The organism is Nocardiopsis sp. NPDC101807 (assembly GCF_044766605.1).
Lineage (GTDB): Bacteria > Actinomycetota > Actinomycetes > Streptosporangiales > Streptosporangiaceae > Nocardiopsis > Nocardiopsis tropica.
Genome location: NZ_JBIWMK010000003.1, coordinates 91,136 through 148,806, shown reverse-complemented (window position 1 = coordinate 148,806; position 57,671 = coordinate 91,136). Strand labels below are relative to the sequence as shown.

Below are 57,671 nucleotides of genomic sequence, written 5' to 3'. Positions count from 1 at the left end.
GGCGCCGTCCTGCAGGACGTCCGCGTCCGGGTCGAACGCCGGGCCGGCACCACCCGCGCCACCGTCACCGGGACCGCGGTCAGCCTCGTCCCCGGCTGGCGCCCGCCCGTGGAGACCGTCCTGAGCGGCCCCACCGAACACGTCCCCGGGGCCCGGCCATGACCGGCGCGGGCAGCCGGGACCGGGGGAGCGCGGCGGTCGAACTGGCCCTGCTCGTCCCCGTCCTGCTCGCGTTCCTGGCCCTGATCGCCCTCACCGGCCGCGACTACACCGCAGCCCTGGCCGCGGACGCCCTCGCCCACTCCGCCGCCCGCGCCGGGTCCCTGCACACCGACCCCGCCACCGCACAGCGGGCCGCGGCCCGGGACGTCGCCGCGAGCGTGGGCGCCTGGGGCCGCGCCTGCCGGGACCCCGCCGTCCGCCTGCACCCCGCCACCGTCGCGGGAGCGCCGGCTGTGCGCGCAGAGGTCACCTGCACCGTCCACCGCGACGACCTCCCCGACCTCGGCGCCGGCGACACCCGCACCGTCACCGCCCGCGCCGTGTCCGTCACCGACCTGCACCGCGAACAGGCACCCTGATGTTCGGCAGCAGCCCCAGCGCCTTCGTCGTCGCCATCGCCGCGACCCTCATCGCCTGCCTCGGGCTCGTCCACGACGGCGCCCAGATGCTCCGCACCAAGACCCGCACCACCGTCCTGGCCCACGAGTCCGCCCGGGCCGGCGCCCAGCACCTGGACCCCCGCCTGCTCCGCACCGGCGCCCGCGCCCTCGACCCGGCCGCCGCCCGCACCGCCGCCACGGCGCATGCCCGGGCGGGCGGAGGCGACGCCGAGGTGTCCGTGGGCGCCGACGCCGTCACGGTCACCGTCACGAGCACCCACCACCCCGCGCTCCTCACACTGCTCGGCGACGTCCACATCTCCTCCCGCGCCACAGCCACCGCCCACACACCGTGAGACGAGGGGGACCCGTGCACACGACGACCCGGACGGCCCTGGCCGCCGCCACCACACTCGCACTGCTCATCGCACCGCCCGCCCTGCTGAGCCGACAGCCCTGGCCCGGCACCGGGGGCGTGAGCGCGGAGCACCTGCGCCTGTCCCTGCTCAGCGGCACACTTCCCCCGCCCCTCGGACACACCCTGGCGCTCGCCCTGCTGTGGGCGCTGTGGGCCGCCTTCGCCCTGCTGGTGGCAGCCGACACGGTCGCCCTGCTGCGGGGACAGGTCCCCCGCATCGGACTGCTGCGCCTGGCCGCGACCGGCATCGCCGGAAGCTCGGTGGCCGTGTCAGCCCCCGCGGTCGCCGCCGTGGCCCCCGCCGACACCGCGCCCACCGACGGCGCACACGACGCCCACGGCGCGCCCACCGGCGAACCCGCACACGTCCTGGAGCGCACCCGCACGCTCACCGGGTTCGGACTCGACTCCGCCGACCTCACCCCCGCCATGGCGGACGAACTGGCGCCCACCGTCGAACTCCTCCAGCTCTTCGGCGACCCCGGCACCGCGATCACCGTCACCGGCCACACCGACACGACCGGCCCCGACGAGCACAACCGTGCCCTGTCCCTGCGGCGGGCCGAGGCCGTCGCCGCCGTCCTCACCGACCGGCTCGGCGACGGATGGACCGTCACCGCCGAAGGCGTCGGCTCCGACCGTCCGCGCGAGCACCCCGAACTGGGCCCCTCCGCCGACCGGCGCGCCGAGATCGCCTACACCCTCACCACCCGGCCCCACACCACCGCCGACAGCGCGGCCGAACAGCAGGGGGTGGCCGTCGGCGCCGCACAGGTCGCGCCCGCCGCCGAGACGCAGGACGCCGCCTTCCCCGTCGGGGCGGTGCTCGCCGGAGCCCTCGCCGGGGGCGGTGTCGGGGGCGCCCTCGGCGCGCTCGCCGGACGGCTGACGGCACCGGGACACCGCGGCGAGCACCAGGCCGGAGGGGACGGGCACGCCACCGAACCCCGAGACGAACCCGAACACGACACCGACGACCACGAACAGCCCCTCGGCCCGCCCGTCCCCGTCACCAGGGACACCGGTACAGCGGTGATCGGCCCGCACGGCCACGTCCGCGTCGCCGACGACCTCAGCGTCGGCGCACACGACGGACTCGCCGTGACCGGGACCCACGCGGTCGGCGTGTGCGCCTCCCTCATCGGCCGCGCCCTGGCCGACCCGGGCCTCCGCGTCATCACCACCCGCGAACTCGTGGCCCGGGCCGGGGCCTCGCCCCGGGTGCGGGCCCCGGGCATGACCGTCAGCGCGGATACCGCCTCGGCCGTCACCGAGGCCGAACTCGCCTACATCACCGCGGCCCGCGACGCAGGGGGCCCCTCACGCACCCTGCTCGTGGTCAAGGCCTCCGAGCACACCCTCGCCCAGGACCGGCTGCAGGCCCTCCGCGACGGGGAGGAGGAAGGGGAGGTCACGGTCGTGATCCTCGGCGAGGAATGGGGCGTGCCCGTCCTGCGCTGCGACTCCTTCGACACGGTCGACGTCACCGCCCCCGACGGGAGCACCGACACCTACGACGGGCTCCGGCTCCTCCACATCGACCGGGCCACCTTCGCCGCCTGCTTCACCACCGCCGCCGGGGCGCCTGACCATGGCGGGGAGACGGTGCCGGAACCCCCCGGAGAGGAGAAGGAAGAGACCGCCCCGGAACCGGCGGCCGAGTCCGTCGGGGCCGCCCCGGAACCGGACGCCGAAGGCCCCCCGAAGGTCGACATCCGGCTGTTCGCACCCCAGCCGGGCATCAGCGTCGACGGCGTCGACATCGGCGTGAAGATGCGCGGCTCCTCCCGCGCCATGCTCGCCTACCTCGCGCTCCACCCCCACGGGGTGGGCACCGACGCCCTGACCGAGGCCCTCTTCTCGGCGGAGCCCGGCAAGAAGACCCGCTCCCTGCGCAGCACCGCCTGCACCAGCGCGCGCGGAGCCGTCCGCGAGGCGCTGGAGGACCCGGACGCGGAGATCATCGACGTCGTCCCGGGCCGCTACCGGATCCACCACGAGACCGTCGACGTGGACGTGTGGCGCTTCGACCGGGCCCTGCGGGACGCCAGGAAGGCCGAGGACGACAGGACCGCCCACACCTTCCTGCGCGCCGCCGCGGCCGAGTACGACCACATGCTCCTGACCGAGAGCGACCTTCCCTGGATCGAGGAGAAGCGCCAGGCCTACCGCAGGGCCGCCGCCGACTGCTTCGTCGGCCTCGCCAAGGCGGCCGACGACCCCAGGCAGGCGCTGGCCTGGCTGGAACGGGCCCGGGAGGCCGACGACCTCAACGAGAGCATCTACCAGGAACTCATGCGGACCCAGGCCGCCCTGGGCCGGCCCGACGCCGCCGAGCGCGCCTACCAGGACCTCGCGGGAAAGCTCAAGTCCATGCGGGCGCGCCCAAGCGCCGCCACGAGGAACCTCCTGGAGGACCTCACGAGGGGTCGGCGGTGAGGGGCGGGCCTGCCGCTGAGGAGTGTCGGTGCCGGACGCCTGGCCGTACCGGAGAGCTTGGCTGGGGAACCCTACGGCAGCCGATGGCTACGGGGGCCTGGTTCAGTGTTGTGCACCGGATCTGATGGAGACTGTGGCGTGTGTCGAGATCGCCTCCTGACACTCCGGTGAACCAGGCAGCCGTCGAAGATGATTTTGGACGCTTGCGGAATGTACCTGGTTCGTAGGGGGCGTGGACCTCATTCTTCACCGGAGTGCGGAAGTGGTGCGCTCAGAGGCTGAGAGGCTGACTTGTGACCAAGCCGCGCCCTGAGTGGACTGCCGACTAACGTGGCCGTATGAGCGATGGAATCCGATGGATCGGCGAACACGGGGGCCAGAGCCCGGACACTCGCATCCCGGGGATGCTCGGCGGTATATCTCTCACCGCGGCCCGTGACATCGACGCGGAGGACTTCCTCGCCTTGCTCGGTGCGGAGCCACTACAGCTCGATGAAGGCCATCTGTTCAAGGACCGCAGATCAGTGACCCTTCCTGACGAGGTGGACCCCAGGGGCGTCGAATACGCCATGTACGGCACGTGCGGGGACTGGGTGTACGTGCTGGAGGACTGGGGATCGGCGACCTGGCACCTGCACCGTTACGGCGGCCCGCTGACGCCCGTACTGGCCGGAGTGGAGACCGTCTGCCTGAGCAGCAACAGGTACGACCCGCCCCCGCGCATTGCTCTCACCACTTCGGAGGGTCGCATCGTCGGCGCGGAGTTCGGGGAGGACACTGGCTGCGGATCGGCGCTGGATGAGGCACTGCACGCGGCCGGGGCGGTTTTCCCGTCCGTGCGGGACCTGCCGCAGGATGAGGTGGAACTGTACTGGGAGTGGCATATCGAAGAGCTCCCGGCGGCGGTGTTCTCTGCGGTGGAGGCCTACTGCGGGCTGTCCGTCGACCGGGCCGCGGTCGAAGCCGGCGACCTCCCCGTGGCTGTTCTCTTCCCCCTGTCCTGACCCTGGCGAGCCAGGAGAGGCCACGCACCGGCTTCTTCTGGGCCGCAGACGCTGAGGTCAAGGAGGCCGGCACCCGCATCATCAAGGTTGGGGGCTCCGAAGCCCCCAGATGTGGGCGTCGCCGCAACCAGCGGATCATCGGTCTGTCGACCAAGCACTGTGTCCGCGCCACCTTGCGCAGTGCCCTGTCGGACGCGGGGTGTGCCACCCCGAGGCACCGTGGGGGTGAACATCGCCTCTCACGTGCGGTTGCCGCCCTGCCCCAGGAAGCGTCCCCTGGCCCGGACAGCGGACCGGGACCGCCACCGGGAGGAGGGGAGCGTGCAGGGGGAGGAGATGGTGTGGACCCCGGAACAGATCCGCACCTTCCTCGAACACACCAAGCAATACGTGTGGCTGCACCCGCTGCTCCACCTCATTGTCACCAAAGGACTCCGATACGGTGCAGGTGCTGCGGCCGCCCTGGAGGCAGTTCCAGAACCAGGCCCGCCTTCACAAGGGGTAGGAGTGGGCGGACTCGGGGTTGATGTTCACCTGGCAGGACAGGTGGGTGAGAGTGCTGCCGAATAAGGCTTGAGTTGAAGCTCAAGGAGCCACGTCAGGTCTCCTCGCGCCCCTGAAGCGCGCTGCTTGGGTTGTTCATTTTTGCTCATACTGTCGCACGGGGTCCCATTATGGCAAGGCTCGCCGTGGAGATTGGCGGGTATGCGGATCCTGAAAAGCTTCTGATGTCCTTTTTCATGTTCGAGTTCGGATGCAACCGACTTCAGGCCACCTGAATCATCCCTTTATGCTGGGCTAAGAGAACTCAAGCGTTTCCGTTTTCAGTGGTCACGGCCTCTCGGTGCTCTGGCCGCAGGAGCGATTTCCTTTTTCAGCGGTTTCGTCGGACCAGACGAACATGTCACTGAGGACGCCCACCGATGACTGGTCCTGCGTGTGAACACCTGTGTGGGCTGAGGTCCGACGCCTCATCAGAGGTCTGGCATCCACCCCGCGGACCAGTGGAGGGCGTTCTCCGCGCCAACCACACGGGGCGGTGCGCCGCTTTGGTAGATCGCGGCACTCGCCGCCCATGCTTCTGCGGCAATCTCGATCGGTGACGGCCTCAGGTCGCCTCGGTGAACGGTCCCTGTAGGCGAGTCCGGCTGTTGGCCCAGTACCCACTGAAGAGCATCGATTTCACCGGCCTTGGTCTCGTCGCCACCGAAGCGCAACAGCAGTCGGTCAAGTTCGGTTTCCACATCCGCCAGGGCTACACCTGGGGCCAGAGGGTCGGTTGGCAAGCGGTAGACGTCGGGCACTCCATCTGGGAGGTCGGTCAGCATTGCCTCATACACCGTGGTCGCGGACTCGCCGGTTGCCTGAACGATCCGGGCGAACAGCAAGGGGGCGAGGTGATAGCGCTCCATGACACCCGACAACCAGACCGTGGGTTGTTCGTTGGGGTCATCGGTGTTGCGGTACAGCACAGCGAAGTACGAAGCCACTCGTGTGTCGAAGCCCCAAGTGCTGTACTTTTCCCAGCCATCCAGCCATAGGGGGAAAATGGCGTCCTTATGGCGTTGCACGTTCGGCTGTGGTATCGGAAACACGGCGTTGTGCTGGTTTTCAGTCATGTGCTCGACCTTATCCTGACTTCGATTCGATGGACCAAGGGGAGTCCTGCCAGGAAATCGGATTTCCCAGCATGACATGCGCCGTCAGTCCCTGACCTCGTTGAATGTCGATGGTGAGGGCACGCCCGGGGTGAGCAAGCGCGTGAGAGTATCACCGGTTTCAGGGGTCAACGAAGGGGGAGGGTCCAAGCCGAGGTGCTCCGCCAGGTTCCTGGAGTGAATCCGGGTGGTGGCCTCCAACAGAGTCGCGTAGACATTCACTGAGGCGCGGATACGCCACCAACCGGTCATCACAATTCCGGTCGCAATGAGTGCCGCAGGCCACCACCAGATGGTGAGCGCACCATAGAGGATCGCCCATGCTGTCAAGGTGGTGGCTCGGGTGAGGGCCTGGCGGGCCGCGGTGATCTCGGCACGAACCTCCTCCGGCAGCACCAACCACAGATGGGGCATGACGACCGCCAGATCCACATGATGATCGCGATCCATGCGAACGGCCACTGCGTGCACGCGATCCCCGCACCAAGTGGGCCGATCCGGGTACTCGGCCGCGATCCGCAGCATGGCAGCCTTAGCCGCCCGTCTCTCCGTGGGGTCTAGTCGCTGTCCCATGGTGAGGGAACGGGCGGCTTTTTCGCGGTGTCGATGCCAAGCTGCCGCGGCCGTGCGCCAGCGGCGTTGTCGGTATGCAGTCAATCTGTGCGCTGTGGCGCGCAGTGGTGCGGGCCAGGTCCACCAGTCGGCCGCTAAGGACGATTTCTCGATCATCGAGCCGAGTATTTGGGCGGTCAGACCCACTGACGCCGACCCTGCTAGAACCGCCGCCAACAGGATGACCTGTCCGCTGATCGTGCTCACGGACGCTGACCCCGCCCAATCGGTGATCTGGTCTGTGAGCCGGCCGAGGGAGAGCGCATGGGCATGGCCGACAGACCTGCCCGCCACCGCCACAGCAAGGTAAAGGGCACCGGGCAGAACCAACAGCGACATCCACTGATCAACGAGCTTCTTGCCCAACTCTGTCAGAAGGCTGTTCATGTGCTAGAGCCGTTCGCGGCGCAGCGAGGTGCCGTTGATGGCGCAGCGTGGCACTGGTTCCGCGCCTTGCGGCCACCAGTATCGCGTGCATCGGTCTGCAGGACAGACGTAAGTGATCTCATGACCTTGTCCGGCGCTCGCGAGGTCACCGTTGATCCCGATCGGCTGAGGCCCGCGGTTGCCCGATCCTCCTTCCGAGTATCCGCGGAGCCCGAGGGCGTCCCCGCCAGCCTGCAGTGCCGTATGCAGCTCCTTCAACGAGGCGGCGATGTCTCGGCCGTTTCGGGTCGCCGCCAGGACTGCTTCGAGCGGGCCATCATCCCCGTCGCGAATCTCACGCAGATCCTCTTGGATGTCGTCGATGTGGGCGCACACGATGGCTACCTGCTCGGCCCTACGTCGTGCCTCGTCACTTGTCATCCACTGCCCGCTTCCCGGATAGCCGTTGATTCCGCTGGATGCTTATCACATATGCCATTGTCCTGGATGGGTAAGATCATTATTGACCGGTTGTGGTCATCGGGTTCGAGATGGCCGGTGGGCAGTCCCTGCCAGTGGCGTGTGGCCGTGGGGTCGGTCCACCTGCATCGCCCCTCGAGGAGCGGTCCCGTAACATCTTTCCTGTGTCCGATGGCGAGGTGTGGGGAATGCGGGAAGAGTTGCTGGCGGCCGTACGCATGCGGGTGGGAAAGATTGAGGCGAGTGGAGATTTGTCGATCGCCTTGGAACCCGAATCCTCTCAGGAGATCAAGAGGCTGGCGTTGCTGCTCCACGTCGACATAAACAATCTGGATATCCGCATGGAGTTGGGAAGGATTCGATGGTATAGGGCACAAGCTCTACCGGAGGACCAAAGGTTCGCGGAGGAGTCCGCCGCCATCGAGGCCTTCACGCGTTGCCTGCGCTTTGGTCGTGTCGCCGGTGTGCCCTCGAAGCTCTTGCCCCGGATCGCCCAGCAAGTCTCCTGGGAAGCGGAGCAGGTTCTTCAGGGCGCCATGAACTCGTCCAACTCGGCTGAGGCAAGCGATGCCGTCGCCTTGTGGCAGCGCATCACGCGCGCAACTCCTGCGGACTCCCCTGATCGTCCATTGCTCCTTTCTAATCTCGTGGTCGCGTTGCACACCCGATATGATCGAGATGGGAAAATAGAAGATTTGCATGCCGCGCTCGAACTTTTCCCAGAGATTATGGAATCGACATCTCCTGTTGATTACTATTTTCCCGCTCGTGTTTCCAAATTCGGTATCTGCCTGATGAGCCGGTGGGAGCGGACCGGGAACCTCGCCGATTTGGACGCCGCTGTCGAACAGTTGCGGAGAGCCGTGGCGGTCACGCCGGAGAACGACCCCAGGCGCGTCGGTCCTCTGGTCAACCTGGGGAACGCCTTGCGTCGGCGGTCCGGTTTGCTGGGCACATCAGTGGACCTGGACGCTGCCATCGCATATCTGGGGGAGGCGGCCCGTCTTATCCCGCCGGGATCCTCGAAACGGGCGGCCGTGCTCTCCGCGCTGGGAATCGCGCTGAGTACCCGGTACGACCGATGGGGCGCGGTCGGCGATTCGGGTCGCGCCTTGGATGCACTGAGGGAGACGGTGAAGGTCACGCCGACCGACGCTCCTGACCGGGCGGGGCACCTGTCCAACCTCGGGGCGGCATTGCTGGGGCGGTTCTCTCAAAGTGGAGAGCACACTGACCTGGATGAAGCCCTCGACTTGTGCCGGGAGGCCGTGCGCCTCTCCCCGCCTGGAAACCTCGATCGTGCACGGCACCTCTCCGTGCTCGCGGGTGCCCTGCGAACCCGAGCCGCGCATACCGTCGCCCCGGAAGATCTGGACTCCGCGATCCCTTTGCTGAGACAGGCATTACAGGAGACCTCTGTCGATCATCCCGACCGGGCCTGGTACCTCACCGATCTGGGCGCAGCCCTGCACGAGAGATTTTTTACCATTCTCCGCGATCGGCGCGACAATCTCCGGGGTGCCAGCACAGCAGACCTTCACGCCGCAGTCCAAGCCTGGACCCAAGCTTTGGAAGTGGACACTGCACCGACACATCAACGCATTCTAGCGGCATGGAGCGCTTCCCGGGAGTTGGCGCGAACCAATTCCGACGCCGCTGCCGACATAGCGGAAGCGGCTGTGCAATTGCTGCCTCGACTTGCTCCGCGTCGACTTGATCGAGGTGACCAGCAGCACGGGCTCGGAGCATTCCCCGGACTGGCAGCCGAGGCAGCCTCACTGGCCTTGGCCACATCGCACGGAAACGCTGAGGGACGGGCGGCACGGGCACTTCGACTCTTGGAAGCGGGCAGGGCCGTGCTGCTTGGACAAGCTCTTGACGTCCGCAGCGACCTGACCGATTTACGGCGGCAGCACCCTGTGATCGCCGCGCGCTTCACCGAATTGCGAGACAGGCTCGACCGACCCTTGGAGCCCGTGGACACCGGCCCTCTGGAAACCTGGGACGGTAAGGCGCTGTTCGGCTCCGAACGGGCAGTGGCCGAACGGCAGAGGCTGGCGACCGAGTTCGGCGTTCTCCTGGAGGAAATCCGGGGACTGCCGGGCCTCTCCTTCTTTGGGCTCCCACCTGCTCTCGACCACCTGCTGTCCGAGACTTGGGCAGGACCGATAGCGGTGGTCAATATCAGCCGCTATCGGAGCGACGCCATACTGCTCACCGGCTCGGGCGTCCAAGCGCTGAGACTTCCAGAACTCACCGCCAAGGACGTGCTCCACCGCAGTCAAGCTTTCCGAGAGGCACTGCTCCAGGCAAACGCTCCCGGTGGCGTCGCCCGCCGGCGTCGCGCCCAAGCCGTGTTGACGGGCACTCTGGAGTGGCTGTGGGACGTGGTCGCCGGGCCTGTGCTGGAGGCCCTGGGGTACCGGGAACAGCATGTTGGGGGCTCGGAGTGGCCTCGGGTGTGGTGGGTACCGGGAGGACCACTGGCTCAACTCCCGCTGCATGCTGCCGGCTACCATGCCGATGCGCGGGAGATGCCGCTGAGGCGCACCGTCATGGACCGGGTGGTCTCGTCCTATACGCCGACTGTACGGGCGCTGCGCCACGCTCGGGAGCAGAAGGCCCGACGCAGGGAGGAAACGGAGCACGGGACGCGCAAACCGGTCCGGCCCCTGATCGTCGCCATGCCGACCACGCCAGACTATGCCGACCTCGAACATGTCCTTGACGAGGTCTCTGTTGTGCAGGCCCATCTGCCTGACGCTGCGCTGTTGGCCGGGCCAGACCGTACTGGGGATTCGTCTGTGCCGCTTTCCGCCGCTCCGACTCGCCAGCGAGTGCTGGAACGGCTGGCCAACTGCACCGTTGCCCATTTCGCCTGCCATGGTGACAGTGACCGGGAGGACCCCTCGCGCAGCAGACTGCTGTTGTGCGACCACCAGGAGGCCCCCTTGACTGTGGCCGAACTGGGAGCGGTCCACTTGGATCGGGCGGAACTGGCCTACCTTTCGGCCTGCCGGACCACGGTGGTGGAGATCGGCTCCCTGGCTGATGAACCGATCCATCTGACCGCTGCCCTTCAGATCGCAGGCTTTCCCCATGTCATCGGTACGCTTTGGGAGATTGATGACGAGACTGCGGTCACGGTCGCGGATGCCTTTTACGCCGAATTGCGGGCGGGTACCCACGGTATCGAGCCCGAGCGCTCCGCTTGCGCACTTCACATCGCGATGCGGGCGTTGCGGGATCGTCTGCCACGGGTGCCGTCCTTGTGGGCCGGCTACCTTCATGCCGGGGCGTGATCATGCCGACACCCGGCACGAGACAGTTCGGTGCAGGGAGTCGAGTCCGTACCCCGGCCCGGCGCCACCGGCGCCCACCTCGAGCAGGAAGCCGCGGTAGTCTGCCGGCAGCGAGACACCCCACAGGGTTTCCGCGGAGGCGACCTCCCGCTCCGTCAGCGGGGCGGCGAGCCGGAAACGGTGTCCTGTCACGCCGTGCTCGTCCCGGGCGCCGAAGACGTCGCTCGCCCGGTCCTGTCGGGCCAGGGCTTCGACCCGTTCACGGACACCGTTCCAGATGGTTGCTCGCACGGGCCGAAGCGTAGCCCAGGGGAGGCACAGGCGGTACGGGAAGGCCGGTGCGTCGAGGCGAGCGGCACCGTGTGCTGCACGCCGGGCCGGGCGCCGGGATCGCCCCCGCCGGACCCGGGAGACCGAACCCGCTTGCCGGTTCTCCGCCCACGGGGCAGCATCTTGCGCGCGACCCGCCGAACCCGCGTGCCCTGGAGCCCTTCAGGCGTCGTCACCGCCGTCGGCCCGGGGATCAGGACTCCGTGTCCGCGCCCCCTGGAAGGTGCGGCGGTAGGCGCTGGGGGACACCCCGAGCCCCGCGTGCATGTGCTGGCGCAGCGACGCCGAGGTGCCGAAACCGGCTGCGTGCGCGACCCGGTCCACCGACAGGTCCGACTCCTCCAGGAGCTGTCTGGCCCGGTCGAGCCGCTGCTGGGCGAGCCCCTGGCCCGGTGATCGGCCCACCTCGTCACGGAAGCGGCGCGTGAACGTGCGCACGCTCATCGCCTCCCGGTCGGCCATGTCGCCCAGACTCGGCTGGAGGTGGAGGTGGTCCAGGGCCCAGGCCCGCGCGCGGGAGGTCGAGGACCGCTCGGGATCGGGCACGGGGTGGCGGATGTACTGGGCCTGCCCACCGTCGCGGTGCGGCGGCACCACCGTGTGCCGGGCTACCTCGTTGGCGACGGAGGAGCCGTGGTCGGCGCGGATCATGTGCAGGCTGAGATCGATTCCGGAGGCGACCCCGGCGGCGGTCAGCACGCGGCCGTTGTCGGTGTACAGCACGTCGGGGTCCAGGTCGATGTGCGGGTACATCGCGCGGAAGTACCCGGCGGACTGCCAGTGCGTGGTGACCCGGCAGCCCTCCAGGAAACCGAGGGCGGCTAGCACGAACGCGCCCGTGCAGATGGAGGCTATCCGTGCGTGCTCGGGGACGCGGTCGAAGACCGCTGCCAGGGCCGGGGAGATCGGGTCGTGCGGGCGCTCCACGTAGTCCTCCTGCGCCGCGGGCAGGATCACCGTGTCCGCCTCGTCGACGGCCTCGGGTCCGTGGCGGACGTTCAGGGTGAAGTCGGTGTCCGTGGTGATCACACCCGGTTCCACGGCACAGGTCACGACCTCGTAGAGGGGGCGGCCGTCGGTTCCGACGGCCCGTCCGAAGAGCCGGTGGACGATCCCCGTCTCGATGGGCAGCAGGCCGTGCCGGGCGAGCACGGCCACGCGGTGGCGGTCCGGCTGGACGAAAGCGGTCATGGCCGGATTCTTTCCTATGTTGGCTTTCGGGCCACTGTCGGCGTGGGGTCCTCCACAGGAGTCTGGACGCATGACTTCGACGAGCCCCTCCAGGAGCACCGGGAAGACCGCCTCCAACGCCGTACGGGCACCCGCACGGGTCCACCGGGCCTGGCTGATCGCCCTCGTGGCGGGCGCGACCATCCTCGCCGCGGCGGCCTTCGCCGCGGTGCCCGGCCTCCTCGTGGACCCCCTGCACACCGAGTACGAGTGGTCGCGCGGGTCGATCGGTGCCGCCGCTTCGGTCAACATGGTCGTGTACGGCCTCATCGCCCCTTTCTCGGCGGCGCTGATGGACCGGTTCGGCATCCGCCGCATCGCCCTGGCCGCCCTGGCGACCGTCATCGCCGGGGCCGGACTGACCACGGTGATGACCGCTCCCTGGCAGCTGACCCTCTACTGGGGCCTCCTCGTCGGCGCGGGCACGGGATCACTGGCGATGACCTTCGCCGCCACCGTCGCCGACAACTGGTTCGTCGAGCGCCGGGGACTGGTCATCGGCGCGCTGACCGGAGCTAGCGCGTTCGGCCAGCTGGTCTTCTTGCCCGCGCTCGCGTGGATCGTCGACCACCAGGGGTGGCGTCCGGCCGTCGTGACGTTGGCCCTGACCGCGTCCGTGATGGTGCTCCTCGTCGCCCTGGTCCTGCGCGACCACCCCGCCGACGTGGGACAGCGCCCCTACGGAGCCGCGTCCTTCGTCGCCAGGCCGAGGGCGGAGCGGGGCGCGGCCCGCCGAACCGTCCGGGTCCTGCGCGACGCCGCGCTCAGCCGGCAGTTCTGGATCCTCGCCGGGACGTGCGCGGCGTGCGGCGCCACCACCAACGGGATCATGTGGACCCACTTCGTGCCCGCAGCCCAGGACCACGGGATGGCCGTGACCGTCGCGGCGGCGCTGGTCTCGACCATCGGCGTGTTCTCCCTGGTCGGCACCGTCGCGTCCGGCTGGCTCACCGACCGCTTCGATCCGCGCGGACTGTTGGTCGCCTACTACCTCGGCCGGGCCGTGCTCCTGGCCGCGCTCCCCGCTCTGTTCGGACCCGACGCCGGCGCCGCTCTCATCGCCTTCGTCGTGGTCTTCGGTCTGCTGGACGTGGCGACCGTGCCCCCGACCATCCTGCTCTGCCGCCGGGTGTTCGGCGCGGACGGCGCGATCGTCTTCGGGGGAGTCAACGCCGTCCACCAGGCCGGCGCCGGCGCCATGGCGGTCTTCGGCGGCTTCACCCGTGACGTGACCGGGGGCTACGGACCGGTGTGGTGCATGGCGGCCGTACTGTGCGCCGTCGCGGCGGTCCTCGCCCTCCGGATCGCCCGCGGCGGTGGGAACGATCCAGCTCCCGGCGGGGCGCGGACCGTGGACCCGTGCAACGACCACGAACAGGCCGGGACGTGAGCACCGTGGACGGGAACGCCGCATCCCCCGGAGAGGCCGGGGCCCGGCGCAGGCCCTCGCCGGCGTTCTCCCTCGTGCTGCTGCTCCTGGTCGCGGGAGTGGCCTACGTGGGCTCCGCCGGGCTCGACCAGAGCCTGAGAGCGGCGCGGGGCGAAGGGACCCCGGGGGTGTTCACCGTGTCCGCTCTCAGCTGCGTCCAACACCCCGGGCACGAGTCGTGCACCTGCCACGGCCGCTACACACCGGACTCCGGCGGAGAGGCGCGCGGCGTCTACCTGCACGCCGCCGGACGCGACACCTGTCGGGAGGGCGAGGAGGTTCCGGCGGTCGACGTGGGGGCCGGGAACCGGGTCTACGGACCGGACGGCTCGCGCGAGTGGATGCTGTCCTCGGTTCTCCTCGCGGGGTCCGCGGCGGCCGTCGGAGGTCTGACGGTGACGTGGGTCCGCCATGTGCGCGTGCTCATGAGGGCGGGGCGGGAGAGCCAGGGGGCATGACCGCGGCCGTCGGATGCGAAGGACGCCCGATAGCGCCTCACGGGGACCTCGGCGGACGCCCGTTCGCGAGGCCGCGCAGAGCACGGTCCCAGTCCAGGTCTCGTTCCCGGGGTCTCTGAGCGCCGGGTCCGGTTCCGGCTGTGCGCTGCGAAGTGCCTCTGCGGTGCCGCACATTCGGTGGACATGGCGACCGATCCCGTGCTCCACTCCGTCCGCGACTACTACTGGGGCTGTATCTACTGCGAAGGCCCCAAGGAGTACGAAGGAGAATACGGGCACCTCACCGATGACGGCCCCTTCTTCGCCGTGGAGGATCAGATCACGATCCAGGTGGTCAACAGCCGCCTTGTGGAACAGGAGGACGCCGACGTCGAGCTGAACGTCTACGTCTGCTGTTCGGGTTCTGAGCGGCGCCCCGGTCCCTCCCCGGCAGGGGAGGGGTTGGACGAACTCAACCAGGTCGTCGGCATCGAGTCCCTGTCTCGTGCCGGGTTTATTGAAGGCTCTGGCATGTATCGGCTTCGGTGGAACCGTGTTTTCGGATTTTCAAGCCACGGTGCCCGGTCGTTTCTTCTCGAACTCTACGGGTGTCAGCCAGCCGATCGCCAAGTGCCGCCGAGCTGGCCGCCGGGCTTTTTCCAGGAGAAACCCGAGGCCTGGAAAAAGGCACGGTGGTCATTGCCGCTCTCTGGTCGGCGGGCGTGGCCGGTCTTCGGGTGTGGCAGTGGAGGTTGGACGATCCCCTGGGGTCCATCAGGGGGCGCATCGCTCACGTTACGTGACCATGTCGGTTCAGGGTCGCCTCGTGGGTCTTTTGAGGCGAACTCTAAACAGGGAAGCCGAGATCCCGATAATCAAGTACTCTCCTGATGCCAATGAATTTACACACCCCAGTTTGCCTGTCGACCTCGATGGGGACGTTGCCGATCAGGCGATCCTCCCACTTTCCCTCTTTGAGGAAGGCGGCGGAGTCCCAGGGGATGATGGCGTAATTTTCGTGGAAGAAAATGTCTCGCTCGGAGATGATCCCTTCCTGGATCGTTGACTTGCTGATGGCATCCGCAAAGAATTCCCTGGCGAGATCTACGGCTTCTTCTCTTGATATTATGGTGTGTGTCCTTGTTGGGCTATGGCGGCGCCGGTTTCCCGACTGGTTCGCTGGTTCGGAATTTTGATGCACACAGGCCGCACGCGCATGGTCATCAATGGACAGAGAATTCTCAGGTGAGACGAAGGCGGAGTGCGGCAGGGGCTGTCATGGTCTCACTGTCTGGTGTGCCCCATCAAGGGCGCCGAAGAGCACGTCTGCCCAGCCGGTGGGGCGGCATCGGATGGTGGTGGAGAGCCGGGCGAACCCGGCGCCGACGTGTGCCGACATTGCCTTCCGTCAACCGTCCTCCTCGGGGAGCGGCTTCGGAGAGGGGCTCGTGTCCGCGATCCGGGGCCGGTTCTCCGCGGCGGCGTGGAACATGGTGGACGCGAGTGCGCCGCCCGTACGATGCGGCCATGGGACTGTTGACCCCGCTCGCCGTGCGGATCGGCGCCATCTCGTGGATGCCGAGGCTGCTGCCCTGGATCACCCGGCTCGACCGGGGCCTCCAGCGGGTCAGCCGCGGGTACATCGGGGTGCTCGACGTCGCCGGCCTGCCGAACATCATGCTCACGGTCAGCGGACGGATCAGCGGTGAGCCGCGCAGGACGCCCCTGCTGTGTGTTCGCGACGGCGCGCATCTGCTCGTCGCCGGTTCGTCCTTCGGCGCGCCCAGGACGCCTCAGTGGGCGCACAACCTCCGGGCGGCCCCCACCGCCCTCGTGGAGAAGTCGGGGCGGAGCGTCGAGGTCGAGGCAGAGGAGCTCATGTCGCACGAGCGTGACCGGGCCTGGGCGCTCATGTGCGTGGTCTGGCCCAACTACGCCCTGTACGCACGGCGCACGGACCGCCTCATCCCCGTGTTCCGGCTGACGCCTGTCTCCGCCTGAGGACTCCTCGGCTCCGGTGCGGACCGCCTCAGCAGGCGGCGCCACGGAGCGCCCGCACTGCCGCGCCCCGGGGGACGCGTGGGACTGGCGCGTGCGGTGGGACTCCGTATGGCCAACGTGCTGTCTTCAGGTGAAATCTGGAGGCGGGCGGCCCTGCCCGGGGACCGTTTCGACGCCGAGGGCCGACTGGCGTGTCCGCTGGTCAGGCCTCCGCGTGGACGGTGCCGGCCGGGGAGATGAACAGGATTCGGGGTCCGTTCACTTCCTACACAGACGATCGGCTTGATGGTAGGAAGTCAACGCACAGGGCTCTCCGCTCTCCCCCGAGCCGCACGGAGGCTTCCCATGATTCGCCGGTGGTCGATCCGCTCACGCACGGGTACCGCGGTGGCCGCGGGTTCCGTCCTAGTGCTCACCCTCTCCCTCGCCCCGGTCGCCCAGGCGAGCACGGCGCGCGAGGACCCGCGCGAGCACACCGGGTTCAGCGAGACCGTCGAGATCCCGCCGGGCGGTTCGGTCGCCACGGTCGAGGATCTTGAGCCGCGGCTGGAGACGTTCGACGCCGAGCGCCCGGTCGCCCCCGGTGTCACGCTGAACTCGTTCGAGGCCTACGGGCCGGACGGCTACACCGGGACGCCCACCTGGTTGCAGGCCGACCTGTTGACCGCCGACCTCACCGGCGGGGTCAGTGTCGACTACCTGTTCCCCGGCCGGGTGACGGAGCGGGAGCCGTTGAGCGTCCAGGCGGACCGGGCCGGGGCGGTTGCCGCGGTCAACGGCGACTTCTTCGACATCAACGCCTCCGGTGCGCCGCAGGGCGTGGCCGTGCAGGGCGGTGAGGTGATCCAGTCCCCGGCCACCGGCGACTACCGCGGGTCGGCGGCGGTCTTCACGCCCGACGGGCTCGGCTCGATCGGCGAGGTGTTCTTCGAGGGGACCGTCGAGCTGCCGAGCGGAGAGGCGCCGTCGCTGGACGCGATCAACAAACCGGCGCTGGAGGCCGGAGGGATCGCCGCGTTCACCCCGCTGTGGGGGACGTACTGCCGGTGCCGGGCGGTCGAGGGGGCGACGGAGACGCTGGAGGTCGTCGTCACCGACGGTGTCGTCGCCGAGATCGTGGAGGAGCCGCGCGAGGGCGGGATCGCCGACGATTCCTTCGTCCTGGTCGGTCGCGAGAGCGGCGCCGAGGCGCTGTCCGGCCTGGCCGTGGGCGATGCGGTCGCCGTCGACTACGAGGCACGGGCGGGCGGGGACCAGGAGATCCGCGCCGCGCTGAACGGCCGTCAGCTGCTCGTCGTCGACGGTGAGGTCCAGCGGGCCAGCCAGGGCAACAACACCCCGGGCGCGCCGCGCACGGCCATCGGGTTCTCCGAGGACGGATCGCGGATGTACCTGCTCAGCGTCGACGGCAGGCAGCCGTCGTTCGCCGAGGGCGTCGGCCTGGACGAGCTGGGCGAGATGATGGTCGAGGCCGGTGCGCACACCGCGCTCAACCTCGACGGCGGCGGCTCGACCACCATGGTGGCGCGGGAGCCCGGCGCGGAGCGGGTGCAGGTGGAGAACCGGCCCTCGGACGGGGAGGAGCGCCTGGTCCCCAACGGGCTCGCCCTGTTCGCCCCCGAGGGCAGCGGCCGGCTCGACGGCTTCTGGGTCCAGACCCTGCTCGAACCCGGACGCGGCGACGGCCCCGCCTATGTCGCACCGACCCGGCCCGACCGGGTTTTCCCCGGCCTGAGGCGGACGCTCACCGCAGCCGGTCACGACGAGACCTACGCACCGGTCCAGGCCGATCCGCACTGGCGGTCCGGTGACAACCGGGTCGGCACGGTGGACCGGGACGGCGTGTTCACCGCGCGTTCGGCGGGCACCGCCACCGTCACGGCCCGCCAGCGGAGTGCCACGGGGGACATCGAGTTGACGGTGCTGGGCGAGCTGGCCCGGCTCGAGACCACGTCCGGGCGTGTGGGGCTCGCCGACGCCGAGGCGTCCGCGGTGATCGGGGTGACCGGTTACGACTCGCGCGGGTTCGCCGCGCCGGTCGAGCCGGCCGACGTCGAGCTGGACATCGACGAGAGCGTCGCGCGGGTCTCGGTGACCGAGGACGGGCGGTTCGAGGTCCGGGCCGCCACCGACAGCGGGGCCACGGTCGCCACCGTCCGGGTCGCCGGCGTGGAGACGAGCTTCGCGGTCACCGTCGGCCTGGAGGAGACCGTCGTCGCCGATTTCGAGGACGCCGCCGACTGGTCCTACTTCGGCGAGCGCGCGGACGGAGGCGTCTCCGTGGCCGAGGGGCGGGACGGCGCAGGGGTGGGGCTGACCTACGACTTCACCGCCTCCACCGGGACCCGTACCGGCGGCGTCCTGCCGCCCGGCAGGGAGCTGGAGATCCCCGGCCAGCCGCAGGAACTGCGTGCCTGGGTGCACGCCGAGGGCAACGGGGAGTGGGCCAGCCTCCAGGTCTGGGACGGCTCGGGCCAGCTGCTGCCCGCACTGCGTGCCGGGTACCTCGACGAACCGGGGTGGCAGCAGCTGGTCTTCGAGGTGCCGCCGGGCACGCAGTACCCGCTGTCGCTGCGCCGCCTCTACTTCGCCGAGACCGACCCGGGCGCCGGCTACCACGGCGAGGTGGTCGTCGACGGGCTGACCGCGATGGTGCCGCCGCCGGTGGACCTGCCGCCCGCCGCACCGGTCGCCGACCCGGTGGTGGCGCCCGGCACGACCGTGGCCGGCCAGGACTGGCGGTTCGCCGTCCTGTCCGACGCCCAGTTCGTCGCCCGCGACCCGGACAGCGGGATCGTCGCCCAGACACGGCGCGCGCTCCGCGAGATCCGGGCCAGTGACGCCGAGTTCCTCGTCGTCAACGGCGACCTGGTCGACGAGGCCGCCCCGGAGGACTTCGCGCTGGCCCGGCGCATCCTCGACGAGGAGCTGGAGGGCGAGCTGCCCTACTACTACGTGCCGGGCAACCACGAGGTGTCCGAGGGCACGCTGGACAACTTCCGGGAGGCGTTCGGGCAGACCCGGCACGTGGTCGACCACCACGGCACCAGGTTCGTCTTCCTGGACACGGCGCGGTTCTCCTACCGGGCCGGCGACTGGTCGCAGCTGCCGCTGCTGCGCGAAGAGCTCGACCGCGCGGCCGACGACCCCGCCGTGTCGTCGGTCGTGGTGGCCCAGCACGTGCCCCTGCGCGATCCGCTGCCGACCCGGGCGAGCGAGCTGTCGGACCGCAAGGAGGCGGCCACCGTCGAGGGCTGGCTGGCCGAGTTCCAGTCCGGGAGCGGCAAGGGCGCGGCGTTCATCGGCGCGCACGTCGGCGTGTTCCACGCGGACCGGGTGGACGGCGTTCCCTACGTCGTCAACGGAAACGTCGGCAAGAACCCCTCGGCCGGTCCCGCGGACGGCGGCTTCACCGGCTGGTCGTTGTGGGGCGTGGACACCGGCGGCGATCCCACGGAGGACTGGGTGGCGGCCGAGCTGCGCCCCCACGTGGACGGGCTGGTACTGGAGGCGCCCGCCTCGGTGGGTGTCGGTGAGCAGGTGCGGGTCACCGCGACGGTGGACAACGACGGCACCGCGGTGCCGGTCCTCTACCCGGTGAGCGCCGACTGGTCCGGTTCCGACGGCGTCCACATCGGTCCGGCCGGGGACGCCGGGGCCGATGACGTCGCCGCGTTCGACCCGGCGACGGGCCGGTTCAGCGCGCTGGGGGAGGGGACGGTCGATCTCGCGGTCACGGTGAACGGCGTCACCGAACAGGTCACCATCGCCCTGAAGCCCTGAAGCCCTGAGGTCCGTCCCCCTGGCCACGTGGGGGCGGGGGAGCCGTAGAGGCGCCCCGCCTCTCGGCCGAGCCCACCGTGCTGCCGGTGCCGGGACGCGGGAATCGGTGGCGCACCGGGGACGTTCTCCACGGACATGACCGAGCCGTGGCTGGACCCGAAGACCATCGACCACCTCCTCGACGACACCCGGACCTGGGCCGTCGTCGGCCTGTCGAACGACCCGGGGCGTACCGCCTACCGGATCGCGGAGCTGTTGCAGGCCAGGGGCAAGCGGATCGTCCCGGTGCACCCCGGGGCCGCCGCCGCGGGTGAGGAGGTCCTCGGGGAGAGGGCCTACGCGACGCTGGCCGACGCGGCCGCCGCCGTCGGACCCATCGACGTCGTCGACGTCTTCCGTCGTTCGGAGGCGGCCGGCGAGTTCGCCGACCAGGCCGTCGCGATCGGCGCCGGCGGTGTGTGGTTCCAGCTCGGGGTCCTCGACGAGGAGGCGTTCCGGCGCACGCGGGAGGCCGGTGTGCCGATGGTGATGGACACCTGCCCCGCCATCGAGTGGGGCAGGCGCGGCGCCTGAGCGGTGGCGCCCGGGCGGGCCGGGTGTCGTCCTCCCACGACTCCCGTCCCGCGCCGGGCGGTGTCTTCCCGTGTGGGGGCTCCTCCCGAGGGCCCTGCGCCTGGCGTGACCACACACTGCGGGTGAGGTGTTGCCCTGCGGGCCCCGGGGGATCGTCCGGCCACCGCGGCCTCCCGCGCCGGAGCCCTTCTCACACCCGGCAGGAAGCGATCCGGCGGGCGCCGTATGCGGCGTCCACCGGTCCGCTGGACGTGACCGCCCCCCATGACCAGTGTGAACACCACCGCTCACCGTAAAGGAAAAGTCCTGGGCGGTATCCGCCCGCCCGCAGCCCTGTCCGTGCCCTACCGCAGACCCGTGCGGTGCCGTCCCCATTGCTCGAAGGGCGTCCGACCGGTACCGTGCCGATCCCGGAGCCGTGACTCTGAGAATTCGATCCCGGTATTCCTCCGTGGCCATGGCGTTCCTCTCGCGGTCGACGCCTCTCGACCGCCCTATGCCGTCCCACGCATTGAGTGAGTGCCCGGGAGGCGGCGGTGCGTCTCAGCGGAAGAAAGACCTGGAAATTTCGGGCGGAACTGCTAGAATTCTCCGCAGGCATTATTTCCGGGAATCCGGTGTCCTGCTTTTTCCAAGGCGGAGCGCCGACGGGTTTCGCCGAAGTCCGAACGCCGGTCCCCGCAGCGCTCGTTGACGAGACACCCGCTCCGACGGAAGAGGGTCCACCATGGTCGCCGACCGCCGCGCCGACATCCCCTTCGAGGCGTGGGGCGGCGCGGATCCGCAGTACGGCGGGCTGACCTGCGGTCAGCGTTTCATCTGGGACATCATCGCCGACCTCGCCCCGAACGACGAGCACCTCAACTCCGAGCTCCTGGTGGACGTTCCCGGTGGCACGGAGCTCGGGGTGGTCCTTCGTGCGGTCCGCGCGCTGGTGGAGCGCCACGCCTCGCTGCGCACCCTGTACACCGTGGACGCGGAGGGGGAGCCCGTCCAACATGCGCACGCGCGGGGGACGATCCCCGTGGCGGTGGTCGAGGCGGAGGGGGACGCCACGCGGGTGGCGGAGGAGACCGCGCGGGTGAGCGCGGGCGAGCGGTTCTCCCTGGACGCCGAGTTGCCGGTCAGGTTCTCGGTGGTCACCCGGGACGGAGCCCCCCGGGTCCTCGTCCTCGTCCTCTCGCACATGGTCGTCGACATCTGGGGCCTTCGCCTCCTCGTCGAGCAGACCGGCAGGCTCCTCGAAGGACAGCACCCCGACGACGTCCTTCCCGCCGACCCGTGGCAGCCGCTGGACCAGCTCGCGTACGAGGAATCACCCGCCGGCCGGCGCAAGCTCGAGCGGGCGCACGGGTTCCTGAGTGAGAGCCTGGCCGACGTCCCCGCGGGCCCCTTCCCCGATTCCGCGCGGGTGCGGCCCCAGCCGAACCGCTACTGGATGGGCGAGCTCCTCTCGCAGGCTCCCGACAAGGCCGCGCGCCTCGTGGCCCGGCACATGGGCGTCAGCGCCTCGTCGGTCCTCATCGCCGTCGCGGCGACCACCCTGCACCGGCTCTGCGGGGTGACGGAGTTCGGTTTCTCGCTGCGGACCCTCAACCGCTACGACGCCAGGACGCAGACCGCCGTGGGGCACTACTCACAGGAGCTCCCTCTCGTGCTGCGCCGTCTGGACCGGGAGCTGTCCGACATAGCGGGCGAGGTGCAGCGCAGTGCGGTCTCGATGCTGCGGTGCCCCTACTACTGGCCTCCGGAGATGCGCCGCATGAGGGAGGAGGCCGTGCCCCCCGTGCGATTGAACGCCACGATCAACTACATCGGCAAACCGGGAGGCGGGCCGGCGGAAGCGGAGGACATCCCCGCCGCGGAGCTTCTCTCCGACGCCGGGAACGCCCGGTTCCGATGGCTTTTCGAGCACGGCGAGGAGAAGATCCAGTTCCTCCTCTCCTCGCACCCGCGCAGCCTCTCACTCCTCGTCGACACGGCCTACCTGCCGCCCGAACTCGCGGAACGGTACCTGCGCACGGTCCAGGGCTCGCTCGTGGACCTGGCCCTCTCGGCGGTCCACGGACGGTAGCGGGGGCGGGATCCGACGGCCGCGGCCCGCGCGGACGGGTGGGGCGGCCGTTCCCGCGGTCCGTCCTGCGCCGTGTCCACGGCCGGGGAGCCGACGCGCCCCCTCGCGGAGAGGGGCACGGGGAACCGGCGACCGTGCCGCCGCCGTCGGCGGCCCCCGCGTGCGCGGGTCCGCGCCGACGGCGCGAGGGCGGCCCGGCACGAAGTCCTTTCGTCACCCCTGTTTCCCCGAGGAAGGGCTGTTGACAGTTCTGCGGGCCGCTCAGTACTGTTCACACGAAATGCCAGGAGCACAGAGGGTTGGGCGGTCGATTCATGGGATCCGATGTTCGTGAAATCACCGACGAAAAAGTTCTGGGCGTGGTCGTTTCCGGCCTCCCCGGTTTCAGGAACACCGAACAGCTGACCCCGCAATCGGACCTCTGGGCCGCCGGGATGGATTCCCTGTCCAATATCTCCGTCATGGTGGCGGTCGAAGGCGAGTTCGGTATCGAATTCCCGGACGAGTTCCTGACGCCCGAGGTTTTCGCCAGCGCCGCGAACATCGCGGCGGCGGTCCGCGCGATCCTCGGCGGCCGGGCCGGCTGACGGCCCGCCCGCGGTGCGGGCGGGCCCGGGCGCTCACACCTGCCGCACCGGTTCCAGGCTCACCTCCCGCAGGGTCCGGGCGGACCCCTCGGCGATGCCGATCAGCCCGGCCTCGATGGCGGCGGCCGTCCTGGCCGGGCCGTCGCCGGGCATGAGGCGCTCGCTGGCCCCCACGCCGATCAGCACCCCCTCGCCCACGGCGATCGCCAGGTGCAGGTTCGCACCGGTGCGCTGGCCCGACCCGCGCCACTGGGCCCCGGTGAGCAGGGGGGAGCCCGGCTCGGGCTCCGCGTCCACCCCGCCCAGGAAGTTGAAGTGCCTGGCGAAGCCGGTCGGCTCGGGGTCGGGCTCCCCCTGGTCGCGCAGCCGCGCCGCGAGCGCGTCGACGTCGTAGGAGCCGTGCATGTAGGCCGACAGGCACTGCACGTAGGCGGCTCTGAGGAAGTCCAGGGGGTGGGAGTCCTCGTCGACGGCCACGGTCACCGGGGCGTACTGGTTGAGCGAGCCGACCACCTTCGCCCAGCGCTCGTCGACCCGGTTGGCGGCCATCAGCGCGAAGGTGAGCCTGTCGCGCGCCTCGAACCGGGAGACCGCCAGGGCGCCGACGCCGAGCAGCACGGACTGGACCGACACCCGCAGGTCCTCCGAGAGCTTCCGGGCGGCGGCCAGGCCCTCCAGGCTGTAGACCGAGGCCCGGCGGCGCCTGCTGGTGTCGGCCGGATCGCGGTCCCCCAGGTCCTTCCAGACCCCCGTCCAGTGGCGCAGGCTCCGTTCGCCGGCCTCCGGGCGCTCCCGCTGCTCCAGGGCCAGGTCCAGGGGCTGGGGCCCGGGCTCGGGGTCCCGCCCCTGGAGGAGGCGGCCGAAATCCTCCTCCAGGACGGCCAGCGCGGCGTTGTCCGCCGCGACGTGGTGGATGGCGGTCACCAGGTAGAGGGGTTCGCCCTCGAAGGTGGCCACGGCCGCGCGCCAGGGCCGGCCCGCGTCGACCGGGATCGGTTCGGCCGCGTACCCGGCGGCCAGTTCCAGCGCGGCGGCCGCGGTGTCCTCGGCCAGTTCGGCCGCCGGGACCTGCGACGGCTCGAAGGGGTGCACGCGCTGGGCGGGGGTCCCCTCGTCCGTGTACGAGCTCCGCAGGCCCTCGTGGGCCTCGACCAGGCGCAGCCAGGCGTCCATGACCTGGGCGGTCCCGACCCCGAACGGCACCTCCCAGGCGCTGGTCAGGTTCGCGACCGCCTGTGCGTCCGGGCCGTGCACGGCGAGGGAGCGCAGGACGGAGAGCTGGCCGTGCGTGAGCGGCCCGGTCCGCGCGCTCATGAGCGGGCCGCCTTCATGGCGTAGCCGCTCAGCAGGGTCTGCTGGATCTGGGAGGTGCCCTCGATGATCTCCAGCACCTTGGCGTCCCGGTAGTGCCTCTGCACGGGCGCCTCGGCGCCGATGCCCTGGGCCCCGTGGATCTGGACCGCGTGGTCGGCCGCCCGCACCGCCACGGTCGAGCTCCGGTACTTGGCCATGAGGGTGTGGTGCACGGCGTCGGGGTCGCCCTGTTCCACGCTGACGCCGGCGTGGTGGCACAGCAGCCGTGCGGCCATGGTGTCCGTGGCCATGTCGGCGAGCATCTGCTGGATCAGCTGGTGGTTGGCGATCTCGGTCCCGTACTGCACGCGCCGGCCCGCGTACCGGGCGGACTCCTCCAGGCAGGCCTGCGCCAGGCCCACCGCGCCCCAGGCGGTGCTGTACCTGCCCAGGTCGAGGGCGTTGGAGGCGACGAAGGCGAGCCCCATCCCGGCCCTGCCGAGCAGGCGGGCGGAGGGGATGCGGCAGTCGTCCAGGGTGATGCGGCCCAGCAGGGATCCGCGCAGGCCCATCAGCCCCCGGACGGGCTCCACGGACAGGCCCGGGGCGTCGCGCTCCACGAGGAAGGCGGTGTGCTGTCCCTCGAGCGAGGCGAACACGAGGAAGAGGTCGGCGGTCTGCGCGAAGCTGATCCACTTCTTCTCGCCCCGCAGGACGACCTCCTCGCCGTCCCGGGTCGCGGTGGTCGCGACCGCTTTGGCGTCGCTGCCCACACCGGGTTCGGTCAGGGCGAACGCGGCCGTGACCCCGCCCGAGACGATGGGCCCCAGCCACCGGTCGCGCTGCTCCGGGGTGCCCCACCTGGCCAGGGACAGCGCGACCATGTCCTGGCACGCCACGAAGTTGCGCACGGTCTGGCAGGCGCGGCCGAGCTGCTCCGAGAGCAGTCCGTACTCGACCATGGGCATGCCCGCGCCGCCGAGCGCCTCGGGGACGGTGGCCCCGAGGTACCCCCGCTCCGCGAGCAGGGCGACCACCTCGGGGGAGAGGGTCTGCCCGGCGTCGAAACCGTCCGCGCGGGGGGCCAGGTGTTCGTCGGCGAAGGCGCGGAACTCGCCGAGGCGGTCGGACTGGTGCTTGGTGAGGTGTGTGAGTGTCAACGGGGTCCTCGGCGTGGTGCGTCTGTGGGTCGGTGGTTCGGGTCCGCCCGCTGCGGTCCGCGGGCGGCGCGCTAGTCGGGTCTGCGGGCGGTGCGGGGGTCGTCTCCGCCGGTCAGGTTGGCCAGGACCACCTGGTCGGGGGTGAGGCGTCCGGCCGCCGCCTCGTTGCGCAGGGCGGCGACGGTGGCGGCGGAGGAGTGGCACACGTCCAGCCCCTCCACCTTGTGGAGCAGTGTGCGCGCCTCGACCAGCTCCTCCTGGCCGACCTCGACGATGCCGCCGCCGGTGCCGGCGGCGATGTCCCTCATGTACGGGTAGGTCGCCCGGGCGTCGCCCAGCAGGATGGCGCGGGCGAGGCCGGCGGGGTCCTTGACCACGTCGTCCTCGGTGAGCTCCTCGCGTCCCTCCCGCCAGGCTTTGGCCATGGGAGCGCAGGTGTCCTGCTGGACCATCAGCATGCGGGGCACCGCGGTGAGCCGCCCGGTCGCCACGTACTCCTCGGCGCCCTTGCGGGCCGCCAGCATCCCCATGCCGCTGCTGACGGCCTGCACGACGACGTCGGGCTGGACGTCCATGGAGTCGAAGGCCTCCAGGTAGGTCAGCTTCAGGCCCTCGCGGCGCGCCCAGTTGAAGAAGCCGCCCTCCCACACGAGCCCGTTGTCCTCGGCGAAGCGCTGCGCGGCGCGGCTGGCCTCCGCGTAGCTGCCGTCCACGACGGTCAGGGGGGTGCGTTCGCCGGGTTCGGCGCGGTGGTCGCCCGCGAACTCGCGGCCGCAGAAGAAGTGCGCGCGCATCGCGCCGTCGCGCTCGACGGCGCGGGCCAGGGACGTGGAGCTGTTGCCGGTGCTGGAGGCCACCCACTCCTCGATGCCGAACTGCCGGAACACGGCCAGGACCACGGAGGCGAGCCGGTCCTTGGTGGTTCCGGTCGGCTGGCGGGACTCGTCCTTGACCCAGAGGTTGGGCAGCCCCAGCAGGGCGCCGAGCTCGGGGGCGGGGCGGCAGGGCGTGCGCACGCTGATCCCCGCCGCGGGGAGGAACCGCGGCTCGACCGGAAGGAAGTCCTGGTAGGCCAGTTCCGGCCGGCCGCTCTCGCGCGGTGCGGCGCCGTCCAGGTCCAGGCGGGGGTCGAGCGCGCCCGTACATCGTTCACAGCGCAGCCTGAACTGCGGTTCGCACTGCCATCCGCACAGGAGGCAGGTCAGGGCGAAGGCGGGGGAGGGGGCGGAGGGGTCGGCGTCCACGGGCATGGAGGTCCTTTGCGCGAGAAGGATCGGGGGTCGGGCGCCGGCTCTTCCGGTGGCGGGCGCGGCCGCCGCCGGACGGTTCTGCCGGGCGCGGGCGGGCGGCGCCGTTGCGGGCGGTCGGCTGGTTCGGTTCGGGGTCAGGCCGGCGGGGGAGGGGTGTCGCGACGGACGCGCACCCCCAGCTTCTCGAGGTTCTCCAGGGCCTGGACGAGGCCGGCGCGGTCGTCGGGGCCCTGGCGCATGGTGGTCAGGACGGTCGCCCGGCCGCCGTGCGCCCGCACGCTCTGTTCCAGGGCGGGGGCCAGGACGGGGTGCGCGCTGATCTCGACCAGGACGTCGTGCTCGGCCAGGAGGAGCTCGGTCGCCTCCGCCAGCAGGACGGTGTGTCGCAGGTTGCGCGCGAAGTAGGCCGCGGTCGCCTCCTGCCACGCCAGTTCGCGTCCGGTGACCGAGGAGATCATGGGGAGCCGTCCCGGCCGGGGGCGGAGTTCGCCCACGGCCCGTTCGAGGTCGTCCATGACCGGGTCGATGGCCGGGCTGTGCGCGGGCAGGTCGACGCGGACCATCGCGCACAGCACGTCGCGGGCCTGGAAGTCGGCGACGACGGCCCGCAGCTCGGCGCCGTCCCCGGCCAGCACGGTGGTCCTGGGGCCGTTGTGGGCGGCGACCTCCACCGTCGATCCGCGGGCGTCCAGGTGGGAGACGAGTTCCGCGGCCGACAGCTCGAAGACCGCCATGCCGTTGCCGCGGCCGGCGACGCGGCGCTGCTGGTCGCTGTAGTGGTGGATCAGCCGCATGGCGTCCGGGACGTCGAGGACGCCGGCGATGACACAGGCGGCGACCTCGCCGAGGCTGTGGCCCGCGACCGCGCCCGGCCGCACGCCCGCGTCCTCGAGCCAGGCGGCGATGCCGATCTGGACGGCGCACAGCAGGGGCTGCATCACCCCCACGTCCCCGGACCGGATGTGCGGTTCGTCGAGGTGGAGCTCCTCCAGCAGGGACCAGCCGGTGTGCCGGGCCAGTTCGGCGTCGCACTCGCGCAGCGCCGAGCGGAAGGCCGGTTCGGTGCGGAGCAGCTCGCGCGCCATGCCCGTCCACTGCTGGCCGTAGGGGGAGCACACGAAGGCCACGTTCGGCTCCTGCGCGGCGGCCGCGGCCGGCCTGCCGGTGTCCGGGGCCTGCCGGGCGCCTTCGCGGCCCAGCTCGCTGATGCGCAGGTCGGGGGTGGAGGCCGCGGCCTCCAGCAGGTCCAGGAAGTCCTGTGTGAGCCGCTCGGCGTCCTGGTGGGTGTACAGGTCGCGGGCGTAGGTGAGGCTGGTGTCCACCCCGTTCGGGGTCCTGTCGTCGGTGAAGTCCTCGATCAGCTCGAAGCGCAGGTCGAAGCGGGTGATCCCCTCCTCCACGGGTTCGCGCTCCACCGTCAGCCCGGGCAGTTCCAGGTCGGCGGCGGTGGTGTTCTGGAAGGCGAGCATGACCTGGATGAGCGGGTGCCAGGCGGGGGAGCGCCGCGGGGCGAGCGCCTGCACCAGGTGGTCGAAGGGCACGTCCTGGTGGGCGAAGGCGGCCAGGCACCTGCCGTGCGTCTGGGAGAGCAGTTCGCGGAAGGTCGGGTCGCCGTCGGTCCGGTTGCGCAGGACGAGCGTGTTGACGAAGAAGCCGACCAGGTCGTCCAGCGCCTCGTCGGTGCGGCCCGCGGTCGGGGTGCCGATGGCGATGTCCGTGCCGGCGCCCCTGCGCGTCAGCAGCGCGGCCAGCGTCGCCTGCACCACCATGAACACGCTGGTACCGGTGGAGCGCGCCAGTTCCTGCAGCGCGCGGTGGGTGCGGGCGGGGACGCGGGCGGGGACCCGCCCGCCCCGGTGGGAGGGCGTCGCCGGACGGGGGCCGGTCGCGTCGATCTCCAGCCGGTCGGACAGCCCCTCCAGCTCCTCGCACCAGAAGCGGGTCTGCCGGTTCAGCGGGCTCCGCGGGTCCTGCGGTGCGCCGAGCAGCTCGCGGTGCCACAGGGTGTAGTCGACGTACTGGACCGCCAGGTCGGCCCAGGGCGGCTCCGCGCCGGACCTGCGGGCGGCGTAGGCGGCGCCGATGTCGCGGACCAGCGGCGCCAGCGACCAGCCGTCGCAGGCGATGTGGTGCACCACCAGCAGCAGCACGTGCTCGTGTTCGCCCAGGCGCAGCAGCCGGGCGCGCAGCGGGGTCTGCGCCGTCAGGTCGAAGAGGTGGCCGGACTCGGCGGTCAGGATCCGGGCGAGGTCCTCCTCGCGGACGCGGTCGACCTCCAGGCCGACCGGGGCCTCCTCGGGGTCGAGCACGACCTGCTGGGGCCGCCCGTCCCAGTCCGGGTAGGCGGTGCGCAGGCTCTCGTGGCGGGCCACCAGGTCCTCCAGCGCCCGGCGCAGCGCCGCGACGTCCAGCTCGCCGCGCAGCCGGTAGGCCATGGGCATGTTGTAGTTGCCCGCGCCGCCGTGCAGGCGGTTGAGGAACCACAGCCGCCGCTGCGTGTACGAGAGCGGGATCTCCTCGGGCCGCTCGGCCGGGGCCAGCGGCGGGCGCGGGTCCTGTCCGGCCTCGCCCAGCCTCTCGGCGAGCTCGGCGACCGTGGGGGCGTCGAAGACCGCGCGCACGGGCAGGTCCACGCCCAGGACGGCCCGGATGCGCGTCGTCAGCCTGGTGGCCAGGAGCGAGTGCCCGCCCAGGTCGAGGAAGGAGTCGTTCACGGAGACCGACTCCACCCCGAGGACCTGGGAGAACAGGGAGCAGAGGAGGCCCTGCACCCGGTCGCGGGGCGGTTGGGCACCGCCGGTGCCGGTGGCGCCCATCTCAGATCCCGCCCGCGGCGCGCACGCCCGTGCGGACCGGGTCCGGCCAGTCCTGCTCGTCGGTCCCGAACTGGCTCAGGAAGGCGAACACGAGCCGTTCCAGGCCGAATCCGACGCACCCGCTGTGGGCGGGTCCCACCCCGCGCGTGATGCCGAACGCGCGCCCGAACAGGTCGTCGTGGAAGTTGAACGAGCCGACCGCGATGCTGCGGTCGGGGCCGACGGGGAGCCGCAGCTCGTACTTGAGCTCCTGCAGGCGCTGCGACCAGATCCGCGCGGAGGCGTCGGAGCCGCTGAAGAAGGGGTCGTTGCCCACCTCGCACCAGCCGCTCAGGCCGAGCTCCTCGAGGAAGGCGAAGACCTTGCGCATGTAGCGCTCCCGCGCCCGGGCGACGTCCTCGCGCGATCCGAGGAAGACGATCTCCCGGATGGTGAAGTCCCAGAGCCGCTCCAGGGTGGTGGAGTAGCCCGCCTCGAACCGGAAGGACTTGCCGCGGGAGGTGACCACGTGCAGGTCCTCGCCCTCCAGCGCCCGCCCGCCGTACTGGGCGAAGGTGTGGTAGCACATGGTCGGCGGCAGGCAGTAGTCCACGTTCCCGCACGACTGCAGCACCGAGGGGCCGATGCCCGTCCGGGGGTAGGACTCCTGGAAGGACCGGTAGACGTCGATGTCGTTGTGCAGCCGCGTGACGAACATCAGGTGCTGGGGGAAGGACGTGAAGTACCCGGCCCTCTCCAGGGTCGAGGTCCTGATCAGCGTCGGGTACCGGAACTCGCGTGCGGTGTGGTCCTGCGCCAGGATCCCCAGCACCGCGCGGTCGAAGTAGGCGAACAGGGACAGCAGGGGTTCGCCGACGGCGACCTGGCCCTCGCCGACCTCGGCGACCGCTCCGGCCGCGGCCAGGCGCTCGAACGTGGCGCCGTCCGCGGCGCGCTCGTGCGGCGAGGTCCACACCGACTTGGGCCGGGTCGGCATCTGCGGGCGCACGTCGTTGTCGACCATCCGGTTGACCTTGGCCTCCAGCCCGTCCTCCTCGCAGGGCCCGCGGGTGGTCAGGTCCACCGCCGTCACCGTGTCGCCGTCCCGGACCAGCGCGAAACCGGAGATCTGCGGGGAGACGAAGTACAGCCGCCTCTCGATCTCCGGCCCCAGCGTCCCGGGGACGGGGGTGTGCAGGGCGACGCGTGTGGGGCCGCCGCCGGGCGGGGCCGGCGGCTGGTCGTTGCGGTGCGTGTGGTTCACGGGGGTGCCTTACTCGCCGTTCGGAAGCAGGGGGCGCGCGGGGCCGGGGGCAGCCGGTGCGCGCCGGGGTCAGCTCTGCGCGTTCGTCCTGGACGTGGCCAGGCGGACGAGCCCGTTCACCGTGCGGAAGTTGTCGAAGTCCATGTCGTCCGGGCCGAGCGTCAGCGCGAACTCCTTCTCGACGAAGGCGGCGAGCTGCATCGCGAACAGGGAGTTGACGTAGCCCAGGGCGAAGAAGTCGTCGGTGTCGGCCAGCGGCTGCCCGCCGGTGTGCTCGCGCAGGAACGTGTGGATGCGCTCTCGGGCGTTCTCGGTCGTCATGTCCGTGTCTCCTGTCGGGGGTCGGAAGGGGGTCAGTAGGTGTAGAAGCCCTGGCCGCTCTTGCGGCCGAGCAGGCCGGCGTCGACCATCTTCTGCAGGAGCGGGGCCGGGCGGTACTTGCTGTCGCGGAAGCTGTCGTGCAGGACGGTGATCGAGTTGAGGATCGTGTCGAGGCCGATGAGGTCGCCGGTCTCCAGCGGCCCCATCTTGTGGCCGAAGCAGCCGCGGAACATCTTGTCGACGTCCTCGGCCGAGGAGATCCCCTCCTGCACGCAGAAGATCGCCTCGTTGATCGTCAGCATCAGGACGCGGTTGGTGATGAAGCCGGGGGCGTCCTGGACGACGATCCCCTCCTTGCCGAGGTCCTTGAGCAGGCCCAGCGCCGTGTCCAGGGTCTGCTCGGAGGTGAAGTGCCCCTGGACGACCTCGACCGTGTCCATCAGCGGCACGGGGTTCATGAAGTGCAGTCCGAGGATCTGGGGAGCGCGTCCGGTCACCGACCCCACCCGGGTGATGGGCACGGCGGAGGTGTTGACGCCGAAGACCACGCCGGGGCGGCACAGGGAGTCGATCTCCTCGTAGACCCCGCGTTTGACGTCCCAGTCCTCCGTCACGTTCTCCACGACGAAGTCGGCCTCCGCTAACGGCGCGAGCCCGGTGCCGGTCCGGATGCGTGCCAGCACGTCCCCGGGGGGCTCCGACGGGGTGCGGCCGGTCAGCATGCCGTTGACGAGCAGGTCGCGGCCGATCTGGCTGATCGCGCTGTCGATCTGTGCCTGGGAGACGTCGACGAGGACCACGTCGAACGACGCCTCGGCGAAGGCCTGGGCCACGCCGCGCCCGATGGTGCCGGCGCCGATCACGCCCACGGTGCGCACACTCACGCGGTACCGCCTTTCCTGGTTCGGGATGGGGGAGCAGGGATGTGGTTCAGTCCTGGGCGTCCTCGCCGTCGAGGTGGGCGGCCAGGTCCGCGACCGTGGTGAAGCGGAACAGGTCGACCATCGACACCCTGACGTCGAGGGACTTCTGGATGCTCTGGGCGATCCGCAGCGCCGACAGCGAGTCGACGCCCAGGGCGAAGGAGCTGTCGTGGACGTTGACGTCGGTCAGGTCGAGCTCGCGCGCCCAGATGTCGCCGAGGGCCCGTTCGGTGTCGGTGTAGGCGCCGTCCTGCCTGCCGAACAGGGTGGCGCCCGCGGCGGGGGCCTGCGGCGACCCCTCCCGGCGGGCGGCGCCGCGCGCCGCGGCCAGGGCGGTCCGCACGGGCGGGGAGAGCACGAAGGGCGCGCGCCGCAGCAGCTCGTCCAGGCCCCCTGCGCCGGGTTCGCCCAGGCGCGCGTAGTTGACCTCGCCCACGATGACGTTGCCGCGGGCGTGGGCCATGACCTCCTCGAAGCTGTTCAGCGCGTCGGCGGTGGTCAGGGAGCGGAAGAAGCCCCGGTCCTCCTCGACCCCGTGGTCGAAGGCCATCCCGGTCTCGAGCCAGTCGCTCCAGTCGACCGTGACCGTGCGCAGGCCCCGCGCGGTGCGCTCCTCGGCGAAGTGGCCGAGGTAGCTGTTGGCGGCGGTGTAGTCGGACTGCCCGGCGGCTCCGAAGACCGACACCGTGGATCCGAAGAGGACCGTGCACGCGGGCGGTTCGTCCCGGGTGACCAGGTCGAGCACCGCGGCGCCGAGCACCTTGGGGGCCAGGGTGCGCCGGAAGGTTTCCTCGTCCTTGCGGAAGAGGAAGCCGTCGCCCGCGATCCCCGCGGCGTGCAGCACGCAGGAGATCGGCCCCAGCTCCTCCCGGACCAGGCGCACGACCTCGGCCATCCGCTCCGGGTCGGCGACGTCGGCGCTGTAGCTGCGCACCCGGGCCCCGTGCTCCTCCAGCTCGCGCACGGCCCGGATCCGGTCCAGGAGCCGGGTGTCGTCGGCCGGGACGCCGTCCCACTCCTCGCGCGGGGGGAGCCCGGTGCGGTTGACCAGGGCCAGGCGCACCCCGGGCACGGTGCGGCTCAGGTGGCGCGCGGTGGCCAGGCCCAGGCCGCCCAGACCGCCGGTGATGAGGTGGACCCCGTCCTCGGGGAGGGGTTCCTGCGCAGGGGCGCCGCGCAGGTCGACCGGGACGAGCTCGGCGACGTGGCGCACGCCCGCGCGCAGGGCGACGACGGTGGGGATGCGCCGGGCGAGCAGGAGGTCGCAGACGGGCCCGGGGCCGGTGTCCCCGTCGGTGTCCACGCACAGGACCTCGGTGCCCTCGCTCTCCATGCCGATGACCTTCGCCAGGCCGAAGAGGGTCGCGTGCACGGGGGCGGTGGCCTCCTCCCGGCCGGTCACCCTGGCCACGCGGGGCGCCACGACGCTGAACCGGCCGGGGACGCCGCCGCGCTCCCACAGGCGGCGCACCAGGTGGAAGACGCTGTGCACGCCGTGGTCGAGGCGGTCCGTGAGCTCCTCGGGGCCGCCGCAGGGGCCGTCCGCCGGGGCGGCCACGTGCACGACCTCCTCCGGCGGCCTCTCCCGGAGGGCGTCCAGCAGCCCGTCGAACCCGTCGGGGGTCGGTTCGACCCCGTGGACGTCGCCGCCCGGAGCGCTCCGGGCGCCGGTGAGCTCGGCCTCGGACACGTGCACGCCCCGGGCGCGCAGTTCCGCGGCCAGGGCGCTGCCCTGGCCCGCGCGCTCGGCGACGACCAGGACCGAGCCCGGTGCGTCACGGGGCTCCAGGGCTTCGGTCGCGCGCCGCCAGCGCAGCGCGTGGTGGCGCGTGTGCGGGCGCAGCCGCGCGACGGTCCGCCGGGGGTCGGCCACGCGCTTGGCGGTGAAGCCGCGGATCTCCACGCAGGTGGCGCCGTCGTCGTCGCAGATCAGGACGTCGGCCCTGCGGACCTCGGCGTTGTCGGCCTCCGGGCGCGTGCGGACCAGGCTCAGGCCGGTGGCGGGCACGGGCGCGTGGACGAGCAGCTCGTCGTAGCCGACGGGGAGGAAGAAGTCCGCGGCCGGGTCCGGGCCGTCCTGCCGTCCGGCCCCGTCCCGCAGGGCGAGTCCGCTGAAACCCGTGGCCAGGTCGAGCAGTGCGGGGTGCAGGGCGTGGTCCTCGCACTCGGGCCGGTACCGCTCGGGCATGTCGAGGCGGCCCAGGGCTGCGCGGACGCCGACCCGCACGGTGCGCAGGCTGCCCGTCCACCGTTCGCCGAACTCCATGACCCGGTGCCCGTCCTGGCGGGCGCCGACGTCCACGGTCTCCAGGGAGCACAGTTCGTGCAGCGCGGCCGTGTCCTGGACGGGAGGTGCGTCGAGCGCGCGGACGCCGACGGTCCCGCGGACGTGCTCGGTCCAGTGGCCGCCGTGCGGGGAGAGGCTGGCGACGGTGAACTCGGCCTCGTCCTGCCCGGTCTCCCGGACGGTGGTGTGGACCGTGCGGGGGGCGTTCTCCTGGACGAGCAGCGGGACGAGGAACGTCACGTCCCGGATCCGTGTGACGGGGCGTCCCAGGTGGAGGGCGGCCGCCGCGCGGGCCATCTCCAGGTAGGTGGTGCCCGGGACGATCGCCTCGCCGGACATCATGTGCTCGGACAGCACCCAGTGCCGCTCCGTGGCGAACTCGGTGGCGAAGACCGACTGCCCCATCGAGCGCAGCAGCTCCCGGTCGAGCAGCGGGTGCGGACCGCTGCCTCCCACGTCGGCCGCCCGGGGCTCCGCTTTCTCGAGCCAGTGCTTCCTGCGGTGGAAGGGGTGGGTGGGCAGGGGGATGCGGCGGGGGTCGCGGTCGGCGTGGTAGGCGTCCCAGTCGGGTGCGGCGCCGTGGAGCCAGAGCTGTCCCAGGGTCTGGTGCAGGGTCTGGACGGCGGTGCGGGGGTCGCGCTTGTGGGGCAGGCTGTTCAGGGTCGTCGCCGGGTGCTCGTGCCCGTTCAGGACGCGCCGGGCGAGGCTGCGCAGGGTCTGGCCGGGGCCGACCTCCAGCAGGGTGGTGTGGGGTGAGGCGGCTGCGGTGAGGACCCCGGCGGCGAACTCGACGGTGGCCAGGATGTGCCGTCCCCAGTAGCGGGGGTCCTGGGCCTGCTGGGGGGTGATCCAGTCGCCGGTGACGTTGGAGACGAAGGGGATCACCGGGGGGCGCCGTTCGGCGGCGGCCACGGCCGCGGTGAACTCCTCGACCATCGGCGCCATGAGCTCGGAGTGGAAGGCGTGGGAGGTCGTCAGGGGCTGGGTGGGCCAGCCGTGTTCGCGGGCGGTCCGCGCGAAGGCGTCGAGGGCCTCCTGCGGGCCGGAGACCACGCAGTCCCGGGGGCCGTTGTGCGCGGCGAGGGAGAGCCCGGGGACCAGGGCCTTCTCCACCTCGTCCCGGTCGGCCATGGTGTTGAGCATGGCTCCGGGGGCCTGGTCCTGCATGAGGCGTCCGCGCAGGGCGACCAGGCGCAGGGCGTCGGGCAGGGTGAAGACCCCGGCGAGGGTGGCGGCGGTCCATTCGCCGAGGCTGTGGCCGAGCATGCCGGTGGGGGCGGCGCCCCAGTGGAGCCAGAGCCGGGCCAGGGCGTACTCCAGGACGAACAGGGCGGGCTGGGTCCAGCGGGTCCGGTCCAGCTGTGCGGGGTCGGGGGTGGTGAGGAGCAGGTCGCGGATGTCGGCGTCCAGCAGCGGTTGCAGGATCCGGGCGCACTCGTCCACGGTGGCGCGGAAGTGGGGCTCCGCCCGGTAGAGGTCGTGGGCCATGCGCGGGTGCTGGGACCCCTGGCCGCTGAACAGGAAGACCAGCGGAGCGCTCCCGTGCGCGGTGTGGGCCGTGTGGGTGTGTGCCGGGTCGCGTGTCTCCAGGGCGGTGGCGACGGCGTGTGCGTCGGGGCCGGTGACGGTGCGCCGGTGGGGGAACTCGCGGCGTCCGACGGCCAGGGTGTACCCGGCGTCGGTGAGGTCGGGGTCATGGCGGCGCAGGTGGGCGGCCATGCGGTCGGTGAGGTCCTCCAGCGCCTCGGGAGTACGGGCCGACAGGGTCATGAGCCCTGCGCCGCGGCCGCCCGTGGAGCGCGTGGGCGGCGCAGGCGCCTCCTCGAGGACGAGGTGGGCGTTGGTGCCGCCGAAGCCGAACGCGCTGACGCCCGCGCGCCGGGGGCGGTCCCCGCGCGGCCAGGGCGTCAGCTCGGTGACGACGTCGAACGGAGTGGCCGCGAAGTCGATGTCGGGGTTGGGCGTGCGGTGGTTGAGCGTGGGCGGCAGCTCCCCGTGCTCCAGGGCGAGTGCGGTCTTGATCAGTCCGGCGATGCCGGCGGCGGCGTCCAGGTGGCCGACGTTGCCCTTGACCGTGCCCAGGCCGATGCGGCGGTCGGTGTCCAGCGCACGTGCCAGCGCCTGCACCTCGATCGAGTCGCCGATCAGAGTCCCGCTGCCGTGCGCCTCCACGTAGCCGATGCTCCCGGGATCGGCGTCGGCCGCGGCCAGGGCCTCGGTGACCACCTCCGCCTGGCCGGAAGCCGTCGGCGCCGTGAAGCTCGCCTTGACCGCCCCGTCGTTGTTGACGGCCGATCCGCGGATGACGGCGTGGACCGTGTCGCGGTCGGCGAGCGCGTCCTCCAGCCGTTTGAGCACGACGACGCCCACACCGGAGCCGAAGACGGTGCCGCGGGCGTCGGCGTCGAAGGGGCGCACGTGGCCGTCCGGGGACAGGAACGACCCCTCCTGGTGCACGTAGCCGGTGTTCTCGGGGACCTTGTAGGAGACCGCACCGGACAGGGCCATGTCGCACTCGAAGTTGAGCAGGCTCTGGCATGCCGTGTGCACCGCCACCAGCGCACTGGAGCAGGCGGTCTGGACGGGGAAGCTCGGGCCGCGCAGGCCCAGCTTGTAGGAGACCCGGCTCGTGAGGAAGGCGAGCTCGAAGGCGAGGCCGACGTTCTCCCCCTTGATCCTCTCGCCCTGTTCCAGGTTGCTCATGAGGTTGTCGAGGTAGGCCGTCGTGCTGGCGCCCCCGAAGACCCCGATCCGGCCGTCGTGGCGGGCCGCGTCGTAGCCCGCGTCCTCCAGCGCCTGCCAGGACGTCTCCAGGAACAGCCGGTGCTGCGGGTCCATCATCTTCGCCTCGCGGGCGGTGTAGCCGAAGAACTCCGCGTCGAACTCGCCGATCCCCTCGAAGCGCGGCGCGGCCCGCACGTAGTCGGCGCGCCCGAACACCCCGGGGTCCACCCCGGCGGCCTCCAGCTCCTCCTCGCTCAGCCGTCCGATCGACTCCACGCCCTCGCGCAGGTTCGCCCAGAACGCGGACAGGTCCGCGGCCCCGGGGAAGCGCCCGGCCATCCCGACGATGGCGACGCCCTCGTGCTCCGGGAGGTCCTCGGACCCCGGCTCGACCCCGTCGGCCATCACTGCCCCCTTGCCTTGCGGCGCCGCTGCTGGTGCAGGCGCCGCTTCTGCGCGTTCTCTCTGCGTTCCCGGAGCGCGTCGTCCGCGCCGTCCTGCGGGCCGTCGCCGTCCCGGGCCGGCTCCGGCGGCGCGGCGACCCCGGCCAGGTGGGCGACGGTCAGCCCCTCGTAGAGGTCGCCCAGCGTCACCCTGCTGCCCAGCCGGGCGTTGACGGCGCCGACCAGCTGGACGGCGATCAGGGAGTCCCCGCCCAGGTCGAAGAAGCTGTCCTGGGCGCCGACCCGTTCGACGCCCAGCAGGTCCTGCCACACCTCGCGGATCACCGCCTCCGCGCCGGCCCCCGGAACCGCCGGTCCGGCGGCGGTCCCGCCCGGAACGGCCGCAGGGTCCCGGACCGGTGCGGTCGCGGGCCGCGCCGCCAGGGCCTCGGCGAACAGCGCCGACAGGTCGGCGGGCGAGACCACGACCTGCGGCTCGCCCGAGTGAGCCAGGACCGTGTCGAGCGCGCGCAGTCCTTCGAGCGCGCTCATGCCGAGCCGTTCCACGCGCAGGCGCCGGCTGTGCTCCACGGAGGAGGGCAGGGCCGTGGTGACGGACATGCCGACGTTCTTCCAGGCGCCCCAGTCGACGGCGACCACCCGGCTCCGCCGGCCGCGGTCCTGCGCGAAGGCGTCCAGGAAGCAGTTCGCGGCGCAGTAGTCCACCTGCCCGGCGCTGCCGATGTTGGCGCCGTTGGAGCCGAACAGCACCAGGTGGTCCAGGTCCTGGTCGGCCAGGACCTCCTCCAGGACGAGCGTGCCCCGGACCTTGGGCCGCAGGACCTCGGCGGCCTCGCGCAGGTCCTTGAGCTGGATGAGCCCCCCGCCCGCCAGCCCGGCGGCGTGGAAGACGGTGTGGACGCCGCCCCAGCGCCGGACGGCCTCGTCCACGACCGCGCGCATCGCGTCCCGGTCGGTGACGTCGGCGCGGGCGACGAGCAGCTGCGCGCCGCGGTCCCGGAGCCGCTTGAGGCGGTGCACGATCTCGGCGGTCCGGCGGTCGCCCGTGTCCGCGTCGAGCCAGGCCCCCCACTCCTCGGCGGGCGGGAGGTCGGTGCGCGAGGTCAGGACGATACGGGCCCCGTCGGACGCCAGGTGTTCGGCCAGTGCCAGGCCCAGGCCGCCGGTGCCGCCCGTGATGAGGTGGACGCGGTCCCTGCGCGCGTCCGGAACCGTCTGGGCCGGGGGCAGGGGGTGGGGGAGGAAGTGCTGCGCCCAGCGGTGGGGGCCGCGGTGGGCGACGGTCTCCGGGCCGGGTCCGGGCTCGCTCGCCAGCTCCGCCGCCAGCCGGTCGACCAGCCGCGGGTCGGGCGCCGCCGCGCAGTCGACGTCCACGCTGCGGCAGGCCGTGTCCGGCAGCTCGCGGGGCATGACCCGGCAGGGGCCGAGCAGGGTGGCCTTGGCCGGGTCGAGGACCTCGTCGCCGGTGACGCCGTGCAGCCCGTTGCTGAGCACCCAGAACCGGCGCGGCTTCCCGTCGGCGTGGCGGGCCAGGGACGTGGTGAGGCGGACCAGGCTCTCGAAGCCGAGCCGCAGAGCCGTGTCCGGGTCGCTCCGGTCCGCGCGCACGGGCGCGGTCACGCTCCAGCAGTGGACGATGCGGGTGGGCACGCCGCCCGGGCCGCCAGCGAGGGCGGCCAGGAGCCGGTCGTGGTCGGCGCCCGAGGCCGGATCGACGGTGAACCGGCCGTCGCCGTCGTCGGTCCAGGCGTCGGCGGCGGCCACCTCGGTGACCCTGGCGCCGCCCTCGCGCAGCCGTCGCGCGAGCGCCCCTCCCACGCCCAGGCCGTCGGTGAGCACCATCCAGTGCCGGCTGTGGTCGGGTGCGGTGCGCAGGGGCAGCGGGGCGCGCTGCCAGGACGGGACGTGGAACCAGTCCGCCGTGTTCTCGCGCCGGCGGGGGACGCCGTCCTGCGCACCCTGCTCCTGCTGCGCGGTCGGCTCGACCTTGTCCAGCCAGTGCTTCCTGCGGTGGAAGGGGTGGGTGGGCAGGGGGACGCGGCGGGGGGCCCGGTCGCTGTAGTAGGCGTCCCAGTCGGGTCTGGTGCCGTGGAGCCAGAGCTGTCCGAGGGTCTGGTGCAGGGTCTGGACGGCGGTGCGGGGGTCGCGCCTGTGCGGCAGCGAGTGGAGCGCGGCCGCGGGGATCCCGGCGTCCGCCGTGACGCGCCGGGCGAGGCTGCGCAGGGTCTGGCCGGGGCCGACCTCCAGCAGGGTGGTGTGGGGTGAGGCGGCTGCGGTGAGGACCCCGGCGGCGAACTCGACGGTGGCCAGGATGTGCCGTCCCCAGTAGCGGGGGTCCTGGGCCTGGTCGGGGGTGATCCAGTCGCCGGTGACGTTGGAGACGAAGGGCAGGGCCGGGGGCCGCCGTTCGGCGGCGGCCACGGCTGCGGTGAACTCCTCGACCATCGGCGCCATGAGCTCGGAGTGGAACGCGTGCGACGTGGCCACTTCCTGCGTGTTCCACCCGTGTTCGCGGGCGGTCCGCGCGAAGGCGTCGAGCACCTCCCGCGGGCCGGAGACCACGCAGTCCCGGGGGCCGTTGTGCGCGGCCAGCGACAGCGAGGGCGGGAGGACCGCCTGCACGGCTTCGCGGTCGGCCACGGTGTTGAGCATGGCTCCGGGGGCCTGGTCCTGCATGAGCCGGCCCCGTAGGGCGACCAGGCGCAGGGCGTCGGGCAGGGTGAAGACCCCGGCGAGGGTGGCGGCGGTCCATTCCCCGAGGCTGTGGCCGAGCATCCCCGTCGGGGTGATGCCCCAGTGGAGCCAGAGCCGGGCCAGGGCGTACTCCAGGACGAACAGGGCGGGCTGGGTCCAGCGGGTCCGGTCCAGGCGGGCCGGCTCCTGGTCGGTGAGGAGCAGGTCGCGGAGGTCGGCGTCCAGCAGCGGTTGCAGGATCCGGGCGCACTCGTCCACGGTGGCGCGGAAGTGCGGTTCCGCCCGGTAGAGGTCGTGGGCCATCCGCGGGTGCTGGGACCCCTGGCCGCTGAACAGGAACACGACAGGGGGGTCGTCGCGGACGACCCGCGCGCTGTGCGCGGACGCGGGGTCGCGTGTCTCCAGGGCGGCGGCGACGGCGTGTGCGTCGGGGCCGGTGACGGTGCGCCGGTGGGGGAACTCGCGGCGTCCGACGGCCAGGGTGTACCCGGCGTCGGTGAGGTCGGGGTCATGGCGGCGCAGGTGGGCGGCCATGCGGTCGGTGAGGTCCTCCAGCGCCTCGGGCGTGCGGGCCGACAGGGTGATGAGCCCTGCGCCGCGGCCGCCCGTGGAGCGCGTGGGCGGCGCAGGCGCCTCCTCGAGGACGAGGTGGGCGTTGGTGCCGCCGAAGCCGAACGCGCTGACGCCCGCGCGCCGGGGGCGGTCCCCGCGCGGCCAGGGCGTCAGCTCGGTGACGACGTCGAACGGAGTGGCCGCGAAGTCGATGTCGGGGTTGGGCGTGCGGTGGTTGAGCGTGGGCGGCAGCTCCCCGTGCTCCAGCGCCAGCGCCGTCTTGATCAGCCCGGCGATGCCGGCGGCGGCGTCCAGGTGGCCGACGTTGCCCTTGACCGTGCCCAGGCCGATGCGGCGGTCGGTGGCGTAGGAGCGCGACAGCGCCTGCACCTCGATCGGATCCCCCAGCGCCGTCCCGGTTCCGTGGGCCTCCACGTAGTCGACACCGCCCGGGTCCAGGCCGGCGCGGGCCAGGGCCGCCGCGACCACCGCGGCCTGGCCGCTCACGCTGGGCGCGGTGAAGCCGACCTTGACCGCCCCGTCGTTGTTGACCGCCGATCCGCGGATGACGGCGTGGACCGTGTCGCGGTCGGCGAGCGCGTCCTCCAGCCGTTTGAGCACCACGACGCCCACGCCCGTGCCGAAGACGGTGCCGCGGGCGTCGGCGTCGAAGGGGCGCACGTGGCCGTCCGGGGACAGGAACGACCCCTCCTGGTGCACGTAGCCGGTGTTGAGCCCCGGGTCCACGTGCACGCCGCCGGAGAGCGCCATGTCGCACTCGCCGTCGAGCAGGCTCCGGCAGGCGGTGTGCACCGCCACCAGCGCCGTCGAGCACGCGGTCCGCAGGGACAGGCTCGGCCCCTTCAGGTCCAGCTTGTAGGACACCCGTGTGGAGAGGAACCCCAGCTCGTTGCCGACGAGGACCTGGGTCCGGCCCAGGGTGTCCACCAGGCGCCGGTGCGAGTGCACGTGGGCCAGGTACCGGTTGGCCCCCGCGCCGCCGAACACCCCGATCGCGCCGTCGTGGCGGGCCGCGTCGTAACCGGCGTCCTCCAGCGCCTGCCAGGACGTCTCCAGGAACAGCCGGTGCTGCGGGTCCATCACCTGCGCCTCGCGGGCGGTGTAGCCGAAGAACTCCGCGTCGAACTCGTCCGCGCCCTCGAACCTCGGCACGGCCCTGACGTAGTCCGGTTTGCCGGACTCCTCGCCGGGGACCCCGGCGGCCTCCAGCTCCTCCTCGCTCAGCCGTCCGATCGACTCCACGCCCTCGCGCAGGTTCGCCCAGAACGCGGACAGGTCCGCGGCCCCGGGGAAGCGCCCGGCCATCCCGACGATGGCGACGCCCCCGCGCGGCCCCCCGCCGACCGCGGCCGTCACCGCTCCTCCCCGCGGCCGTCGACGAGCTCGCCGAGGGTGCGCACGGTGGGGCCCTCGTAGACGATGGTCAGCGGGACCGCCACGGCGAGCTCCTGGCGCAGCCGGTGCACGACCTGCAGGCCGAGGAGGGAGCTGCCGCCCAGCTCGAAGAAGTTGTCGTGCACGCCCACGGACTCGACGCCGAGGAGCTCCTGCCATATCCGCGCGATCCGCTCCTCCATGGCGCCGGCCGGGGCGACGTAGGGGTTGCGCAGCTGGGGCCGCTCGTGCAGGCGGACCGGGGCCGGCGCGTCGGCGACCGGGTCCGCCCACAGCCGCACGCGGGCGGCCAGGTCCCCGGTGGAGACGGCGACCTGGGGCAGGGGCGCGGAGCGCAGCAGCCGGTCGAAGACCTGACGGCCCTCCTCCGGGGCCAGCGCCAGTTCGCGCACGGCGGCGCCGAGGTCGGTGCGCGCCCGCCCCTCCTCCCGGGCGAACAGCCAGGCCTCCCAGTTCACGCTGGTCCACGGCTGCTCCGGGCCGTGGTGCCGCTGGGCGAAGGCGTCCAGGGCGGCGTTGGCGGCGGCGTAGGCGGCGAACCCGAGCCCGCCCAGGATCGAGGCGACCGAGGAGCTGATGACCGCGAAGTCCAGGCGCTGCCCGGCGAACACCTCGTGCAGGACCCTGGCGCCGTGCAGCTTGGGGCCGAAGTGCCACGCGCACTCCTGCGGCCCCAGCTCCGTGATGGTGCGGTGGGCGTCCTGCCCTGTGGTCCCGGCGCAGTGCAGGATCCCGTTGACCGGCCCCAGCTCGCGGGACACCCGCTCCCGGACCGCGCGCACGGCCGCGAGGTCGCCGACGTCGGCCGCGACCACCGTCACCGTCGATCCGAGCTCCTCGATCCCGCGCACCGCCCGGACGGCCGACGCGGTGGGCCCGGGCAGCGCCGGGTCGTCCCACTCCTCGCGGGGCGGCAGGCCCCTGCGCCCGAGCAGGACCAGGTGCACCCGTTCCTGTTCGGCGAGGGCCCCGGCCATGAGCAGGCCGATCTTCCCCAGGCCGCCGGTGACCAGGTAGACGCCGTCCCTCCGGACCGGTGGGGCCGTGCCGCCCCGGAGTTCGACCGGTTCGTAGCCCTGGGCCCACAGGTGCCTTCCGCGCAGCGCGAGGACGGGCTCCTGCGGGGGGTGGGCCAGGTGGTCCAGCAGGCGGTCCACGAGCCCGGGCGGTCCGGCGGGGCCGTCCGTCCGCACGTCCAGGTGGACGCACTCCAACGACGGGTACTCCTGGACGGCCACCTTGCAGACGCCCTGGACCGCGGCCTTGGGCGGGCAGAGCGGTTCGTCGCCGAGCACCGGGTGGACCTCGCTGGAGACCACGTCCCAGCGCTGCGGCCCGGCCATGAGCTCGTCCGCGCACGCCTGCGTCCAGTGGACCAGGCTGGTGAAGGCGCGGTCGAGCAGGTCCTGGACCTGTGCGGGGTCGACGGCCCGTTCGGCGTCGGCGCCGACGCCCCAGCAGTGGACCACCCGCTCGGGCACCGCCCCCTCGGCTCGCAGCGACTCGGCCAGCCGGGCGAAGTGCTCGGGCCGCGCGGGGTCCAGGACGTAGGAGCCCTCGCGATCGCGGCCCCACCCGCCGCCCGCCCGCACGGTGCGCACCGCGGCGCCCGTGTGCGCGAGCCGCTCGGCGAGCGCCGCGCCCAGCCCCGTGTCGTCGGCGAAGACCAGCCACCGCTGTGCGGCCAGGCGCCCGGCGTCCGCCGCGGGGGCGGGGGGCAGCCGCCGCCAGGAGGGGGCGTGGAACCAGTCGTCCGGCGATCCGACACGCTCCTGCACCGACCTGTCGCGCGTGCCGCCCCGCCGACCCGGTTCCAGCCAGTAGCGGCGGCGCTCGAAGGGGTAGGCGGGCAGGGGCACACGCCGGGCGGACCCGCGCGGCGGGGACGGGAGCTCGCGTCCGGCGAGCCAGAGCCGGCCCGCCGCTCCGAGCATCGCGGCCCGGTCGCTGCCGCCGAGGAAGGTGTTCGGCAGGGAGGGGACGACGACCCGGTCGGTGGCCGCCGCGGCGGGGTGCCGCAGGACGTCCGGGGTCAGGGTGGGGGCGGGGCCGACCTCGGCGACCACGATGTCCGGCACGGACCACAGCGTCCGCAACCCGTCCGAGAAGCGCACGGTCCGGCGCATGTGCCGTGCCCAGTAGTCCGGGTCGACCGCCTGCTCGCCGGTGATCCACGTCCCCGTCGTGTTGGACACGAAGGGCCGCTCGGGCGGGTGGAGCTCCATCGAGCGCACCAGCCGCGCGTACGGTTCGACCACCGCGTCCATCGCCGGGGAGTGGAAGGCGAAGCGCGTGTTCAGCCGGCGGCCGGGGGTGCCCGCCTGCTCCAGGTCGGCGGCGGCCTTCTCGATGCCCTCGACCGTGCCCGAGAGCACGCAGTTCCGCGGCCCGTTGACGGCCGCCAGGCCGACCTCGTCGCCGGTGTGGCGCAGGGCCTCCTCCTCGGAGAGGGGGACGGCGAGCATCGCGCCCTCGGGCTGCTGCTCGATCAGGCGTGCGCGCTCCACCACCAGGCGCAGCGCGTCGGGCAGGGAGAACACCCCGGCCGTGCAGGCCGCCACGTACTCGCCCAGGCTGTGGCCGATCATCGCCTCGGGGGCCACGCCCCAGGAGTCCCACAGCCGGACCAGCGCGTACTCGAGGGCGAACACGGCCGGGTACCCGAGGAGCGGCCGGTCGACGGGGGCCCGGCCGCGCGCGGGCTGCTCCAGCATGCGGCGGAAGTCCGGGGAGGGCGGGGCCGCGGCGTCGTCCCCGGCGAACATGGGCTCGCGCACGTCCTGGCCGAGCAGCGGCTCCAGCAGGGCCGCGCACTCGTCCACGGCTTCCGCGAACACGGGCTCCCGGGCGTACAGGCCCCGTGCCATGCCCGGGTACTGCGAGCCGAAGCCCGTGAACACGAACCCCACGGGCCGGTGGGCGCTCTCCGGGGCCAGGGCGGACAGCAGGCGCCCGTCGTCGCGGGCGTCGAGGGCGCCGAGCGCCTCCTCGGTGCTGGAGCAGACCACCATGCGGCGGTGGGGGAAGGCCTTGCGCTGGCGGAGGGTGAACGCCATGTCGCGCAGGTCGGTGCCGGGATGGGCGCGGAGGTGCTCCTGGAGCCGGTCGGTGGCGCTCTCGAGCGCCTCGGGGCTGCGGGCGGAGAGCACCAGCAGCTCCTCCCGGCCGGGTTCGGACGGCTCCTCGGGCCGGGGGCGGGGCGGGGCCTGTTCGAGGACGACGTGCGCGTTGGTGCCGCCCAGGCCGAAGGAGCTCACCCCGGCGCGCCGGGGCCCGTCCCCCTCGGGCCAGTCGCGCAGCCGCGTGTTGACGTAGAAGGGGCTCCCGTCCATGCCCAGCCGCGGGTTGGGCTCCTCGAAGTGCAGGCTGGGCGGGATCTGCCCGTGCTCCACCGCGAGCACCGTCTTGACCAGCCCGGCCACCCCGGCCGCGGAGTCCAGGTGCCCGATGTTGCTCTTGACCGAGCCCAGGGCGCACCCGTGCGCGGGGAGCCCGGCGAAGGCGGAGGTGAGCGCGGAGAACTCGATCGGGTCCCCGAGGTTGGTCGCGGTCCCGTGCAGCTCGACGTAGCCGATGCTGCCGGGGTCGACGTCCGCGTTGGCCAGCGCGGTGGCGATCACCTCGGCCTGGGTCGCCGCGCCGGGCGCGCTGAACCCGGCCCGGCGCGAGCCGTCGTTGTTGAGCGCCGTGCCCTTGATGACGGCGTGGACGTGGTCGTCGTCGGCGAGCGCGTCGCCCAGCCGCTTGAGGACGACCATGCCCGCGCCCTCGCCGCCGACGGTGCCCCGGGCCCGCGCGTCGAAGGTGCGGCAGTAGCCGTCGGGGGACAGGATGCCGTCCTGGCGGAAGAGGTAGCCGTCGCGGCGCGTGGGGTCGACCGCCACCCCGCCGGCCAGGGCCATGTCGCACTGGAAGGCCAGCAGGGACTGGCAGGCCTCGGCGACCGCGACCAGCGAGGTCGAGCAGGCCGACTGCACGTTGACGCTGGGGCCCCGCAGGCCGAGCTTGTAGGAGATCCGGCTGCTGACGAAGTCGGAGCGGTTGCCGATCACCGTCTGCTTGTCGCCCAGGAGCCGTTCGGCGTCCGGTTGGGTGGCGACGTTGAACAGCAGGTAGGTGTTGTTGCCCGCGCCCGCATAGACGCCGATGGGTCCGTCGAAGCGGTCGGGGGCGTGCCCGGAGCTCTCCAGGGCCGACCAGGCGCACTCCAGCAGCACCCGGTGCTGCGGGTCCATGATCTCGGCCTCGCGGGGGGAGTAGCCGAAGAAGGCGGCGTCGAACTTCTCGGAGTCCTCCAGCAGGTAGCCGGCGGCGACGAAGTCCTCGTGGCCGCGCACGTCCGCGGGCACGCCCCGCGCGGCCAGCTCCTCGTCGGAGAAGCGGGTGTCCGAGCACACCCCGGCCTTGAGGTTGCTCCAGAACTCCCCGACGTCGCGGGCCCCCGGGAAGCGTCCGGCCATGCCGACGACCGCGATGTCGAGGCTGTCGTCGTGCTCGTCGCCCGTGCCGGGCACCGGCTGGTTCATGCCCGGCCTCGCTTCGCTCGTAGCTGCTGTTGGCGGCGGCGCAGCAGTGCGTTCTGCTGCGCCCCCCGTGTCGCTTCCGGCGGGGGCGGCTGTTCCGGATCCCCGGCGGCGAGGAACACGGCCTGCGCGCGCACGGTCGTGTGCTGGAACAGGCCGAGGAGGTCGATGTCACGGCCGGTCCCGGCCCGCAGGCGGTGCTGGAGCTCGACCAGGAGCAGCGAGTGCCCGCCCAGGTCGAAGAAGTTCTGTTCCATTCCCACCTCCTCCACCCCGAGCAGCTCCCGCCACGCGTCCGCGACCAGGCGTTCCAGCCCGTTCGACGGCGGCAGGGGGGCGAAGGCGGCCGTCGTCGGCGCGGGCACCGGGGGCAGGGCCGAACGGGCGACCTTGCCGTGCTCGGACAGCGGCAGGCGCTCCATGGGCACCACCGCCTGCGGGAGCATGTGCGGGGGGATCCGCTCCCCGAGGTGCCGTTCCAGGTCGGCCGGGTCGAAGGAGGCGGGGGAGTGCGGTTCGACGTAGGCCACGATCCCGCGTCCGCCGGCGAGGTCGTCGCGGACGACGGTGGTGGCGTTGCGGACCCGGGGGTGGGACTTCAGGGCGGCGTCGATCTCGCCCAGTTCGACGCGGAAGCCGCGCACCTTGATCTGGTCGTCGCGGCGCCCGAGGAAGGCGATGGTGCCGTCGGGCAGGCGGCGCACGATGTCGCCGGTGCGGTAGAGCCGCCCGCCCGCCCGTGGGCCGAGGGTGTCGGGGACGAACGCCTCCCGGGTGAGGTCGGCCCTGTCGTGGTAGCCCCGGGCGAGGTTGGCGCCGCCGATGAGGAGTTCGCCCGAGACGCCCGTGGGCACCTCCTGCCCGGCCGCGTCCACCACGTGGGCGCGGGTGTTGGGGAGGGGCACGCCGATGGGCGCGGTGTCCCACTCCGCCCGCAGGTGGTCGCCGACGGCGAGGGCGAGGACGCCGACGGTCGTCTCGGTGGGTCCGTAGTGGTTGTAGACGCGGCAGTGGGGGGCCGAGCGCTGGATCCCGCGCAGCCACCGCCAGTCGGAGGGCTCTCCCCCCACGATGAGCAGGCGGCGCGGCAGGAGTTCCGCGAAGCGCGGGGAGGACTGCAGCGCCCGCAGGTGGGAGGGGGCGATCTTCAGGCAGTCCACGCCCCGGTCCCGGACCCAGTCCGCGAGCCGGTCCGCGTCCAGGGCGGTCTCCCTCGGGATCAGGTGCACCTGCCCGCCGGTGCACAGGGGAGGCACGAGGGCGGTGACGCTGGAGTCCACCGTCAGCGGCTGCACCATCGCGAAGCTGAGCGGTTCGCGCAGGCCGAACCTGTCGATGACGGCGAAGGTGTAGCTCAGCAGCTGGCGGTGCTCGATCACCACGCCCTTGGGCCTGCCGGTGGAACCGGACGTGTAGAGCAGGTACGCGGCCGTGTCGAGGCCGCAGGACCCCTCGGCGGGCCTGTCGTCGGGGCGGCCCCGGAGCACGGACCAGTCGCGGTCCAGCTCGACGACGCCGCGGCCCGGTCCGAAGGAGAGGGCGGGGTCGGTGGTCACCACGGTCCGCACCGCCGCGTCGGCGAGGATCGCCGCCCGGCGCTCGGCCGGGTCGGTGGGCTCCAGCGGAACGTAGGCGCCGCCGGCCTTGAGGATGCCCAGGACGGCCACCACCAGCCTGGCGCCCCGTTCCGAGCACAGCCCCACCGTCGTCTCGGCTCCCACGCCCTGTTCGCGCAGCAGGTGGGAGAGCTGGTTGGCGCGCCGGTCGAGCTCGCCGTAGGTGAGCGCGGCCCCGGGGGTGCGCACCGCGACCGCGTCGGGGGTGCGCCGGGCCTGGGCCTCGAACAGCTCGTGGAAGGGCTGTGCGGGGACGGCGGTCTCGGTGCTGTTGAGCGCGGCGGTGAGGCGCTCCTCCTCCGCGGTGAGCACGGGCAGGTCGCGGACCGCCCGTCCGGGCGAGCCGGTCACGCCCTCCAGGAGCCGGAGCAGGTGCCCGCAGGCCCGCCGCGCGGTCGCCTCGTCGAACACGTCCGTGGCGTAGACGACCAGGCCGGTCACCCGGTCGCCGTGGTCGGTCAGCCGCAGGTCCAGGTCGCAGCGGGTCGTGCGGACCGGCTCGGGACCGCCGCCGGCCGCAGGGGGGCCGTCGGGGCGGGTGAGTCCGAAACCCGGCCAGGGCAGCGCGGTCGCGCCCTGCCGGTGGTGGCGCCCGGCCTCCTCCGCCCGGCGCAGGCTCTGCCCGGCGCGGCCGACCAGTTCGCGGAAGCTCTCCCCGCCGGTGACCCGGGTCCGTGTCAGCAGCGTGCCGCCGGAGGGACCGGGGACGGCGACCACGAGGTCGCGCGGGCCGCCGTAGCGGTGCAGCAGGACGAGGTAGAGGGCGAGGGCCGCGGCCTCGGGACCGCCACCGGCCTCACCGGCCAGCTCCCGCAGCCCGGCGGCGCCCGGTGCGGGCACCTCGAACTCCACGGAGCCCGCTCTCAGCTCGCGCCGCGCGGGCGCGGGCCGGTCCCGGGGCAGCACGGCCGCGGGAAGCGGCTCGGTGGCGCCCGCGGGCTCGGGCGGACTGGTCGACGGGGCGGGGGGAAGCGTCATGGGGCCGCCTTGCGGACGTCGGGGCCGGGCACGCGGATCACGTCGGCCGGGGGTGGCACAGGGGGTCCGTGCCCGGGGGCGGGGGTCGTCTCCTTTTCGCGTTCCAGGACACGGTTGCGGGGACCGCGCGGCCCGGGGAGGGGGTTCCTCCGTTACGGAACCCTGTATCAGCCCTGATTCCCGCTCCTCGGGACCGGGGTGTCCGCATTCCGGTGCGCCGTCGTCATCGCGCAGTCCGTTCTGTATTCGGGGAAACGGTTCCCGAGGGTAATCGGAAGCGTGGTCGAAGTACGTGGAGAGCGCTCACGAAACCCATCCCACTCCCCTCGCCGTGGCATTGTCGGCCCACTCGCAACCCGGGCGCAGCGAAACATCGGACCGTGTGGAACGAGATACCAGAACGTCGTTGTGCGGCGCAATGGCACAACGGGTTCGAGGTTCTCGCGCACCACCGCGGACCGGTGATCCCTGGCGCATAGTAACGGTTTCCCTGGTGGAGCGGAAGCCTCTGTGAACAGCCGATTCATCGGCGGCCGGGGATTCCCGGCCGGTGTGCCGTGCGCTATCATCGCCGACGACGCAGGGCTTTTATCAGGTGGGGGTGCTTGCGCGTGCCGTGTTCGCGGGCCGATCCGACCGGCGGGAACCCGGTGGCATTACCGCGTCGGGAAGGTACAGGTCAACCCCGGGGAGCCGATCCGTTTCACGCCTTCTCGTCGAGTCTTCCGGGGGAGGGCCGGCCAGTGGTCGCGCCTTGCGTATTCTCGGGACGGCGGTCCGGAATCGGTGGTTTTGCGAGTGCGAACTCGTGCGGTTGACCGGTGGTCGTTGAAACCGATATGTCGAAATCGTGACGGTTCGAAACAACAGGCACCCCCCTGACGTTTCGTGCCCCGCTGCGGGCGCGGCGCCGCGGGGAACGGCTGCGCCATCACGGCGCAGGACGGGAAGGACGGCCAGTGAACGACGTCAGCGGGGCCCGGCCCCTGACCTTCGGGCAGGAGCGCCTGTGGTGGCTCCAGCAGCTCGACCCGCACGACGTCAGCCACAACCTGGTCCTGCGCCTGGACTTCGACCCGGGTGTCGCGGAGAGCGCCCTGCGTGCGGCCCTGGACCGCCTCGTCGAGCGGCACGAGGTCCTGCGGACGGCCTACTCCGCCGACGCGGAGGGGGTTCCCCGACAGCACGTCCTCACGGCGTTCACCCTCGAACCGGACCACGCGCGCGCCGACTCGGGCGAGGCCGTCCAGGACGCGGTCCGCGCCGCGGCCGCGCGGCCCTTCGACCTCCTGGGCGCCCCGCCGCTGCGGGCCCTGGTCGTCCGCCGCGCAGGCGGACCCGACGCCTTCGCCCTGGTCGTCCACCACCTGGCGGTGGACGGGCGGTCCCTGGACATCCTGGAACACGACCTGCGGGCCCTCTACGGCGCCGCCCTGTCCGGAGGCGACGCGGGACTCGCGCCGGCGCCCGCCCGGTTCTCGGACGTGGCCGCGGCGCAGCGCACGCCCGACGCCGTCGCCGAGCTGTCCGAGCACGTGGACCACTGGCGCCGGGAACTCCAGGGCTTCCAACGCCTGGAGCTGCCGACCGACACGCCCCGCTCCGACGACTCCGCCCCCGAGGCGGACCGGGTGCGCTTCGAGCTGTCGCCGCAGACCACCGCCGCACTGCACCGGTTCGCCCTGCGCCTGCGGGCGGCCCCCTCCAGCGTCCTGGCGGCCGCGTTCCAGTTCCTCCTGGCCAGGCAGTCGGGGCAGACCGATGTCACCATCGGCACGGTCTTCACCGGCCGCACCGGCCCCGACCTCCAGGACGTCGTCGGCTTCCTCGTCAACACCACCGCCCTGCGCACGGACCTGTCCGGGGTGCGGACCAGCGCCGAACTGGTACGCCTCGTGCAGGGCGGGTTGGCGCGGGCCCAGGCGCACCAGCACGCCCCGTTCGAGCGGGTGGCCGCGGCGGCGACGACCGCGCGCGACTCCCACCGCAACCCCGTCTTCGACGTGGTCTACGTCCACCACGGCGGTCCCGCCGAACCGGGCGGACCCGAGGGGGACCGGGGCGTCACACGGGTCCCGACGAACGGTTCGGCGGCCCAGTTCGACCTGGAGTTCGGCACGGCCGTGGCCGACGGCTGCCTCCGGGGAGTCCTGACCTACCGCACCGACCTGTGGCGGCGTCCGACCGTCGAGGCGATGGCCGAGCGCCTGCGCAGGTCGATCGAGCTGATCGTCTCCGGCCCCGACACCGCGATCTGGCAGTGCGACCTGCTGTCGGCCCAGGAGCGCGATCAGTTGGTGGAGGGGTGGAACGGGCCCCGTGCGGAGGCTGTTCCCGCGTCCTTGGCCGAGCTGTTCGAGGCGCAGGCCGCGCGCACCCCGGAGGCTCCCGCGATCGTCACCGACGAGGGGGTGACCACGTACGGCGGGCTCAACGCGCGGGTGAACCGGCTGGCCCGTGAACTTCTCGCGAGGGGGGTGGGGGGTGAGGACCGCGTGGCGGTCCTGTTGCCGCGCGGTGTGGAGATGGTGGTGTGCGCGTTGGCGGTGCTCAAGGCCGGTGCGGCGTATGTGCCGGTGGATCCGGAGTTCCCGGCCGAGCGCGTCCGGTACATCCTGGAGGACGCGCGTCCTCGGGTGGTGCTGGACGGGGGGTTCCTGGCCTCGACCGACCTGTCCGGGCGGTCGGAGGAGAACCTGCCTGCCGCCGGGTGTCCGGGTGCGGGTGCGGTGCAGGTGCTCTACACCTCGGGTTCGACGGGGCGGCCCAAGGGGGTCGTCGTCACCGGCGGAGCGCTGGTGAACCTGCTGATGTCGGTGAGCCGCGGACTGCCCTTCACCGCGCAGGACCGCTTCCTGGCTAGCACCACGTTCGGTTTCGACATCGCCTCCGTCGAGATCTACCTGCCGCTGGTGTGCGGCGGCGCGGCGGTCCTGGTGACGCGCGATGCGGTGCTCACCCCCCACCGGCTGTCCGAGGCGGTCTCCACGCACGGCGTCACCCACATGCAGGCGACCCCCAGCCTGTGGAGGACCCTGCTGGAGGCCGGAATCGACCTGTCCGGTGTGCATGTGGTGACGGCGGGGGAGCCCGTCACCCGCGAACTGGCCGACGCGCTGGCCTCCGCCGCCCGAAGCGTGACCAACGGGTACGGGCCCACCGAGACCACGGTCTACTCCACGACCTGCCGCCTTTCAACGGACGACCCGGTGACCATCGGCGCCGCCATCGACAACACGCGGGTGTACGTGCTGGACGAGGCGTTGGCGCCCGTGCCGGCGGGTGTCCCGGGCGAGTTGTACATCGCGGGCGCGGGTGTGGCGCGCGGATACCACGAGCGCCCCGGCCTGACGGCGGAGAGGTTCGTCGCCGATCCGTTCGGCGAACCGGGTTCACGGATGTACCGCACGGGTGACGTGGTCCGGTGGAACCCCACGGGCGCGCTGGAGTACGTGGGGCGCTCCGACTTCCAGGTCAAGCTGCGTGGCTTCCGCATCGATCCGGGGGAGGTGGAGGCTGTCCTGGCGGCGCATCCCGATGTCGCTCGGGCGGTGGTGGTGCTGCGCGAGGACGCCCCCGGGGAGAAGCGCCTGGTGGCCTACCACGTTCCCGTCGAGGGCGCGGAGGCCCCCGGGAGCGGGGAGCTGCGCCACCTGGCGGGAGTGGACCTGCCCGCCTACATGGTCCCGTCGGCGTTCGTGGCTCTGGAGGCGTTCCCGCTGACGCCGAACGGCAAGGTGGACCGGGCGGCTCTGCCCGCACCCGAGGCCGGTGCCGCGGTCGGGCGGGCCCCGCGTACGGCGCGGGAGGAGATCCTGTGCGGGTTGTTCGCCGAGGTGCTGGACCGGTCGGACGTCGGGGTCGACGACGGGTTCTTCGAGCTGGGCGGACACTCCCTCTTGGCGACCCGGCTGATCAGCCGGGTGCGGTCGGTGCTCGGCGGCGAGGTGGGGGTCCGGGAGTTCTTCGACCGGCCGACGGTGGCCGGGGTCGCCCGCCTGCTGGAACGCGAGGGCGGCCGTGCGCGTGCGGCGCTGGTGGCGGGGGAACGCCCGGAGCGGGTTCCGCTGTCGTTCGCCCAGCGCCGGTTGTGGTTCCTGAACCAGATGGAGGAGCCGGGGACCTACAACATTCCGGTGGCGCTGCGGCTGCGGGGCTCGGTGGACGAGGAGGCCCTGCGCACGGCGTTGGGCGACGTGGTCGGCCGGCACGAGAGTCTGCGGACGGTGTTCGTGCAGGACCGGGACGAGGTCCGGCAGCACGTCCTCACCGCCGAACAGGCGGGCGTCCCCCTGGAGACGGTCGACGCCGACCCGGCCGGAATCCCGGCCGCGCTCTCGGAGTTCGCCGTGGGCGGGTTCGACCTCTCCGTACAGCCGCCGTTGCGTGCCCGGCTGTACCGGGTCTCGGATGAGGAGAGCGTGCTCTGTGTGGTCGTGCACCACATCGCCTGCGACGGGTGGTCGATGGCGCCGCTGCTGGACGACCTGGGCCGGGCCTACGAGGCCCGATCGCGTGGTGGGGTCCCCGTGTGGTCGACGCTTCCGGTGCAGTACGCGGACTTCAGCCTGTGGCAGCGTCGGGAGCTGGGTGAGCAGTCCGATCCCGGCAGCGTCATGCATACCCAGCTGGAGTACTGGCGCCGTGCCCTGGAGGGGGCGCCGCAGGAGTTGGCCCTGCCCACGGACCGGTCCCGGCCGGCGGTGGCGTCCTGGCGCGGCGGCACCGTCGACCTCGACATCCCCGCCGAGGTGCACGAGGGCCTGGCGATGTTGGCCCGCGAGTGCGGGGGGACGCTGTTCATGGTGCTCCAGGCGGGGTGGGCGGCGCTGCTCAGCCGGTTGGGCGCGGGCACCGACATCCCGGTGGGCACCGTGGTGGCCGGAAGGCCGGACGAAACCCTGGAGGACCTGGTCGGGTTCTTCGTCAACACCCTGGTGCTGCGCACCGACGTCTCCGGCGACCCGACCCTGCGCGAGCTCGTCACGCGGGTCCGTGAAAGGGGTCTGGACGCGTTCGCGCACCAGGACGTGCCGTTCGAGTGGCTGGTGGAGGTCCTCAACCCCGAGCGTTCGGCCTCTCGGCACCCGCTCTTCCAGACGCTGCTGGTGATGCAGAACAACCGGCGGACTTCGCTCGCTCTGGAGGGGTTGGAGGTCGAGGAGTACCCGGTCGATTTCCGGGTGGCCAAGTTCGACCTCTCCCTGAGCGTGCACGAGGAGTTCGGGGAGGTCGGCGATCGGACGGGCCTGGTCGGCCAGCTGGAGTTCGCCGAGGACCTGTTCGACCGTTCGACCGCCGAGCGGATCGTGCGCTGGTACACGGCGGTGCTGGCGGAGATGGCCCGCGACGCCTCGGTCCGGGTCGGCCGGGTCGAGCTGCTCTCTCCCGGAGAGCGCGATCAGTTGGTGGAGGGGTGGAACGGGCCCCGTGCGGAGGCCGTTCCCGCGTCCTTGGCCGAGCTGTTCGAGGCGCAGGCCGCGCGCACCCCGGAGGCTCCCGCAATCGTCACCGACGAGGGTGTGACCACCTACGCCCAGCTCAACGCGCGGGTGAACCGGCTGGCCCGTGAGCTGGTGGCCAGGGGCGTGCGGGGCGAGGACCGCGTGGCGGTCCTGCTGCCCCGGGGTGTGGAGATGGTGGTGTGCGCGCTGGCGGTGCTCAAGGCCGGTGCGGCGTATGTGCCGGTGGATCCGGAGTTCCCGGCCGAGCGCGTCCGGTACATCCTGGAGGACGCGCGTCCTCGGGTGGTGCTGGACGGGGGGTTCCTGGCCTCGACTGATCTGTCCGGGCGGTCGGAGGAGAACCCGCCTGCCGCCGGGCGTCCGGGTGCGGGTGCGGTGCAGGTGCTCTACACCTCGGGTTCGACGGGGCGGCCCAAGGGCGTGACCGTCACCGACGGCGCACTCGTGAACCTGCTCATGTCGGTGAAGCGGAGCCTGCCGTTCACCGAACGCGACCGCTTCCTGGCCAGCACCACGTTCGGTTTCGACATCTCCTCCATCGAGATCTACCTGCCGCTGGTGTGCGGCGGCGCGACGGTCCTGGTGACGCGCGAGGTCCTGCTGGACCCCCGGCGGCTCGCGCGCATGGTCTCCACGCACGGCGTCACCCACATGCAGGCCACCCCCAGCCTGTGGTCGACCCTGCTGGAGTCCGGCATCGACCTGTCCGGCGTGCACGTCGTCACGGGAGGAGAACCGGCCACCCCGGAGCTGATCCGTGCGCTGTCCTCCGCCGCCCGAAGCGTGACCAACGGCTACGGGCCCACCGAGACCACGGTCTACTCCACGACCTGCCGCCTTTCAACGGACGACCCGGTGACCATCGGCGCCGCCATCGACAACACGCGGGTGTACGTGCTGGACGACGCGTTGGCGCCCGTGCCGGTGGGGGTCGAGGGCGAGCTCTATATCGCGGGTGCCGGGGTCGTGCGCGGGTACCACGAGCGTCCGGGGCTGACGGCCGGGCGGTTCGTCGCCGATCCGTTCGGTGAGCCGGGTGCGCGGATGTACCGCACCGGTGACGTGGTCCGGTGGAATTCCGAGGGCGCGCTGGAGTACGTGGGGCGCTCGGACTTCCAGGTGAAGATCCGCGGCTTCCGGGTCGAGCTGGGCGAGATCGAAGCGGTCCTGCGCGGCTGTCCGGGTGTGGAGCAGGCCGTCGTCGTCGTACGTGAGGACGCGGGCGGTGAGCGGCGCCTGGTCGGGTACGCGGTCCCGGCGCAGGGCCGGGTCCTGGACGCGGACGACATCCGGAGCCGGACGGAGTCGGTGCTCCCCGGCTACATGGTCCCACTCGTGGTGCTGCTCGACGCGTTCCCGCTGACGCCGAACGGCAAGGTGGACCGGGCGGCACTGCCCGCACCCGAAGCCGAGATCGCGGTCGGGCGGGCCCCGCGCACCGCGCGGGAGGAGATCCTGTGCGGGCTGTTCGCCGAGGTGCTGGACCGTCCCGACGTCGGGGTCGACGACGGGTTCTTCGACCTGGGCGGACATTCGCTGCTGGCGACCCGGCTGATCAGCCGGGTGCGGTCGGTGCTCGGCGGCGAGGTGGGGGTGCGGGAGTTCTTCGACCGGCCGACGGTGGCCGGGGTCGCCCGGTTGCTGGGTGACGGGAAGAGCCGCTCCCGTGCGGAGCTGGTGGCGGGGGAACGGCCGGAGCGGGTGCCGTTGTCGTTCGCCCAGCGCCGGTTGTGGTTCCTGAACCAGATGGAGGAGCCGGGGACCTACAACGTCCCGGTGGCGCTGCGGCTGCGGGGCGCGGTGGACGCGGAGGCCCTGCGCACGGCGCTGGGCGACGTGGTCGGCCGTCACGAGAGTCTGCGGACGGTGTTCGTGCAGGACCGGGACCAGGTCTGGCAGCACGTTCTCCCACCAGGACCGACGGAAGCCTTCTTCGACATCGTGGACCGTGCCCCCGGTCCCGGGGCCGCGGACGGCGTTTCGGAGGGGATCGCGTCGTCGTTGGCGGAGTTCGCCGTGGGCGGGTTCGACCTCTCCACGCAGCTGCCGTTGCGTGCCCGGCTGTACCGGGTCTCGGACGGCGAGAGCGTGCTCTGTGTGGTGGTGCACCACATCGCGTGCGACGGGTGGTCGTTGGCGCCGCTGCTGGGCGACCTGGGCCGGGCCTACCAGGCCCGCGCAGGTGGCCGGGTTCCCGACTGGTCGCCGTTGCCGGTGCAGTACGCGGACTTCAGTCTGTGGCAGCGTCGGGAGCTGGGTGAGCAGTCCGATCCCGGGAGCGTCATGCACGCCCAGTCGGAGTACTGGCGTGGGGCTCTGGAGGGGGCGCCGCAGGAGTTGGCGCTGCCGACGGACCGGCCCCGGCCGGCGGTGGCGTCCTGGCGTGGCGACGCGGTCGGCCTCGACATCCCCGCCGAGGTGCACGAGGGTCTGGCGATGTTGGCCCGCGAGTGTGGCGGGACGCTGTTCATGGTGCTCCAGGCGGGGTGGGCGGCGCTGCTCAGCCGGTTGGGCGCGGGCACCGACATCCCCGTGGGCACGGTGGTGGCGGGGCGCTCGGACGAGGCGTTGGAGGACCTGGTCGGGTTCTTCGTCAACACCCTGGTGCTGCGGACCGACGTCTCGGGCGACCCCACGCTGCGGGAGCTGGTGGCCCGGGTGCGCGAGGGCGGCCTGGACGC

The 57,671-nt window shown here is 72.3% G+C and carries 31 protein-coding genes (2 of these 31 running past the window's edge); 16 read left to right on the top strand and 15 right to left on the bottom strand.

Annotated features, from left to right (window positions below; translation table 11 throughout):
* The 5 genes from ACIRPH_RS10050 to ACIRPH_RS10030 all read left to right on the top strand — a co-directional run.
* Window positions 1–162 carry the final stretch of a TadE family protein gene (locus tag ACIRPH_RS10050; RefSeq protein WP_402911907.1) on the top strand. 225 nt of this gene lie to the left of the window's left edge, so the window shows 162 of its 387 coding nt (coding positions 226–387); the start codon falls outside the window, past its left edge; it ends in the stop codon at window positions 160–162.
* On the top strand, window positions 159–581 hold the full coding sequence (locus tag ACIRPH_RS10045) for a TadE/TadG family type IV pilus assembly protein (RefSeq protein WP_402911904.1): 423 nt from the start codon (window positions 159–161) through the stop codon (window positions 579–581). The genes ACIRPH_RS10050 and ACIRPH_RS10045 overlap by 4 nt, the downstream gene beginning before the upstream one ends.
* Entirely contained in the window at window positions 581–958 is a 378-nt protein-coding gene (locus ACIRPH_RS10040; protein WP_402911902.1) for a hypothetical protein, read from the top strand. The genes ACIRPH_RS10045 and ACIRPH_RS10040 overlap by 1 nt, the downstream gene beginning before the upstream one ends.
* A gap of 14 nt (window positions 959–972) precedes the next feature.
* A complete protein-coding gene (locus ACIRPH_RS10035) occupies window positions 973–3,459 on the top strand; it encodes an OmpA family protein (RefSeq protein WP_402911901.1) in 2,487 nt (828 codons plus the stop codon).
* Between the two features lie 338 nt (window positions 3,460–3,797).
* Window positions 3,798–4,463, top strand: a complete 666-nt coding sequence (locus ACIRPH_RS10030; RefSeq protein WP_402911899.1) for a hypothetical protein — start codon at window positions 3,798–3,800, stop codon at window positions 4,461–4,463.
* A gap of 974 nt (window positions 4,464–5,437) precedes the next feature.
* On the opposite strand, the gene ACIRPH_RS10025 is transcribed toward ACIRPH_RS10030, so the two are convergent.
* Entirely contained in the window at window positions 5,438–6,082 is a 645-nt protein-coding gene (locus ACIRPH_RS10025; RefSeq protein WP_402911897.1) for a hypothetical protein, read from the bottom strand.
* A gap of 84 nt (window positions 6,083–6,166) precedes the next feature.
* Entirely contained in the window at window positions 6,167–7,120 is a 954-nt protein-coding gene (locus tag ACIRPH_RS10020) for a hypothetical protein (protein ID WP_402911895.1), read from the bottom strand.
* A 623-nt stretch (window positions 7,121–7,743) separates the two neighbouring features.
* Here ACIRPH_RS10020 and ACIRPH_RS10015 point away from each other — a divergent pair.
* On the top strand, window positions 7,744–10,881 hold the full coding sequence (locus ACIRPH_RS10015; protein WP_402911893.1) for a CHAT domain-containing protein: 3,138 nt from the start codon (window positions 7,744–7,746) through the stop codon (window positions 10,879–10,881).
* Here the strand turns inward: ACIRPH_RS10015 and ACIRPH_RS10010 are convergent, their stop codons facing one another.
* Together ACIRPH_RS10010 and ACIRPH_RS10005 are read right to left on the bottom strand one after the other, a co-directional pair.
* Window positions 10,882–11,172: an SMI1/KNR4 family protein gene (locus ACIRPH_RS10010; protein WP_402911891.1), complete on the bottom strand. Its 291-nt coding sequence runs from the start codon at window positions 11,170–11,172 to the stop codon at window positions 10,882–10,884.
* Window positions 11,173–11,373: 201 nt separating this feature from the next.
* Complete coding sequence (locus tag ACIRPH_RS10005; RefSeq protein ID WP_402911889.1) at window positions 11,374–12,402, bottom strand: GlxA family transcriptional regulator; 1,029 nt, start codon at window positions 12,400–12,402, stop codon at window positions 11,374–11,376.
* Window positions 12,403–12,472: 70 nt separating this feature from the next.
* Between ACIRPH_RS10005 and ACIRPH_RS10000 the strand changes: the two genes are divergently transcribed.
* The 9 genes from ACIRPH_RS10000 (at window position 12,473) to ACIRPH_RS09960 (ending at window position 23,325) form a co-directional block, all read left to right on the top strand.
* Window positions 12,473–13,831, top strand: a complete 1,359-nt coding sequence (locus tag ACIRPH_RS10000; RefSeq protein WP_402911886.1) for an MFS transporter — start codon at window positions 12,473–12,475, stop codon at window positions 13,829–13,831.
* A complete protein-coding gene (locus ACIRPH_RS09995; RefSeq protein WP_402911884.1) occupies window positions 13,828–14,328 on the top strand; it encodes a hypothetical protein in 501 nt (166 codons plus the stop codon). The genes ACIRPH_RS10000 and ACIRPH_RS09995 overlap by 4 nt, the downstream gene beginning before the upstream one ends.
* A gap of 183 nt (window positions 14,329–14,511) precedes the next feature.
* Entirely contained in the window at window positions 14,512–15,198 is a 687-nt protein-coding gene (locus ACIRPH_RS09990; RefSeq protein ID WP_402911881.1) for a hypothetical protein, read from the top strand.
* A 25-nt stretch (window positions 15,199–15,223) separates the two neighbouring features.
* Window positions 15,224–15,373: a hypothetical protein gene (locus ACIRPH_RS09985; RefSeq protein WP_402911879.1), complete on the top strand. Its 150-nt coding sequence runs from the start codon at window positions 15,224–15,226 to the stop codon at window positions 15,371–15,373.
* 461 nt (window positions 15,374–15,834) lie between these two features.
* A complete protein-coding gene (locus ACIRPH_RS09980) occupies window positions 15,835–16,308 on the top strand; it encodes a nitroreductase family deazaflavin-dependent oxidoreductase (RefSeq protein ID WP_402911877.1) in 474 nt (157 codons plus the stop codon).
* Window positions 16,309–16,653: 345 nt separating this feature from the next.
* A complete protein-coding gene (locus ACIRPH_RS09975; protein WP_402911875.1) occupies window positions 16,654–20,091 on the top strand; it encodes a phosphodiester glycosidase family protein in 3,438 nt (1,145 codons plus the stop codon).
* 135 nt (window positions 20,092–20,226) lie between these two features.
* Window positions 20,227–20,664 (top strand): CoA-binding protein, encoded by a 438-nt coding sequence (locus tag ACIRPH_RS09970; RefSeq protein WP_402911872.1) that lies wholly within the window; start codon window positions 20,227–20,229, stop codon window positions 20,662–20,664.
* Between the two features lie 727 nt (window positions 20,665–21,391).
* A complete protein-coding gene (locus ACIRPH_RS09965; protein ID WP_402911870.1) occupies window positions 21,392–22,738 on the top strand; it encodes a condensation domain-containing protein in 1,347 nt (448 codons plus the stop codon).
* Window positions 22,739–23,052: 314 nt separating this feature from the next.
* Window positions 23,053–23,325: a phosphopantetheine-binding protein gene (locus tag ACIRPH_RS09960; protein ID WP_402911867.1), complete on the top strand. Its 273-nt coding sequence runs from the start codon at window positions 23,053–23,055 to the stop codon at window positions 23,323–23,325.
* 33 nt (window positions 23,326–23,358) lie between these two features.
* Here the strand turns inward: ACIRPH_RS09960 and ACIRPH_RS09955 are convergent, their stop codons facing one another.
* The 11 genes from ACIRPH_RS09955 to ACIRPH_RS09905 all read right to left on the bottom strand — a co-directional run bounded on the left by ACIRPH_RS09955 (window position 23,359) and on the right by ACIRPH_RS09905 (window position 49,525).
* Entirely contained in the window at window positions 23,359–24,639 is a 1,281-nt protein-coding gene (locus ACIRPH_RS09955) for a condensation domain-containing protein (RefSeq protein WP_402911864.1), read from the bottom strand.
* Window positions 24,636–25,778, bottom strand: a complete 1,143-nt coding sequence (locus ACIRPH_RS09950; RefSeq protein WP_402911861.1) for an acyl-CoA dehydrogenase family protein — start codon at window positions 25,776–25,778, stop codon at window positions 24,636–24,638. The genes ACIRPH_RS09955 and ACIRPH_RS09950 overlap by 4 nt, the downstream gene beginning before the upstream one ends.
* Before the next feature lie 71 nt (window positions 25,779–25,849).
* Entirely contained in the window at window positions 25,850–27,028 is a 1,179-nt protein-coding gene (locus ACIRPH_RS09945) for a pyridoxal-phosphate dependent enzyme (RefSeq protein WP_402911858.1), read from the bottom strand.
* Between the two features lie 134 nt (window positions 27,029–27,162).
* Window positions 27,163–29,844, bottom strand: a complete 2,682-nt coding sequence (locus ACIRPH_RS09940) for a condensation domain-containing protein (protein ID WP_402911856.1) — start codon at window positions 29,842–29,844, stop codon at window positions 27,163–27,165.
* A gap of 1 nt (window position 29,845) precedes the next feature.
* Window positions 29,846–31,087 (bottom strand): hypothetical protein, encoded by a 1,242-nt coding sequence (locus tag ACIRPH_RS09935; RefSeq protein WP_402911854.1) that lies wholly within the window; start codon window positions 31,085–31,087, stop codon window positions 29,846–29,848.
* A gap of 69 nt (window positions 31,088–31,156) precedes the next feature.
* Window positions 31,157–31,408: an acyl carrier protein gene (locus ACIRPH_RS09930; protein ID WP_402911851.1), complete on the bottom strand. Its 252-nt coding sequence runs from the start codon at window positions 31,406–31,408 to the stop codon at window positions 31,157–31,159.
* Window positions 31,409–31,440: 32 nt separating this feature from the next.
* Entirely contained in the window at window positions 31,441–32,292 is an 852-nt protein-coding gene (locus tag ACIRPH_RS09925) for a 3-hydroxyacyl-CoA dehydrogenase family protein (protein WP_402911849.1), read from the bottom strand.
* 46 nt (window positions 32,293–32,338) lie between these two features.
* Window positions 32,339–37,747: an SDR family NAD(P)-dependent oxidoreductase gene (locus ACIRPH_RS09920; protein WP_402911847.1), complete on the bottom strand. Its 5,409-nt coding sequence runs from the start codon at window positions 37,745–37,747 to the stop codon at window positions 32,339–32,341.
* Window positions 37,747–42,369 carry an SDR family NAD(P)-dependent oxidoreductase gene (locus tag ACIRPH_RS09915; RefSeq protein ID WP_402911845.1) on the bottom strand — a complete coding sequence of 1,541 codons (4,623 nt, stop codon included), beginning with the start codon at window positions 42,367–42,369 and terminating at the stop codon, window positions 37,747–37,749. The genes ACIRPH_RS09920 and ACIRPH_RS09915 overlap by 1 nt, the downstream gene beginning before the upstream one ends.
* Window positions 42,366–46,934 carry an SDR family NAD(P)-dependent oxidoreductase gene (locus tag ACIRPH_RS09910; RefSeq protein ID WP_402911843.1) on the bottom strand — a complete coding sequence of 1,523 codons (4,569 nt, stop codon included), beginning with the start codon at window positions 46,932–46,934 and terminating at the stop codon, window positions 42,366–42,368. Before ACIRPH_RS09910 ends, ACIRPH_RS09915 begins: the two co-directional genes overlap by 4 nt.
* Window positions 46,931–49,525: an amino acid adenylation domain-containing protein gene (locus ACIRPH_RS09905; RefSeq protein WP_402911841.1), complete on the bottom strand. Its 2,595-nt coding sequence runs from the start codon at window positions 49,523–49,525 to the stop codon at window positions 46,931–46,933. The genes ACIRPH_RS09910 and ACIRPH_RS09905 overlap by 4 nt, the downstream gene beginning before the upstream one ends.
* Before the next feature lie 959 nt (window positions 49,526–50,484).
* On the opposite strand from ACIRPH_RS09905, the gene ACIRPH_RS09900 reads away from it, so the two are divergent.
* On the top strand, window positions 50,485–57,671 hold the 5' portion of the coding sequence (locus ACIRPH_RS09900; protein WP_402911838.1) for an amino acid adenylation domain-containing protein. It continues 6,052 nt past the right edge of the window; 7,187 of the gene's 13,239 nt are visible here — the first part of the coding sequence; its start codon is at window positions 50,485–50,487; its stop codon lies beyond the right edge, outside the window.

Bases quoted from the DNA above. Each gene is read 5' to 3' on its own strand.
- ACIRPH_RS10045 (WP_402911904.1), top strand. From the start codon at position 159: ATGACCGGCGCGGGCAGCCGGGACCGGGGGAGCGCGGCGGTCGAACTG.
- ACIRPH_RS10040 (WP_402911902.1), top strand. From the start codon at position 581: ATGTTCGGCAGCAGCCCCAGCGCCTTCGTCGTCGCCATCGCCGCGACC.
- ACIRPH_RS10030 (WP_402911899.1), top strand. From the start codon at position 3,798: ATGAGCGATGGAATCCGATGGATCGGCGAACACGGGGGCCAGAGCCCG.
- ACIRPH_RS10025 (WP_402911897.1), bottom strand. From the start codon at position 6,082: ATGACTGAAAACCAGCACAACGCCGTGTTTCCGATACCACAGCCGAAC.
- ACIRPH_RS10020 (WP_402911895.1), bottom strand. From the start codon at position 7,120: ATGAACAGCCTTCTGACAGAGTTGGGCAAGAAGCTCGTTGATCAGTGG.
- ACIRPH_RS10005 (WP_402911889.1), bottom strand. From the start codon at position 12,402: ATGACCGCTTTCGTCCAGCCGGACCGCCACCGCGTGGCCGTGCTCGCC.
- ACIRPH_RS10000 (WP_402911886.1), top strand. From the start codon at position 12,473: ATGACTTCGACGAGCCCCTCCAGGAGCACCGGGAAGACCGCCTCCAAC.
- ACIRPH_RS09990 (WP_402911881.1), top strand. From the start codon at position 14,512: ATGGCGACCGATCCCGTGCTCCACTCCGTCCGCGACTACTACTGGGGC.
- ACIRPH_RS09980 (WP_402911877.1), top strand. From the start codon at position 15,835: ATGGGACTGTTGACCCCGCTCGCCGTGCGGATCGGCGCCATCTCGTGG.
- ACIRPH_RS09975 (WP_402911875.1), top strand. From the start codon at position 16,654: ATGATTCGCCGGTGGTCGATCCGCTCACGCACGGGTACCGCGGTGGCC.
- ACIRPH_RS09970 (WP_402911872.1), top strand. From the start codon at position 20,227: ATGACCGAGCCGTGGCTGGACCCGAAGACCATCGACCACCTCCTCGAC.
- ACIRPH_RS09965 (WP_402911870.1), top strand. From the start codon at position 21,392: ATGGTCGCCGACCGCCGCGCCGACATCCCCTTCGAGGCGTGGGGCGGC.
- ACIRPH_RS09960 (WP_402911867.1), top strand. From the start codon at position 23,053: ATGGGATCCGATGTTCGTGAAATCACCGACGAAAAAGTTCTGGGCGTG.
- ACIRPH_RS09955 (WP_402911864.1), bottom strand. From the start codon at position 24,639: ATGAGCGCGCGGACCGGGCCGCTCACGCACGGCCAGCTCTCCGTCCTG.
- ACIRPH_RS09945 (WP_402911858.1), bottom strand. From the start codon at position 27,028: ATGCCCGTGGACGCCGACCCCTCCGCCCCCTCCCCCGCCTTCGCCCTG.
- ACIRPH_RS09940 (WP_402911856.1), bottom strand. From the start codon at position 29,844: ATGGGCGCCACCGGCACCGGCGGTGCCCAACCGCCCCGCGACCGGGTG.
- ACIRPH_RS09930 (WP_402911851.1), bottom strand. From the start codon at position 31,408: ATGACGACCGAGAACGCCCGAGAGCGCATCCACACGTTCCTGCGCGAG.
- ACIRPH_RS09920 (WP_402911847.1), bottom strand. From the start codon at position 37,747: ATGGCCGACGGGGTCGAGCCGGGGTCCGAGGACCTCCCGGAGCACGAG.
- ACIRPH_RS09910 (WP_402911843.1), bottom strand. From the start codon at position 46,934: ATGAACCAGCCGGTGCCCGGCACGGGCGACGAGCACGACGACAGCCTC.
- ACIRPH_RS09905 (WP_402911841.1), bottom strand. From the start codon at position 49,525: ATGACGCTTCCCCCCGCCCCGTCGACCAGTCCGCCCGAGCCCGCGGGC.